At 62.9% G+C, this 55971-nt stretch carries 56 protein-coding genes and 3 pseudogenes (2 of these 59 only partly in view); 24 read left to right on the plus strand and 35 right to left on the minus strand.

The window, feature by feature from the left end; genetic code table 11:
- Both Q2M23_RS17225 and bamA read right to left on the minus strand, forming a co-directional pair.
- Positions 1–508: the 5' portion of a carboxymuconolactone decarboxylase family protein gene (locus tag Q2M23_RS17225; protein WP_076831821.1), read on the minus strand. 44 nt of this gene lie to the left of the window's left edge; only the first 508 of its 552 coding nucleotides appear in the window; the start codon lies at positions 506–508; the stop codon falls past the left edge of the window.
- A gap of 136 nt (positions 509–644) precedes the next feature.
- Entirely contained in the window at positions 645–3155 is a 2511-nt protein-coding gene (gene bamA / locus Q2M23_RS17230) for an outer membrane protein assembly factor BamA (protein ID WP_316396199.1), read from the minus strand.
- 284 nt (positions 3156–3439) lie between these two features.
- Here bamA and Q2M23_RS17235 point away from each other — a divergent pair, with 284 nt between their 5' ends.
- Both Q2M23_RS17235 and Q2M23_RS17240 read left to right on the plus strand, forming a co-directional pair.
- Positions 3440–4162 (plus strand): response regulator, encoded by a 723-nt coding sequence (locus Q2M23_RS17235; protein ID WP_316396200.1) that lies wholly within the window; start codon positions 3440–3442, stop codon positions 4160–4162.
- Complete coding sequence (locus Q2M23_RS17240) at positions 4159–5499, plus strand: ATP-binding protein (protein WP_316396201.1); 1341 nt, start codon at positions 4159–4161, stop codon at positions 5497–5499. Before Q2M23_RS17235 ends, Q2M23_RS17240 begins: the two co-directional genes overlap by 4 nt.
- Positions 5500–5531: 32 nt before the next feature.
- Here Q2M23_RS17240 and Q2M23_RS17245 read toward each other — a convergent pair whose 3' ends face one another.
- On the minus strand, positions 5532–5999 hold the full coding sequence (locus Q2M23_RS17245; protein ID WP_057019810.1) for a MarR family winged helix-turn-helix transcriptional regulator: 468 nt from the start codon (positions 5997–5999) through the stop codon (positions 5532–5534).
- Between the two features lie 148 nt (positions 6000–6147).
- Here Q2M23_RS17245 and Q2M23_RS17250 point away from each other — a divergent pair, with 148 nt between their 5' ends.
- Together Q2M23_RS17250 and Q2M23_RS17255 are read left to right on the plus strand one after the other, a co-directional pair.
- On the plus strand, positions 6148–6549 hold the full coding sequence (locus tag Q2M23_RS17250; protein ID WP_057019809.1) for an Ohr family peroxiredoxin: 402 nt from the start codon (positions 6148–6150) through the stop codon (positions 6547–6549).
- Positions 6550–6645: 96 nt separating this feature from the next.
- A complete protein-coding gene (locus tag Q2M23_RS17255; protein ID WP_316396276.1) occupies positions 6646–7050 on the plus strand; it encodes a cupin domain-containing protein in 405 nt (134 codons plus the stop codon).
- A 51-nt stretch (positions 7051–7101) separates the two neighbouring features.
- On the opposite strand, the gene Q2M23_RS17260 is transcribed toward Q2M23_RS17255, so the two are convergent.
- Positions 7102–8619, minus strand: a complete 1518-nt coding sequence (locus tag Q2M23_RS17260; RefSeq protein WP_316396202.1) for an MFS transporter — start codon at positions 8617–8619, stop codon at positions 7102–7104.
- A gap of 214 nt (positions 8620–8833) precedes the next feature.
- Here Q2M23_RS17260 and Q2M23_RS17265 point away from each other — a divergent pair, with 214 nt between their 5' ends.
- Entirely contained in the window at positions 8834–9742 is a 909-nt protein-coding gene (locus Q2M23_RS17265; RefSeq protein ID WP_410469732.1) for a LysR family transcriptional regulator, read from the plus strand.
- Between the two features lie 181 nt (positions 9743–9923).
- Here Q2M23_RS17265 and Q2M23_RS17270 read toward each other — a convergent pair whose 3' ends face one another.
- Positions 9924–10835 carry a LysR family transcriptional regulator gene (locus Q2M23_RS17270; RefSeq protein ID WP_316396204.1) on the minus strand — a complete coding sequence of 304 codons (912 nt, stop codon included), beginning with the start codon at positions 10833–10835 and terminating at the stop codon, positions 9924–9926.
- Between the two features lie 208 nt (positions 10836–11043).
- On the opposite strand from Q2M23_RS17270, the pseudogene Q2M23_RS17275 reads away from it, so the two are divergent.
- Positions 11044–11283 (plus strand): annotated as a pseudogene (locus Q2M23_RS17275) (MFS transporter); the annotation flags it as partial.
- A 62-nt stretch (positions 11284–11345) separates the two neighbouring features.
- Positions 11346–12398, plus strand: coding sequence for an MFS transporter (locus Q2M23_RS17280; protein WP_316396206.1), 1053 nt, complete (start codon positions 11346–11348; stop codon positions 12396–12398).
- Between the two features lie 20 nt (positions 12399–12418).
- Here the strand turns inward: Q2M23_RS17280 and Q2M23_RS17285 are convergent, their stop codons facing one another.
- Together Q2M23_RS17285 and Q2M23_RS17290 are read right to left on the minus strand one after the other, a co-directional pair.
- A complete protein-coding gene (locus Q2M23_RS17285; RefSeq protein ID WP_168855648.1) occupies positions 12419–13612 on the minus strand; it encodes an MFS transporter in 1194 nt (397 codons plus the stop codon).
- Entirely contained in the window at positions 13609–14391 is a 783-nt protein-coding gene (locus Q2M23_RS17290; RefSeq protein ID WP_253587072.1) for a GNAT family N-acetyltransferase, read from the minus strand. The genes Q2M23_RS17285 and Q2M23_RS17290 overlap by 4 nt, the downstream gene beginning before the upstream one ends.
- 103 nt (positions 14392–14494) lie before the next feature.
- Here Q2M23_RS17290 and Q2M23_RS17295 point away from each other — a divergent pair, with 103 nt between their 5' ends.
- Positions 14495–15394, plus strand: a complete 900-nt coding sequence (locus Q2M23_RS17295; protein ID WP_229159697.1) for a LysR family transcriptional regulator — start codon at positions 14495–14497, stop codon at positions 15392–15394.
- Between the two features lie 129 nt (positions 15395–15523).
- Here the strand turns inward: Q2M23_RS17295 and Q2M23_RS17300 are convergent, their stop codons facing one another.
- On the minus strand, positions 15524–16321 hold the full coding sequence (locus Q2M23_RS17300) for a DUF899 domain-containing protein (protein WP_316396207.1): 798 nt from the start codon (positions 16319–16321) through the stop codon (positions 15524–15526).
- Positions 16322–16502: 181 nt separating this feature from the next.
- Here Q2M23_RS17300 and Q2M23_RS17305 point away from each other — a divergent pair, with 181 nt between their 5' ends.
- The 7 genes from Q2M23_RS17305 (at position 16503) to Q2M23_RS17335 (ending at position 23079) form a co-directional block, all read left to right on the plus strand.
- Positions 16503–17048 (plus strand): MarR family winged helix-turn-helix transcriptional regulator, encoded by a 546-nt coding sequence (locus Q2M23_RS17305; protein ID WP_316396208.1) that lies wholly within the window; start codon positions 16503–16505, stop codon positions 17046–17048.
- Entirely contained in the window at positions 17045–17905 is an 861-nt protein-coding gene (locus Q2M23_RS17310; protein ID WP_316396209.1) for a DMT family transporter, read from the plus strand. Before Q2M23_RS17305 ends, Q2M23_RS17310 begins: the two co-directional genes overlap by 4 nt.
- Before the next feature lie 161 nt (positions 17906–18066).
- Entirely contained in the window at positions 18067–20154 is a 2088-nt protein-coding gene (locus Q2M23_RS17315) for a hypothetical protein (RefSeq protein ID WP_316396210.1), read from the plus strand.
- Positions 20155–20245: 91 nt separating this feature from the next.
- Positions 20246–20713 carry a carboxymuconolactone decarboxylase family protein gene (locus Q2M23_RS17320; RefSeq protein WP_057019801.1) on the plus strand — a complete coding sequence of 156 codons (468 nt, stop codon included), beginning with the start codon at positions 20246–20248 and terminating at the stop codon, positions 20711–20713.
- Positions 20714–20772: 59 nt separating this feature from the next.
- On the plus strand, positions 20773–21567 hold the full coding sequence (locus tag Q2M23_RS17325) for a sigma-70 family RNA polymerase sigma factor (protein ID WP_410469734.1): 795 nt from the start codon (positions 20773–20775) through the stop codon (positions 21565–21567).
- Between the two features lie 72 nt (positions 21568–21639).
- Positions 21640–22512: a helix-turn-helix domain-containing GNAT family N-acetyltransferase gene (locus tag Q2M23_RS17330; RefSeq protein WP_316396213.1), complete on the plus strand. Its 873-nt coding sequence runs from the start codon at positions 21640–21642 to the stop codon at positions 22510–22512.
- 69 nt (positions 22513–22581) lie between these two features.
- Positions 22582–23079, plus strand: coding sequence for a peptide deformylase (locus Q2M23_RS17335; protein WP_316396214.1), 498 nt, complete (start codon positions 22582–22584; stop codon positions 23077–23079).
- Positions 23080–23204: 125 nt separating this feature from the next.
- Here the strand turns inward: Q2M23_RS17335 and Q2M23_RS17340 are convergent, their stop codons facing one another.
- The 5 genes from Q2M23_RS17340 to Q2M23_RS17360 form a co-directional block, all read right to left on the minus strand.
- Positions 23205–24467: a serine hydrolase gene (locus Q2M23_RS17340; RefSeq protein WP_316396215.1), complete on the minus strand. Its 1263-nt coding sequence runs from the start codon at positions 24465–24467 to the stop codon at positions 23205–23207.
- A 188-nt stretch (positions 24468–24655) separates the two neighbouring features.
- Positions 24656–25129, minus strand: a complete 474-nt coding sequence (locus Q2M23_RS17345; protein ID WP_316396216.1) for a VOC family protein — start codon at positions 25127–25129, stop codon at positions 24656–24658.
- Between the two features lie 115 nt (positions 25130–25244).
- The gene (locus Q2M23_RS17350; RefSeq protein WP_316396217.1) at positions 25245–26420 is read right to left on the minus strand and encodes an MFS transporter; all 1176 of its coding nucleotides are present in this window, start codon (positions 26418–26420) and stop codon (positions 25245–25247) included.
- Positions 26417–27451: an adenosine deaminase gene (locus tag Q2M23_RS17355; RefSeq protein ID WP_316396218.1), complete on the minus strand. Its 1035-nt coding sequence runs from the start codon at positions 27449–27451 to the stop codon at positions 26417–26419. The genes Q2M23_RS17350 and Q2M23_RS17355 overlap by 4 nt, the downstream gene beginning before the upstream one ends.
- 175 nt (positions 27452–27626) lie before the next feature.
- Entirely contained in the window at positions 27627–28163 is a 537-nt protein-coding gene (locus tag Q2M23_RS17360) for a helix-turn-helix domain-containing protein (RefSeq protein ID WP_076831778.1), read from the minus strand.
- Between the two features lie 424 nt (positions 28164–28587).
- On the opposite strand from Q2M23_RS17360, the gene Q2M23_RS17365 reads away from it, so the two are divergent.
- The gene (locus Q2M23_RS17365) at positions 28588–29241 is read left to right on the plus strand and encodes a glutathione S-transferase family protein (RefSeq protein ID WP_316396277.1); all 654 of its coding nucleotides are present in this window, start codon (positions 28588–28590) and stop codon (positions 29239–29241) included.
- A gap of 80 nt (positions 29242–29321) precedes the next feature.
- Here Q2M23_RS17365 and Q2M23_RS17370 read toward each other — a convergent pair whose 3' ends face one another.
- Positions 29322–30497: a serine hydrolase domain-containing protein gene (locus Q2M23_RS17370; RefSeq protein WP_316396219.1), complete on the minus strand. Its 1176-nt coding sequence runs from the start codon at positions 30495–30497 to the stop codon at positions 29322–29324.
- A gap of 377 nt (positions 30498–30874) precedes the next feature.
- On the opposite strand from Q2M23_RS17370, the gene Q2M23_RS17375 reads away from it, so the two are divergent.
- Together Q2M23_RS17375 and Q2M23_RS17380 are read left to right on the plus strand one after the other, a co-directional pair.
- Positions 30875–32020 carry an NAD(P)/FAD-dependent oxidoreductase gene (locus tag Q2M23_RS17375; protein WP_316396220.1) on the plus strand — a complete coding sequence of 382 codons (1146 nt, stop codon included), beginning with the start codon at positions 30875–30877 and terminating at the stop codon, positions 32018–32020.
- Between the two features lie 394 nt (positions 32021–32414).
- Positions 32415–32651: a hypothetical protein gene (locus Q2M23_RS17380; RefSeq protein ID WP_316396222.1), complete on the plus strand. Its 237-nt coding sequence runs from the start codon at positions 32415–32417 to the stop codon at positions 32649–32651.
- 279 nt (positions 32652–32930) lie between these two features.
- Here Q2M23_RS17380 and Q2M23_RS17385 read toward each other — a convergent pair whose 3' ends face one another.
- Positions 32931–33827, minus strand: coding sequence for a LysR family transcriptional regulator (locus Q2M23_RS17385; RefSeq protein WP_316396224.1), 897 nt, complete (start codon positions 33825–33827; stop codon positions 32931–32933).
- Between the two features lie 318 nt (positions 33828–34145).
- Between Q2M23_RS17385 and Q2M23_RS17390 the strand changes: the two genes are divergently transcribed.
- Both Q2M23_RS17390 and Q2M23_RS17395 read left to right on the plus strand, forming a co-directional pair.
- Entirely contained in the window at positions 34146–34880 is a 735-nt protein-coding gene (locus Q2M23_RS17390) for an SDR family NAD(P)-dependent oxidoreductase (protein WP_316396226.1), read from the plus strand.
- A 36-nt stretch (positions 34881–34916) separates the two neighbouring features.
- Positions 34917–35516 (plus strand): NADPH-dependent F420 reductase, encoded by a 600-nt coding sequence (locus tag Q2M23_RS17395; RefSeq protein WP_410469733.1) that lies wholly within the window; start codon positions 34917–34919, stop codon positions 35514–35516.
- 171 nt (positions 35517–35687) lie between these two features.
- On the opposite strand, the gene Q2M23_RS17400 is transcribed toward Q2M23_RS17395, so the two are convergent.
- Positions 35688–36341 (minus strand): glutathione S-transferase, encoded by a 654-nt coding sequence (locus Q2M23_RS17400; RefSeq protein WP_316396227.1) that lies wholly within the window; start codon positions 36339–36341, stop codon positions 35688–35690.
- A 109-nt stretch (positions 36342–36450) separates the two neighbouring features.
- Here Q2M23_RS17400 and Q2M23_RS17405 point away from each other — a divergent pair, with 109 nt between their 5' ends.
- Both Q2M23_RS17405 and Q2M23_RS17410 read left to right on the plus strand, forming a co-directional pair.
- On the plus strand, positions 36451–37014 hold the full coding sequence (locus Q2M23_RS17405) for a TetR/AcrR family transcriptional regulator (protein ID WP_316396228.1): 564 nt from the start codon (positions 36451–36453) through the stop codon (positions 37012–37014).
- 202 nt (positions 37015–37216) lie between these two features.
- Positions 37217–37285: pseudogene (locus Q2M23_RS17410) on the plus strand (NADP oxidoreductase coenzyme); the annotation flags it as partial.
- 91 nt (positions 37286–37376) lie between these two features.
- Here Q2M23_RS17410 and Q2M23_RS17415 read toward each other — a convergent pair.
- From Q2M23_RS17415 to Q2M23_RS17460, 10 genes and pseudogenes are all read right to left on the minus strand, one after another.
- Positions 37377–37763: a Fic family protein gene (locus tag Q2M23_RS17415; RefSeq protein ID WP_141342128.1), complete on the minus strand. Its 387-nt coding sequence runs from the start codon at positions 37761–37763 to the stop codon at positions 37377–37379.
- Positions 37733–38644, minus strand: a complete 912-nt coding sequence (locus Q2M23_RS17420) for a hypothetical protein (protein WP_316396229.1) — start codon at positions 38642–38644, stop codon at positions 37733–37735. Before Q2M23_RS17420 ends, Q2M23_RS17415 begins: the two co-directional genes overlap by 31 nt.
- Before the next feature lie 403 nt (positions 38645–39047).
- Positions 39048–40751 carry an amidohydrolase gene (locus Q2M23_RS17425; RefSeq protein ID WP_316396230.1) on the minus strand — a complete coding sequence of 568 codons (1704 nt, stop codon included), beginning with the start codon at positions 40749–40751 and terminating at the stop codon, positions 39048–39050.
- Between the two features lie 479 nt (positions 40752–41230).
- On the minus strand, positions 41231–42199 hold the full coding sequence (locus Q2M23_RS17430; RefSeq protein WP_076826641.1) for an AraC family transcriptional regulator: 969 nt from the start codon (positions 42197–42199) through the stop codon (positions 41231–41233).
- Positions 42200–42291: 92 nt separating this feature from the next.
- Positions 42292–42837 (minus strand): carboxymuconolactone decarboxylase family protein, encoded by a 546-nt coding sequence (locus tag Q2M23_RS17435; RefSeq protein WP_076826639.1) that lies wholly within the window; start codon positions 42835–42837, stop codon positions 42292–42294.
- A gap of 38 nt (positions 42838–42875) precedes the next feature.
- Positions 42876–43550, minus strand: a complete 675-nt coding sequence (locus tag Q2M23_RS17440) for a nitroreductase family protein (protein ID WP_076826637.1) — start codon at positions 43548–43550, stop codon at positions 42876–42878.
- Between the two features lie 285 nt (positions 43551–43835).
- Positions 43836–44484, minus strand: a pseudogene (locus tag Q2M23_RS17445) (nitroreductase family protein).
- 127 nt (positions 44485–44611) lie between these two features.
- Positions 44612–45151, minus strand: coding sequence for a carboxymuconolactone decarboxylase family protein (locus Q2M23_RS17450; RefSeq protein WP_076826635.1), 540 nt, complete (start codon positions 45149–45151; stop codon positions 44612–44614).
- Between the two features lie 184 nt (positions 45152–45335).
- The gene (locus Q2M23_RS17455; protein WP_076826633.1) at positions 45336–46322 is read right to left on the minus strand and encodes an AraC family transcriptional regulator; all 987 of its coding nucleotides are present in this window, start codon (positions 46320–46322) and stop codon (positions 45336–45338) included.
- A 75-nt stretch (positions 46323–46397) separates the two neighbouring features.
- Positions 46398–47342 carry an NADP-dependent oxidoreductase gene (locus Q2M23_RS17460; RefSeq protein ID WP_076826631.1) on the minus strand — a complete coding sequence of 315 codons (945 nt, stop codon included), beginning with the start codon at positions 47340–47342 and terminating at the stop codon, positions 46398–46400.
- Between the two features lie 260 nt (positions 47343–47602).
- Here Q2M23_RS17460 and Q2M23_RS17465 point away from each other — a divergent pair, with 260 nt between their 5' ends.
- Positions 47603–48496, plus strand: a complete 894-nt coding sequence (locus Q2M23_RS17465) for a LysR substrate-binding domain-containing protein (RefSeq protein WP_141339943.1) — start codon at positions 47603–47605, stop codon at positions 48494–48496.
- A 93-nt stretch (positions 48497–48589) separates the two neighbouring features.
- Here the strand turns inward: Q2M23_RS17465 and Q2M23_RS17470 are convergent, their stop codons facing one another.
- Complete coding sequence (locus Q2M23_RS17470) at positions 48590–49342, minus strand: sulfite exporter TauE/SafE family protein (RefSeq protein ID WP_076826628.1); 753 nt, start codon at positions 49340–49342, stop codon at positions 48590–48592.
- A gap of 434 nt (positions 49343–49776) precedes the next feature.
- Here Q2M23_RS17470 and Q2M23_RS17475 point away from each other — a divergent pair, with 434 nt between their 5' ends.
- On the plus strand, positions 49777–50037 hold the full coding sequence (locus Q2M23_RS17475; RefSeq protein WP_194295337.1) for an alpha/beta fold hydrolase: 261 nt from the start codon (positions 49777–49779) through the stop codon (positions 50035–50037).
- A gap of 656 nt (positions 50038–50693) precedes the next feature.
- Here Q2M23_RS17475 and Q2M23_RS17480 read toward each other — a convergent pair.
- The 8 genes from Q2M23_RS17480 to Q2M23_RS17515 all read right to left on the minus strand — a co-directional run.
- Positions 50694–51752, minus strand: a complete 1059-nt coding sequence (locus Q2M23_RS17480) for a nitronate monooxygenase family protein (RefSeq protein WP_316396233.1) — start codon at positions 51750–51752, stop codon at positions 50694–50696.
- A gap of 51 nt (positions 51753–51803) precedes the next feature.
- Entirely contained in the window at positions 51804–52058 is a 255-nt protein-coding gene (locus Q2M23_RS17485) for a hypothetical protein (protein ID WP_316396235.1), read from the minus strand.
- Positions 52059–52262: 204 nt separating this feature from the next.
- Complete coding sequence (gene hemA / locus Q2M23_RS17490) at positions 52263–53492, minus strand: 5-aminolevulinate synthase (RefSeq protein ID WP_316396237.1); 1230 nt, start codon at positions 53490–53492, stop codon at positions 52263–52265.
- A 376-nt stretch (positions 53493–53868) separates the two neighbouring features.
- Positions 53869–54102 carry a DUF6894 family protein gene (locus Q2M23_RS17495; protein WP_316396239.1) on the minus strand — a complete coding sequence of 78 codons (234 nt, stop codon included), beginning with the start codon at positions 54100–54102 and terminating at the stop codon, positions 53869–53871.
- On the minus strand, positions 54099–54323 hold the full coding sequence (locus tag Q2M23_RS17500; protein ID WP_316396241.1) for a hypothetical protein: 225 nt from the start codon (positions 54321–54323) through the stop codon (positions 54099–54101). Before Q2M23_RS17500 ends, Q2M23_RS17495 begins: the two co-directional genes overlap by 4 nt.
- Positions 54324–54567: 244 nt before the next feature.
- Positions 54568–55023 (minus strand): hypothetical protein, encoded by a 456-nt coding sequence (locus Q2M23_RS17505; RefSeq protein WP_316396243.1) that lies wholly within the window; start codon positions 55021–55023, stop codon positions 54568–54570.
- A gap of 5 nt (positions 55024–55028) precedes the next feature.
- Positions 55029–55424, minus strand: a complete 396-nt coding sequence (gene cyoD / locus Q2M23_RS17510) for a cytochrome o ubiquinol oxidase subunit IV (RefSeq protein ID WP_316396244.1) — start codon at positions 55422–55424, stop codon at positions 55029–55031.
- On the minus strand, positions 55421–55971 hold the 3' portion of the coding sequence (locus tag Q2M23_RS17515; protein WP_316396245.1) for a cytochrome (ubi)quinol oxidase subunit III. 82 nt of this gene lie beyond the right edge of the window; 551 of the gene's 633 nt are visible here — the last part of the coding sequence; its start codon lies off the right edge, out of view; its stop codon occupies positions 55421–55423. The genes cyoD and Q2M23_RS17515 overlap by 4 nt, the downstream gene beginning before the upstream one ends.

Genomic DNA, 55971 nt, shown 5'->3' on the forward strand with positions numbered 1-55971 from the left:
GCTGCAAGATGTCGTTGAAGCGATTGAAGGCGCCGCACAGCGCGATCCGCCAGGTCAGCTCGACGATCTGCGCTTCCGAGAAATGTTCGCGCAGCCGTGCGAAGATCTCGTCGCGGGTCTTGTTCCAGTTGTTGGTTACGGCGATCGCATATTCGACCACGAGCTTGTCGAGCGCATCGAGCTCGGGATGATCCTGATAGTCGAGCAGCCGTTCGGCGCCCGCTTCCGAAACTCCCTGGATCGCGAGCTTCGGCGCATGGTGCGACACGCAATAATCGCACTTGTTCAGCAGCGACACCGTCACCAGCGCGAGCTCGAGATGCCGCTTCGAGACCACCGCCTCGTCGGCGAGATCGACCAGCAGCGACCACATGTGCTTGAAGATCGGCGGGCGCTGCGCCATGACGCCGGCCTGGTTCTCGAACGCGCCATAGGTGGTCATCTTGTCCCACAGCGGCTTGAGCTCGCCCGGCAGGTCGTTCCTGGTCTTGATTGACACGCGTGACATGGATTGCCTCGGATCGGAAATTGAACCAATGCAGCCTGCCCCGCTTCGCCTGATACCGCAAGCGGCAGCACGGCATGGCAGGCGTCACGCTGGCCGCAACCCGCGGCGCGGTCCGGCAAGCGGAGCAACCGTCGGCTCAAAACGACGTCCCGCCTCCGAACCGGAACTCCTGCACGATGTCGTACTTGCCCTTCGTGATCGGCACGGCGTAATCGAAGCGCAGCGGGCCGAACGGCGAGGCCCAGATCAGGCCGACACCGACCGAGGTTCGCACCACGTTCCCATCGTCGTATTGAAGGCCGCATTTGCAAGCAGCCGTATTCACCTCGCCGGTTGGGGCCCACGACGTCGGGCCTTGATAACCCCAGAGCGAGCCGGCGTCCGCATAGACAGCCCCCTTCAGCCCAACCTCAGAGGGCAGGAACCAGAACGGCATCTGCAGCTCCATCGACGCACCCCAGTATTTGGTGCCGCCGAGCGCATCCCCGACCGCGCCAAGGCTCGCATAGGTGATGTCGCGCGGGCCGATGCCGTTGGTGGCAAAGCCGCGCACCAGATTCGGCCCCATCTGGAAATGATCCAGCATGCGCAGATCGTTGTCGCCGACCTTGGTGAGCAGGCCGCCCTGCAGGTGGATCAGTCCGACCAGGTCGGACACCAGCGGCGTATAGTATTTCGCGTCGACCGCGCTCTTCAGATACGTCACGTCGCCGCCGACGCCGGCAAAGTCCTGCTTGAAGTCGATCAGCAGGCCATCGGTCGGGTTCTTGTTGTTGTCGACGGTGTTGTAGCTCAGGGTGTAGCCGATCTGCGAGGTCCAGGTCGCCCCTGCGGCCAGCTCCTTGCGCACCGGCAAGGTGGATTCGCCGTCGCCGTAGCAGCCATATCCATACAGCCCCGACGAGACCGAGTTGGTGGGATCGACGCCGCCGAGCACACTCTGGATGTAGGCAGGCGTCGGATTGAACGCGAGCGACGGGTTGGACGGATTGTTGTTGCAGTTCGCGTAGGCGCTATCGAGCGAGATTTCCTGCTGATAGAGCGAGTATCGCAACTGGAGGGTCAGGTCTTCGCGCAAGGCCAGGCCGAGCCGCGGCGAGAACCCGATCGTATTCACGCCATAGGTCGTGTAGTCCGTCGGCAATTGCTCCTTGTAATACGCATCGAGCCCGAGCGCGACGCGATAGTCGAGCAAATACGGTTCGACAAAGGACAGCGACAGGCCGCGCGAGTACTGGCCGTAGCTGACCGTTGCCTTGGCAAACAGGCCACGGCCGAGCAGATTTCGCTCCGAGATGCTGACCTCGGCGAGCGCGCCGTCCGTCGTGGAATAACCGCCAGACACCGAGAAGTCGCCGGTCGACTTTTCCTCCAGGTTGACGATCAGAACGACGCGATCGCTCGTCGAGCCGGGCTCGGTGGTGATCTTGACCGTCTTGAAATAGTCGAGATTCTTCAGCCGCCGCTCGGCGCGATCGACCAGCGCACGGTTATATGCATCGCCCTCGGAGAGATCGAACTCGCGCCGGATCACGTAGTCTCGGGTGCGGCCGTTGCCGCGAATGTCGATCCGCTCGATATAGGTGCGCGGCCCCTCCTCCACGCGAAACATGATCCCCACCGTGTGGGCCTCGAAATTCCGTGCGCCGTCCGGACGGACCACCGCGAAGGCGTAACCGCGGCGTGACGCTTCGATCTGCATGTCCTCGACCGACTTCTCGACCGCCTCGACATTGTAGAGCGAGCCTTCGCCGACGCGCGACAATGAACGCAGCGTCGTCGGATCGAAGCCCGCAATGTTCGAGCGGAAACTCACCGTCGCAACGCGGTACTGCTGCCCCTCATCGATCTTGAACGTCACCTGAAAGCCCTTGCGCTCCGGATCATACTCGGCGAGCGCTGCCACGACCTGGACGTCCGCGTAGCCGTGCTTCAGATAGAAGCGGCGGATCAGGTCACGGTCGGCCTCGACCCGATCCGGGTCGTAGATGTCGGCATTGCCGAGAAAGCTCAGGAAGTTTGTCTCATGGGTCTTGATCACGTCTTTCAGGCGCGCCGCCGAAAAACTGTTATTGCCCATGAACGCGATGGTCTTGATGCCGGTCTTCGCTCCCTCGTCGACGGTGAAGACGAGATCGACGCGATTGTTCGAGCGCTCGATGATTTCCGGCGTAACGTGCACGTCGTAGCGGCCTGAGCGCCGATAGATCTCGGCGATCCGCAGTGCATCGGACTGCACCATCGGCCGCGACAGGGTGCCCCGCGGCTTGGACTGCATTTCGGCCGAGAGCTGCTCGTCCTTGATCTTTTTGTTGCCCTCGAACGCGACGCGGTCGATCACTGGATTCTCGATCACGGAAACGACGATCCTGCCGCCCGCCTGATTGATCTTGACGTCCTGGAACGACCCGGTCCCGACCAGCTCCTTGAGGGCGTCGTCGATGGCAGCTTGATCGAGATGGCCGCCGGGCCCCGGCCTGAAATAGGAGCGGATGGTCTCCGCCTCTACCCTCCGGTTGCCTTCGACCGTGATCGCATCAAGCGATTGGGCCGCCGCCGGAGCCAACAATGGCCATATCACCGGCGCCCCCGGAATCGAAAAGCCCGACAGCACGATCGCCGCGACAAAGCCCCGCCACGTCTTCATTCCACACCTCGCGAACAAGCCCCCCGTTGTGTCGGGATGGTGACGGCTGCGGTGTGGCTGCAGGATTGCGGAATTATTTCCAGTGGTTTGGGACTGTTAGCGCGACGCGATGCAGCCAGCATCGCGGATTGTTTCGGGCTGCGAGCGACGCTTACAGTTCAGAAACACTATGCTTACGAAAAGGCGCAATGCCGCCCACAAGCGACGCCTATGCTGGTCGATTGGTGGCTGAGCGCGCACCAGATCGCGCACAACATGACTTTGACAGGACCTAGTCGCTGACCATGCTTGCACACACTCCAAAGATCCTGGTCGTCGAGGACGATCTGCCGACCAGAGACTTGATCGCCCGCTACCTGCGCGACCAATCCTGCCTGGTGGCCACGGCCTCGAACGGCAGGGAAATGGATCGTTACCTCGCCGGGCATTCGCTCGATCTCGTCATCCTCGATCTGATGCTGCCCGGAGAGGATGGATTGACCCTGTGTCGCCGCCTGCGCGGCGACTCGACGATCCCGATCATCATGCTCACGGCGAAAGGCGAGGACCTCGACCGGATCCTCGGGCTCGAGATGGGCGCGGACAATTATCTCGCCAAACCGTTCAATCCGCGTGAGCTGCTGGCGCGGATCAACGCGGTGCTGCGCCGCCAGGCCCAGGCCGGCCTTGCCGGGCGCTCGGGCCAAAGCGCCGCGCGCCTGCGCTTCCAGGACTGGACCATCGATCTTCGCCTGCGCGAACTGCGCGATCCCGACGGCGCCCAGGTCCCGTTGACCAGCGCGGAGTTCGACCTGCTGCAGGTGTTCTGCGAGCGACCCGGCCGGATCCTCACGCGCGATGGCCTCTTGACCATGACGCGCAGCCGGCCGGCCAGTCCATTCGGGCGCAGCATCGACGTCTTGGTCAGCCGGCTTCGCCGCAAGCTCGATACGAGCGAAGGATCGTCGGTGATCCGGACGGTACGCACCGGCGGCTACATCTTCACACCGCATGTGGAGGACGCATGAGCTGGACCCGCAGGATTGCCGCGCTTTTCAGCTTCCACCGGATCAGTGGCCAGATCGCCGCGCTGATCCTGCTGTCGCTGGTGCTCATCCATGCGCTGATCGGGCTTTATTTCGTCAGCCAGAAGCCGAGATCGTTCGCGGACAGGCCGATCCATCAGTTCCAGCTGGTTGCCAAGCTTCTGGCCGAGGCCCCTGCGGCCGATCGCGCAACGCTGTTGCGCGCGGCCGATCGAGCCTTTCCTCGCCTGCACCTCACATTGCGCGACGCAGGTCCGGGCTCGTCTGACAGTGCTTCGTCAGAGCCGCCCGGCGTCGACGATATCGACGAGTTTTCCTCGAAGACCGCGCCGGCGGCGGTTCGGTTGCCGGACGGAGTCCTGTTCGAAGCGACGATCGGCCCGACGAAAATGCCGCCCTTCTTCGGCGGATTCTGGGTCAGCACGTTCCTGTTCCTGTTCGTCAGCGTCACGCTGCTCGGCGTGTGGGCCGGCCGCGCGCTCAGCGCGCCGCTGTCCGCGTTCGCCCGCGCCGCCGAGAATTTCAGCATCAGCCAGGCGGCCGCGCCGCTGCCGGAGACCGGCCCGGAGGAAATCCGCGCCGCAGCAGTCGCGCTCAATCGCATGCGCGAACGCATCACCACGTTGATGAATGACCGCACGCGCATGCTCGCCGCCATCAGTCACGACCTGCGCACGCCGATCACCCGGTTGCGGCTCAGGTCCGAATATATCGAAAACGATGCCCAGCGCGCGGAGACCCTGCACGACCTCGATCAGATGCAGGCGATGCTGGAATCCGTGCTGTCATTCCTGAGCGGCGGCAGCGCGGCGAAGCCGACGCTTGTGAACGTCGCTGCGCTGCTGCAGACGATCTGCGAGCAATTCTCCGATTGCGGTCACGTCGTGCGCTACCAGGGCCCGAACAGGGCTTCGCTCCTGATCCGCCCGAGCGAGATCAGCCGCACCGTGACCAACCTGGTGGAGAACGCCCTGAGGTTCGGTAGCGAAGTCGATATCCGGCTGACCGCGTCAGCCGATCAGGCCACCATCGATGTCTCGGACGACGGTCCGGGGATTCCAGAGCACCGCCGGGCCGAAATGCTGAAGCCGTTCGTCCGCGGAGACGAGGCCCGCACCATGGACGAGACAAGCGGCTTCGGACTTGGCCTTTCGATCGCGCAGGCCATGGTGTGCGGGCATGGCGGCCAGCTGTCGCTGCACGACAACACGCGGCACGGCCTTCTTGTTCGCATCAAATTGCCGGGGCCCGTGCACCCTGGATCGGATCGAAGTGGGACGAGCGCGTCGCGACCCGCAGTTCCTGAGCTCGTTGGCTAGAGCAAATTCAGGATCGGGTTTGGCCCGCAGGATCATCCCTTCCTCGGATCGGCGCGTGTGTTGCGCAGCAGATTGTCGCGCAGCCTCGCGACGGTCTTCTGCACGACGGGAAATTCGTCTCCGAGCCCGGTGGCTTCGACCAGGGACACATTGATGTCCTTGTCGAGCAGGCGCCGGCCTGCCGCCGTCAGGCTCACGCGAACCTGCCGCTCATCGGCGGGATCTCTGACGCGGCTGATATAGCCGCTCTGCTCCAGCTTCTTGAGGATCGGCGTCAGCGTGTTGGATTCCAGAAACAGCTTTTCGCCGAGCGCGCTGACGGTCTGCTCGTCCGCCTCCGACAGCGCCACCATGGCGATGTATTGGGTGTAGGTCAGGCCGACCGCATCCAGGATCGGCTTGTAGGCGCGGCCGAAGGCCAGATTGGCCGAATAGACCGCAAAGCACAGAAAATTCGAGAGTTTTCGGCCCTTGGTCTCGGCCTTGGAGGTGCGGGTCACGGGCGTCTCCGGAGTTTGTGATGTCGCGATCCATATAAATCGTATCCGATTAAATCGGAAGTGCTTGACACGATCAAGCCTGAAGCCTATTTCGACGCGCACACGATTAGATCGGACACGATCTATATTCATCCCAAAGGAGCTCGCCATGACCGCCAATGCAAAGGTTCTCGTCACTGGAAAGACCCACGTCACCGCCGGCCCGAACGGCGCCGCCCGCTCGCGCGACGGCTTCCTCGACGTCAAGCTGCCGCAGCCGCACCCCGCCGCGGAAAACCTGTTCGCGGCCGCCTGGTCGGCCTGCTACATCGGCGCGATCCAGCTCGCCGCCGGTCAGCGCAAGGTCAAGCTCGCGAGCGAGCCCGAGGTCGACGCCGAGATCGATCTGAACCAGGCCGGCAGCGCCTTCTTCCTGAGCGCCCGCCTCAACGTCCACGTCCCCGGCGTCGAGCGCGAGGTCGCGCAGGAGCTGATCGAAGCCGCGCACGGCATCTGCCCCTACTCCAAGGCGGTCCACGGCAACATCGATGTCACGACCACCCTCGTCTGAAACGAGCACATGACGATCTCCGACGTGGGCCGGCCGCTTGCCGGCTCGCGGTCGGGCAAGTCCAGAAGACTGGAGTTCAAGATGACCAGCAAGCTGATGAAGGCAACGCGCCTGCTCGCAAGGACGGTCTTGTTCACCGCAAGCCTCCTGACCATACCGAGCGCACAGGCGCAGCAACCGGCCGGTTTCACGCGAACCGACCTGCAGCGCCACGACCTCAGCGCCGGCGGACGTGAAGCCGTGCAGGTGCGGGTCGACATCGCGCCGGGCAAGGCCTTCGGCCGCCACACGCATCCGGGCGAAGAAATCATCTACGTGCTCGCCGGCACCCTCGAATACGACGTCGACGGCAGGCCGCCGGCGAGGCTGAAGGCCGGCGACGTGTTGTTCATTCCCGCCGGCACGGTCCATGCGGCGAGGAATGTCGGCGACGTCACCGCCAGCGAGCTTGCGACTTACATCGTCGAGAAGGACGAGCCGCTGCTGACCCTCGTGAAGTGACCGGTACCGCCTGCCCGCCCCGGCGCCTGGGCAGGCACGGCGACATCGTGTTCACTTCGTGCCGTGAGCCTCGGCCTGCCGCACCGGCCGCGCATTGAAGATCAGGAAGCTGAGCGCGGCCATGATCCACACCCCGATGCCGCCATAGAGCATCACCCAGCCGAAGCCGCTCGCGAGTGCCTGATGCACGACCGGGCCGGTCAGCTCCGGCGCGGCTGCGACGTCGCCGGCCGCGATTCGCTCGCCGATCGCGCGAAGTTGCGCGCCGTCCAGCGCCGGTAGCAACGCCTTCAGATGCGCCAGCACGCCGCTTGCCAGGATGAAGCCCATCAGCGCGATGTTGACCGAAAGCGAAACCATCCGCGCGCTCATGTCGATGCCCGAGGCCATGCCGGCGCGGTCGCTCGAGACCGAGCCGGTCGTCGTGTTGGTGACCGGCGTGTTGGTGATGCCGAGGCCAATTCCGGCGAGCAGGCAGCCGGGCAGCATCGTCAGCCAGTCCGGCTGCGCGGCGGCGCTGGCGAATTTCATCAGCATGAATCCGGCGCCGATCGTGAACAGCCCCACCGGAATGATCAGTCCGGGCTGATAGCGCAGCGACAGTCGTTCGGCGAACGGCGGCATCACCAGCGTCGGCAGCGTGTAGGCAAGCAAGGCAAGTCCCGCGGACACGCTGTCATAGCCGAGGCCTGCATGAAACCAGATCGGCAGATAGATCATGAAAGGCCAGTAGCTGAGGTTCATCGCCGCCGAGCCGACGATCGAACCGGAGAAAGCCGGGATCCGAAAGACAGAGAAGTCGAACATCGGCCGCCGGCTGACCCGCTCGGCAACAAGGAACGCTCCGAAGCTCACCGCGGATACGCCGAGAATCGCAAGCCCCTTCGAGCTGACGAAGCCGAGATCCGGCCCCTGCGTGATGTAGAAGGCGAGGCAGAACACCGCGACCGACATCGTCACGATACCGGCGACGTCGAGGCTGCTGGCCTTTGGGTCCCTCGATTCATGCACACCGCCGATCGTGAGCAGGAACGCCGCGGCCGCGAACAGCACGTGGACGAGGAACACCCACTCCCAGCTCAGCACCGCGACAACGGCGCCGCCGATGATCGGGCCGAAGCCGAGGCCGATGCCGAAGATGACGCCCCACCAGCCCCAGGCGACGGCGCGCACCCGGCCGCCCTGGAATTCGTGCGAGAGCACGGCGATCTGGCAGATCAAGAGTGCGCCGCCGCTGAGGCCCTGCAGGAGCCGGGCGAAGATCAGCATTTCGACGCTCGAGGCAATGCCGCAGATCAGCGAGGTGATGCCGAACGCCGCGATCGCGACCAGGAAGATGCGCTTGCGTCCATAGCGGTCCGCGACCGTCCCGATCGCCATCAGCACCGTGGTGACCGCGATCGTGTAGGCGTTCATGATCCATTGCAGCGCCTTGAAGTCGGCATGCAGCACCCGCTCCAGCGTCGGCAGGATCGCGGGGATGCTGGAAATCTCCAATCCGAACATCAGGCAGGCAAGGCAAACGGCGGACAGCACGACAGCGCCGCGGCGGCTCAGTTCAGTAGACATGATCAGGCCTTTTGTTGTGGCAAGCCAACGGCATACCGCACGCTGTTGCCAGGGTGCTGGCAGCAGCGTCGGTCGATCGACTCACGATGTATTGAGGCAGCAGCGGCAGGAATCGGGTGGCCACGGCGCTTCACAACGCAAAGCTAGTCATGGCTTGAGCATTGGTGAATTGGATGACTAGATATTTCAGAGACAACAAATCCGGATGACTGACATGACCACGCTCGACGTCGACGCCGTGAAGACATTCGTGACCATCGCCGATCTCAAGAGCTTTACGCGCGCCGCTGAAACACTCGGCACCACGCAGGGCGCGATCAGCGTCAAGTTGAAGCGGCTGGAAAGCCAGCTCGGCCACAGGCTGATCGAACGGACACCGCGCCTGGTGCGCCTGTCGGCGCAGGGCGCAGCTTTCCTCGCCCCGGCGCAGGAATTGCTCGGCGCGCATGATCGCGCCGTCGCGGCGTTGTCGCCCGTGCGCCCGCGTCGCTTCTCGCTCGGCATTGCCACCCATGTCGGCGGCGCGGAGGTTCCGACCTTGCTGACGCGGCTGCATGCGCACGACCCGGCGCTCACCATCGAAGTCCGGCTCGAGGATTCCCGCGACCTGCTCGACGCCTTCGACCGCGGCGAGATCGATGCCGCCATCATCCGCCGCGAGGACGACCGCCGCGACGGCGAGATGCTGGCGACGGACCACTATGGCTGGTTCGCCACGCCGGACTTCGTCCATCGCGCGGGCGAGCCGCTGCGGCTCGCCGCCTCCTCGCCGTCCTGCGGCGTGCTCAACATCGCGACGCGCGCGCTGGCGGCGGCGAACATCCCGTGGACGGAAACTTTCCTCGGCTGCGGGTCCTTTGCTGTCGCCGATGCGGTCGCCGCAGGCCTCGCTACGTCGGTGTTCTCCCGCCGGCTCGCCCCGGCCGGGACGATCGAGGTCAGCGGGCGGCTCGGCCTGCCTGCCCTGCCGCCGTCCGAGATCATGCTGCTGTCGGCGCTGTCAGATGCAAAATCACGCGCGGTGCTGAAGACGATCGTTGGTGCCTTTCGCGAGCATCATCGGATGCCTGCGAATCGCGCGGCAGAGGACATCCATACCGTCACGGAAGTTGTCGGCTCCTGAACGGTCTGCGCGCCGGCCGGCTAGTGTGCTGAATGCGAAGTTCGTGCGATTTCGCGGCAGCCACTTTCACGAACTTCGCATTCATAAAGCACACTAGAATCATAAGTTTGCTAGTGTCCTTATCGAATCCGAAGTTCACTCCGAAGGTGCGGCAAATGATGCGAACTTCGGATTCGGGACACTAGCGACGCGCGCTTCCGGCGTGCTTTCCCTCGAACAGCGCACGCTCCGAGGTGAGTGCCCTGGCGAAAAAATCGAGCGTCGCGCGGATGCGCGCGGTGCGCTTGAGATCGTCATGGGTCAATAGCCACAGCGCCGAGCGCGGCTCCGCGAGTGCTTTCGGCATCAGGCGGCGCAGCGTGGGCGCGAGATCGCCGACATAGCAGGGCAGCAGGGCAAGCCCCAATCCCGCCGCAGCAGCATCGCGCAGCGCCGGAAGCGCATCGACCCGGCAGGTGATCCGCACCGAACGCACGTTCTCGCGCATCCAGCCGGCGATGACGGTCCCCGCCAGCGCATCGTCGAGCCCGATCCAGTCGTGCACCGACAGATCCCCGTCGACGCGGCGGGCGAGATAGGCGCGCGATCCGTAGACCGCATGGGCAATATCGGCAATGCGCCGTCCGACCAGCAATTCGGATGGCGCCGGCGTCGGTCGGATCGCGATCTCGGCCTCGCGGCGCGTCAGGTTCGCCATCGCATTCGAGATGATGATTTCCGGCTGGATCTCCGGATGCGCGGCGCGCATCGCCGGCAGATGCCGCATCAGCACCGCGCCGAGCGTGTCCGTCGTCGTGATCCGCACCGGGCCCGACGGCCTGAGGTCCTGGCCCGCCAGCTTGCGCTCGAGCGCAAGCACCTCGTCCTCGAGCCGGGCTGCCGACGCCGCCGCGATCTCGCCGGCCGGTGTCGGCGCGTAACCGTCGCGGAAACGTTCGAACAGCCGCGTTCCGATCGCATCCTCGATCGTGGCGAGCCGGCGAAACACGGTGGAATGCGTGACGCCGAGCCGGCGCGCCGCCCCCGAGAGGCTGCCTTCCCGCGCAACCGCAAGGACAAGGCGAAGGTCATTCCAGTCAAGCGGGCTGTTCATTTTTGCAAACTCAATTGGCAGAGTTGGCGAATACCTTATCACGGACAAACAGGCCATCTTCCCGAAAAGTTCGGCCGACGGGCGCACCTCGTGTGCCGCGCTGGCAACGCAGAGGAGCTGGCAGGTGACGAGCGAGACCACCGAGACGTTGCGATTGCACGCCGCGCGCCCGGCGACGGTCGACCCGCGGCGATGGCGGGCGCTGCCGGTGCTGCTCACCGGCGCCTTCCTGCCGATCCTCGATTTCAATGTCGTCAACCTCGCACTGCCAGCCATTCGCGACAATCTCGGCGCCAGCTCGAGCGACGTGCAGTTCGTGATCTCGGCCTATGCCGCAACCTACGCCGTGTTCCTGATCACCGGCGGCCGGCTCGGCGATCTCCTGGGGCGGCGGCAGATGTTTTTGATCGGCGTCGCCGGCTTCACGATCGCATCCGTGCTGTGCGGCATCGCGTGGTCACCGGCCATGCTGGTCGCCGGACGGATCTTGCAGGGCCTCACCGCCACTGTATGGCCCCGCAGGTGCTCGCCTCGATCCGCGTGCTGTTTCCGGCGACCGAACAGGGCCGCGCGCTCGGCTTCTATGGCGCGACCTTCGGCCTTGCTAATATCTGCGGCCAGCTGCTGGGCGGCGTGCTCGTCTCGGCGCAACCGTTCGGACTGGCCTGGCAGGCGATCTTCCTGATCAACGTGCCGATCGGCCTCGCCGCCTTCGTCGGCGGCCTGCTGTACCTCGCCGACTCGCGCGCCGCGCACGCGCAGAGGCTCGACGTCGGCGGCGTCATCCTGCTGTCGCTCACGCTCGGCCTTCTGGTCTATCCGCTGATCGAGGGTCGGGAATCCGGCTGGCCTATCTGGATCGTCGCGATGCTGCTGGCATCTCCGCTGATGCTCGCCGCCTTCGTCCGCTTCGAGGCGCGGCTCGAAGCCCGCGGCGGCGATCCGCTGGTCGCGCCGCATCTGCTGCGCAACAGCGATTTCGTGATCGGGCTGGTGATGGCGCTCGCCTTCTACATGCTGTCGTCGTTCTATTTGACCTTCGCGGTCTACCTGCAAAATGGCCTGCACCAATCTCCGCTGGAAGCCGGCCTTGCCACCCTGCCCTTTGCCGCCGGCTTCTTCGTCAGCTCGCTGGTATCATCGCTGGTGATGCAATGGCTCGGTGCCCGCACGCTGACGCTGGGCTTTGCGCTCCAGGTTGTCGGCTTCGGTGTCGTGATTCTGTCGGTCGGTGGCGCGCTTCCGCAAAGCCTCGAATTCGGCCTGATCTGCGGCGGGCTCGGCTTCGGCACCGTGATGCCCTCGGTGATCAAGGCTGTGATCGGCAGCATCGATCCACGCCATGCCGGGCTGGCATCGGGGATGATGATCTCGACCTTCCAGATCGGCGCGGCACTCGGCGTCGCGATTATCGGCGGCGTCTTCTACAGCCTGCTCGGGCCGCATCCGCAGGCCGACGACTACGCGCACGCCTTCACGATCGCGCTCGGCTGCAATGTCGCGCTGCTGGCGCTCGGCGGCTGGCTGTCACTGTGGCTGCCGCGCGAGCCGGCGGCGGGTTGAGATCGACACCGCCGACGCGGCTATTGCTTCGCGGCCGCGAGCGGCGGCGGAAACAGCAGCTTGAGCAGGATGGCGGCAAGCAGCGTCACCAGGGCGAGACCGGTGGAGAGATAGAGCGCGCTCGCATCGCCGAACCGGTCGATCACGATTGCATAGATCAGCGGCGCCGCCGCCGGCAGGATGAAGCTCGGGACAATGAGCCGGCCGACCAGCGTGCCATAGCTGCGATGATCGAACAGGATGAGCGGCAGCGTTCCCCTGGTGATGGTCAGAATGCCGTTGCAGGCGCCGTAGAGCAGCGCAAACGCGATCCCCATCTCCCGCGCTGATCCGCTGAACAGGCCGGCGATGAAGGAGAGCGGCATGATCAGACAGGCCATCAGGTTGAGCGCGAGCGGATCGAGCCGGACGCCGAACAGGACTTCGCAGAGACGCGCGGCGGATTGCCCGATCCCCCGCAGCGTTGCGATCCAGACCGCAACAGTGACGGTGAGCCCGAGGCCGGTGAGCACCGCGATCATGTGCGCGGACATGCCCGCGTTCAGGAAGTTCGCGCCGGTCATGATTACGGCATAGAGCCCGCTCGCCGCTGCAAGCTGCCGCCGCCCCACCGCGCGCGGTTGCCTCGATGCCACCGCAGCAGCGCCCGGCACGCCGGCAAATCGCTGGTTCGGAATCAGCAGATGCAGCGGGATCGTCAATAGCGCAATGCCGGCATAGGCCAGCACCGCGCTGCGCCAGCCGAAATGGTCCGATAGCGTATGGCCGAGCGGCCAGAACACGGTGGCGGCCAAGCCACCAAGCAAGGTGATCCCGGACATCGCACGGCGCGCCTCCGGCCCGCCGATCCGGGCCAGCGCCGCGAAGGCCGCATCGTACAGCGTCAGCCGCATGCCGAGGCCAAGAACGATCCAGGATGCGAAATAGCTGCCGATCTGGTGCGAGAGCGCGAGACCCGCGCAGCCGAGCGCGTTGATCACCGCCCCCGCGACCATGACCTGCCGGCCGCCGCTTTTGTCCACCCACCTGCCCGCAAGGGGCGACGTCACGCCCATCACCAAGAGCGCCGCGGCAAATCCGCCGTAGACGATGTCGCGGCTCCAGCCGAGATCCGCGGCGATCTGCTCGCCGAACCCGCCGATCAGATAGTAGGTCGCGCCCCACGAGATCAGTTGAGCCAGCCCGAGGGCAATCACGACCCGGCGTGCGATCACCGGGCCGTTTCCCTGTCTGACGGAAGCGTGGAAGCGCCCGGCCCCAGCGGCCGCTGCATCAGCACGGTGTCGACCCATTGCCCGAGCTTGAAGCCCACCGACCTCAGCGTCCCCACCATCTCGAAGCCCATGCGACGGTGCAGCGCGATCGATCCGGCGTTGCCGCTGTTACCGATCACGGCGATCATTTGCCGCCAGGGTCCCGCCTCCGACCGTTCGATCAGCGCCCGCAGCAGCGCCGCACCGACGCGGCGGCCACGCAGGGCTTCCGACACGTAGACCGAGTCTTCAATGGTGTTGCGATAGGCCGGCCGTGGCCGGTACGCCGTCGCGTAGGAGTAGCCGGCCACCCGTCCGTCGATATCGGCCACGAGATACGGCAGCCCCGCGGCCAGCACGGCGGCACGGCGCCCGAGCATCTCGTCGAGTGTCGGTGGCACTTCCTCGAAGGTCGCCAGCCCGTTGAGCACGTGGTGCGCGTAGATGCGCTGCACCTCCGCCATGTCGACCTCTGTGGCGTCGCGGATCACGGTGTCTTCGTTGTCTCTCATCCTTGCCTCGTCTAGCGGCATCATGCCCGTGCTTCGACGGCGCGTCGGTGCACGCTGCGGGCACCACGGGCTCATCTCGACATCGCTGCGCGACAGTCCGACATCCGCCAGCAGGCGATCATCGAGCTCGCGCAGCGCCTGCCGGCGGCGGATGCGCGAATGCGGCGAGACCGCAAGATAGCGCCCCAGCTCGACGATGACACCGCCAATGGACTTGAGGGCGGACAATGCCTGCTCCCGGTCTGCCGAAGCCGTCGCTTGCCGGACTATGCGCCCCGGCGTTATATAAGTGAAGCTTTGACAGCTTATGCACGGCATAAGAGATACTTTGATGAAAAACCTCAACCTCGATTATCTCGAAAGCTTCGCCGTCGTGATCGACTGCGGGAGCTTCTCGGCGGCAGCCGAGCGGCTGCAACTCACGCAGCCCGCGGTGAGCCTGCAGGTGCGCCAGCTCGAGCGCAGCCTGAATGCGACGTTGATCGAGCGGGTCGGACGCAAGGCCAGACCGACCGCCGCCGGCGTCGCGCTGCTCTCCCATGCGCATCAGATCAATGCGGCGGTGGCGTCGGCGGTCGACGCCGTTGCACAGCAGACGACCGGAACGGCAGGCCGCGTGCGGCTCGGCACCGGCGCGACCGCCTGCATCTTCCTGCTGCCGCCGATCCTGAAGGAGCTGCGCGCCGCGCTGCCCTCGCTGGAGATCACGGTCACGACCGGCAACACCGCGGAGATCGCAAGGGCGGTCGAGGAAAACACCATCGACATCGCGCTCGTCACGCTGCCGGTGTCGGGACGCAGCTTCGAGATCACGCCGGTCATGAACGACGAGTTCGTGCTGATCGCGCCCCGCGACATGCAACTGCCGGCGCGGATCACGCCGGAGGTGCTGGCGACCAGGCCGGTGCTGCTGTTCGAGCCGGGCGGCAACACCAGGCGCACCGCGGACGAGTGGCTGGCCCGCGGCGGCGTGTCCTTGAAGCCGTTGATGTCGCTCGGCAGCGTCGAGGCGATCAAGGAGATGGTGCGCGCCGGGCTGGGCTGTGCGGTGCTGCCCGGCATGGCCGTCCCCGCGAGGACCAAGCAGCGCGACCTGGTCGTCCGGTCGCTGTCACCAAAGCTCTACCGCCGGCTCGCGGTGGTGATCCGCCGCGACAAGCGCCTCGATCGCGGGCTGCGGCAGACCTTGTCGGCGCTGAAGGCACTCTCGGCCAAGGACAATGGCCGCTAGAGCGTCGAGCGAGGCGGACGCCGGTCCGCGTCAAGAAAGCAGGCAAGACAAGAAGCGGAAGCTTCGGTTCTGATCCAATCAAAACCGAAGCCCTCGGAAGCACGCCGCGCGTTCTCCCCGTTCTACCCCTTACGTCGCTTTGCGCTCCCGCTCCGCGATCTTGCGGAACGCGGCTTCGCCGGCATCGGTCACCGCCGCCCATTTTGCGTTCGGCGTGGCCTCGGCGTCGTAATTGTCGTGCCAGTTCCACCATTTGTAGGTCGGGCTCTGCGGATAACCCTTCGGCGAGTCCTCCCAGAGTTCCTGGCGGCCGAGCGGCGTGATGTCGAGATAGCTCCACACCGTACCCATCGCCTCGTCGCCGCGGCTGTTGACGAAATAGGTGCGGAAGATCCGCTCGCCGTCGCGGATGAAGACGTTGTGGCCGTGCCACTCGGCAACGCCGAAGTCGGTGTCAAAACTGTCGGTGATCGTGTACCACGGCATGTCCCACCCCATCCGCGCCTTCAGCCGCGCGATGTCGGCCTGCGGCGCGCGCGAGGCGTAAGCCAGCGTGGTGTCGCGCTGATTCAGATGGGAGAGATGACTGACCTGATCGGCGCCGAGCGAACAGCCGCGGCAGCCATGGTCCGGCCAGCCGAACACGCCGGGCTCGAAGAAGGCGCGGTAGATGATCAGCTGCCGGCGGCCCTCGAACAGGTCGAGCAGGCTCGCCTTGCCGTTCGGTCCTTCGAAGACATACGGCTTCTCGACCGCCATCCAGGGCATCCGCCGCCGCTCCGCCGCAAGCGCGTCGCGTGCCCGCACCTGGGCCTTCTCCTTCACCAGCATCTCCAGGCGCGCCGCCTCCCACGCTTCCCGCGACACCACGGGTGGTGTCTGCATCGCCGCCAGTCCGCCGCGATCGTTTTCAGCTGATTTATTCATGATGGTCTCTCCATCTCCGATTTGGACGAACTCCGCTCCCCGAGCGCGGTTCCAGCGCCGGCGGCCGTTCGTCATTGGCCATGCCGCAATCTGGCTCGGCAGCGTTGGCGAGCGGGAGTGACAAGTGTGTCGGGATTTTTCGCGCAGGTGGTCAGACCGCATCATCATATTTGTGATATGCATGCACTTTGCAATTAACTATGCGAACCTCGCCGGCATGAAGCAAACCGCTGCCCCCGCGTCCGATGATGGCCTCAAGCTCAGCGCCTGGCTGCCTTACCGCCTGTTCCTGGTCGCGGCGCAGGTCGCCCGACCGCTCGAGCGCTTCTACGGCGAGACGTTCGGATTGAGCCAGGCGGGCTGGCGCATCCTCGCCGTTATCGCCGAGCGCGACGCGGCCAACGCCTCCGAGATCGGCCGCGCCTGCGCGCTCGATCCGTTCGCGGTCAGCCGCGGCATTGGCCAGCTCACAGAGCTCGGCTTCGCGGTGCGACGCTCCGGCAAGTCCGACCGGCGCTTCGCCGCCGTCAGCATCACCCGCAGCGGCCGGGCCGCGTTCAACCGGATCGCCGAACTCGGCAGCGCGATCGAAGCGCGGCTGCTGGCGCGGCTGTCGGAGAGCGAACGCGCCACGCTCGATTCCGCCCTCACCCGGCTTGAGGGAGCAAGCGCGCGGATCGACGCCGACGGCTGGCGCGCACTGCGCGATGACGCCGGCGCGCCATGACGGCCCTGCTGTTCGCAGTGACCGCGCTGCTCTGGGGCGGCGGCGCGCTGGCAACGGCGATGCAGGCCGGCGTGACGCCCGCGCCGTGGTCGGTCGCGCTGCGCATGGTGCTCGCGGGCGTCATCCTGCTCGGCTACGGCCGGATGCGCGGCGTGCCGCTTGCGATCCCGCGCAAGGACCGGCCGGCGGTCGCGTTGCAGGGCCTGCTGTTCTTCGCCATTGCCTTCATCGCCTTCTATGAGGCGACCGCACGCATGCCGAGCGGGCTTGCGGCACTCGTGCTGTCGACATCGTCGCTGTTCGCGGCCGTGATCGCGCGTGCCGTGCTCGGTGTGCCGATCTCTTCCGGATTCGTGTGGGGCGCGCTGTGCGGCGTTCTCGGCCTCGCGATCATCTTCCTGCCCGGCGTCGCCGCGCATGGCGCCGCGCCGCTTGCGGGATTCGCCTGGGCGCTCACTGCGGCCATCGCAACCGGCGCCGGGACAACGGTCGGTGCGCGCAACCAGCGCGCCGGACTGCCTGTCGTCTCCGTGCTCGGCTGGGGCGCGTTCGTCGGCGCGACAGCGAGCGCGCTGTGGGCCGTCGCGACGGGCACGCCGTTTGCGGCCGACATCTCGCCCTCCTACGTGACGAGCTTCCTCTATCTTGCGATTGCCGCGTCCTGCATCACCTTCATGCTCTATTTCGAGCTGGTGCGTCGGCTCGGTCCTGGCCGCGCGGCCTATACGCTTGCGCTGGTGCCGCTCGTCGCGCTCGTGCTGTCGGCGCTGTTCGAACACCTCGCGCTGGGTTGGCCGGTGCTCGCCGGCGCCGTCGCGATCCTCGCCGGCAACGTCCTGGTGCTGGCGCGCGATTGACCGGCTCGTCGGCGCACGCAAGGAGGCATGCGGCAAGTTGTCCCCGCCGGCGATCGCCGGCCGGTCAACCTCTTATTTCCCGATCGCATTAATCGGACGTTGTCCGGCTCGCATATAAAGAAGCAACCCGGGCCGACGAGGCGGCTTCGCAGGGTTACCCGATGGTGAATTCCATCCGCAAAATCGGCAACACCGAGTACTTCGCAATCCAGGCCGATGGCCAGGATGACTGGATCATGCGTCCTGCCCTCGGCCAGCGGCCCGCGCGGAATGCCGGGCTGCTGCTGGATGGCATCGCCTGGTTCTTCAACACCGACGCGGGATTCATCTTCTATGATCTCGCGCGTCGCCAACTCGTCGATCGGCTGCAAACGCCCTGGGCGCGCGGCCACGACGGAAAGGACGCGCGCGACGATTATCTGAGTTACGGATTTCTCCAGAGCAAGGATGGCCGGTTAGTCTATCTCCTGCTTTATCACGCCGCGAACGCGACTGACCTGCATGTCATCGACCTCGAGCGCAGGGCGATCGTCCGCTCGGTTCTGGACATGCCGAGCGGCAACTCGCTGTGCCCGCCGGTTCTGGACCAGGCTGGCCGGATTCTGGTTTCCGCGTTCCGGCACGACAACGGAATCGTTGCACTGTTGCTGCGCATCGATCCGCAGACGGGCCATCACGATGTGTCGAGCTGCGAGGGATCGCGGGCGAGGTCGTTCCTGATCCGCTCGAGCCCGTGCGGCCGCTATTGGCTGCGCGCCGACAATTCCCGGCTCCCCATGATTACCGAGGAGAGCTCGCTCGTCTCCCGGTTGCTGGGCAGAGACACCACGGCGCGGCGGGAGTATTTCAGCTTATGGCAGGCCTTTCCGCTCCGGCGGCTGCACTCCGTCGCGCCGATGTGGATGCAGGCGGAAGGGTTGCCCGACACGGCCCAGCTCGACCTCGACAGACGGAAGCAGGGATTGCCGCCTCGGCGAGGCGAGATCTACCGCAAGGTGTCGCAGTTACTCGATCGCGAGGCCACGCTGACGACCAACCAGATCAACGCGAAATCGCATCCCGATCTGTGGCCGGATCCGAATAGCCACTACGCCAATGTCAGCAGCAATCTCCGCGACTTCGAACTCTCCGAGCGCGACGTGATCGGCTGGCAAGGCGATAGCCAGGCTTTCTGGTTGAAGCGGCATGACTTCGTCGCCTGCGTCGGTGTGGACGGGACGGTTTCGCCCAAGATCATGCTGGAGCGGTTCGGGATGGACGACCGTCCCTGGCTGGCACGCGCCCGCGGCTGGTCGAAGGCGACGCCCCTGCCCGACCGTCGCCTCGATATGCGGTTCACGGAGGGGATGGTGACGGTCTCCGGCGCGCCAGGCGATCCGGTACACCGCGTCCGGGCGGTGCCCATAACCGAGGATCATTTCAGGCCCGCGCCACCCGAGCCGCAAGAAGAGGACAAGGATGCCGCGCTCGCCAAGAAGGCCGAGACGCTCGCCAGGCGGTTCAGCACCTACACCGTCGATCTCGCCTCGATGAGCGAGCCCGATTGTGTCGCAGCCATCGATGCGCTCACGGCGCAGATCGGTCCCGATATCAACGAGCGTCCCTACGACAACCACCTGCAGGCGGTGTTCCGTTGCGACGGCAAGCGGCTCAACGAGAAGAAGTTCTTCTCGCATGTTGCGAAGCACTGCCCCGGCACCGCACCTGCGATCCGCGGGCTGATCGACGCGGCGTGCACGCACATCGGACCGCATGCCAACGCCTGGTACGATCCTTACGGAGACGAGATTCCTACCGCGCTGTTCGGCTACGCCGCCTGGTGCCTCGCGCGCCTGGACAAAACGAGCAACGATGTCCTGCTGCGCTACTACGGGCTGGTCGATACCGATCACGAGAACTTCTTTTTCGAGAAGATCGCTCCGTTGATGCTGGAGAACGCAGGCGACGCGAGTCCTCGCCTGGAGCTCGCGGAGCAATTCTATTTCGGCGACCTCGGCAATGCCATCGATCACGCCGCGCTCTGGCGAATGGCGAAGATGGCCGAGCATGCGGCGAGCCTGATGACGGCGCAGCAGTACGCGGCGCGATTGCTGGCGCGCGCAGCCGCGACCTCCGCCGCGCGATCGAAGTCGGAGTTCGGGTATTATTGTTTCGACAATCTCGCGCGGTTCCTGACGGATCCTTGGCGATGGGAAACAGAGCTGCTGCAAGAACTCCGCCAAGCGGCGAGCGATCTCGCGCCCCAATAGCGCCGCGGCAGATGAAAATATCACGCCGGCATGTCACATTCGCCGTTCCTCGTTCGTCATGATGTCGTCAACCAACCCAGGGAAACCGACCATGACTGTCAGACTTGATCCGCTCGCCGCCGCCCCCAAGATCATGAAGATCTGGTTCGACGCGTCGGTCGCGATCTCCTCCAGCCTCGAGCCGAAGCTCGCCGAGCTCGTGAAGATTCGCGCCTCGGAGATCAACGGCTGCGCCAATTGCATCAATTTGCACACGACATTCGCCCGCGATGAGGGTGAGACCGAGCAGCGCATCTACCTGCTGTCGGCCTGGCGCGAAGCGCCCTGCTACACCGATCGCGAGCGCGCCGCGCTCGGCTGGACCGAGGCCCTGACTCGGATCTGCGAGCAGCACACCCATGTCGCGGCCTACGAGGCGCTGAAGGCGCATTTCACGCCGGAGGAGCAGGTCAAGGTGACCTTGCTGATCAACATCATCAACGGCTGGAACCGGATCGCGGTCGGCTTTGGCGGCTTCGTCGATCCGCACGTGATCAAGGCCAGGATGGCCGCGGCGTGACCGCGGAAACGGCACGAGACGACGCAGCGGCTGACTTCGCGCCGCTGCGTCCCGGGCTGATGCGCGTCGCCTATCGCATGCTCGGCTCGGTGGCCGATGCCGAGGACATGGTGCAGGAGGCGTTCATCCGCTGGATGAAGGCCGACCGCAGCGAGGTGCGCGAGACGGAGGCGTTCCTGCGCCGCACGGTGACGCGGCTCTGCCTCGATCAGCTCAAATCCGCGCGCCGCCAGCGCGAGACCTATGTCGGCCCGTGGCTTCCGGATCCCGTCGTCGAGGAGCAGGACGATGACGTCACCCTGCCGCTGATGCTGGCGCTGGAGCGGCTGTCGCCGCTGGAGCGCGCGGCCTTCCTGCTGCACGACGTGTTCGGACTTGGCTTCGACGAGGTCGCGGCAACCATCCAGCGAACGCCGGCGACCTGCCGTCAGCTCGCCGGCCGCGCGCGCAACCATATCCGCGAGGCGCGCCCGCGCTTCCAGATCGAGAAGCAGCGCGGCATCGCGCTCGCCGAGGCCTTCTTCGCGGCATCGCGCAGCGGCGACATGAAGGCGCTCGGTGCCATGCTGGCGGCCGATGTCAGCGTGCATGCCGACGGCGGCGGCAAGCGTCCGGCAGCGAACAAGCCGATCCTCGGCTTCGATGCCGTGATGCGCTTGCATGAATCGCTGGCGGCGCATTTCCGCAACCACAGCTCGCACCTGGTTCGCACCCGCTTCATCAACGGATTGCCCGGCTTCATCACGCTCGAGACCGACGGCGAGCTGTCGACCACCGCGCTCGACATCGAGGACGGCAAGGTCGTGGCGATCTATCTGGTGAGGAACCCGGACAAGTTGCGGCATCTGCACTAGGCGGCATGGCTTCATTCGGTCTGGATCGCCGGCCGATTGACGCGGCGACGATATCTGACTAAAGTCAGATATATGCTCGCCCCCGTGTCCCGCGTCCGTCGCTTCAACCGTGCCGTAACCTCCGCCGTCGGCGCGCTCGACACCTCGTTCCTCGGGCGCGGCCGGCCGCTCGGCGCGGCGCGCGTGCTGAACGCGATCGGACACGGCCGCGCCGATGTCGGCGAGATCAGGGATTATCTCGGGCTCGATTCCGGCCTGATGAGCCGCCTGCTGCGCAGCCTCGAGGACGAAGGCCTGATCGAGACCACGGCGCATGGCGACGATGCGCGCCGCCGCATCGCACGGCTGACGGCGGCGGGTAGGCGCGAGTTCAACGCCTATGAGGCGATCTCCAACCGGCAGGCCAAGGACTTTCTCACCCACCACAGCCAACGCGAGGCGCTGCTGGCGGCGATGGACCTGATCGCATCGGCGCTCGGCCGCGACGGCACCGCCCTCGATGAGATGGATCCGCGCAGCGACGAGGCGCGCTACTGCCTCGGCGAATATTACGCCGAACTGGCGCGGCGATTCGAGAAAGGCTTTGACGTCAAGCTGTCGCGCGACCCTGAGGCCAAGGATATGGTGCGGCCGCGCGGCAGCTTCATCGTGGCGATGTCGGACGGCCTGCCGATCGGCTGCGTCGGGCTGAAGGGCAGCGGCGGCGAGTTCGCCGAGATCAAGCGGCTCTGGGTCGCACCTGGCGCGCGCAGCCTCGGCCTTGGCCGCCGCCTGATGGACGCAGCCGAGCAGGCCGCACGCGAGCTCGGCATCGCGGTGTTGCGGCTCGACACCAACAGCGCGCTGCCGGAAGCCGGCCAGCTCTATCGCAGGACGGGCTGGACCGAGATCCCGCGCTTCAACGACGACCCCTACCCCGATCTGTTCTTCGAAAAGCATCTCTGAACGGCGCGCGCACGCGGTGCCCGGGATCAGCATGTTGTCCGGCGCGATGCACTGGCCTAAGACACGGGCATGACCATTCGCCCCATCGTGCGCTATCCCGATCCGCGCCTTGCACTGCCGGCCGAGCCGGTGACCATGTTCGACGAGGCGCTGCGCGAACTGGCGCAGGACCTGCTCGAGACCATGCGCGCGGCGCCCGGCATCGGCATCACCGCGCCGCATATCGGCGTATCCCTGCGCGTCGTGGTGCTCGAGTTCGATGCCAGCGAGGGCGCGCGGACCTATGTCGATCCGGAGATCATCCGGACCTCGCCCGAGATAATCCTGCACAAGGAAGGCAGCGTCTCGATGCCCGGGGTCAACGACGAGGTCGAGCGTCACGCCCGCGTCCGCATCCGCTATCAGGATCTCGACGGAAACATGCAGACCGAAGAGTCCGACGGCCTGCGCGCCGTGTGCCATCAGCACGAGATCGATCAGCTCGACGGCGTGTTCTGGATCAGGCGGCTGTCCCGCATCAAGCGGGAGCGCCTGATCAAGCGCTTCGACAAAATCTCGCGGACGTGATCGTAGCCCCGCATGAGCGAAGCGACATGCGGGACAAGCCGCGATCAGCAGACGGAAAGGCCCCGGATATCGCTGCGCTCATCCGGGCTACGCGTCTTGCGCGAGCGAACCAACCTGCCTTCGTCCTACCCTCCCGCCATCAAATCCTTGGCCAGCGCCATGTAAGCCGGCAGCGTCACAGGGTCGTTGGCGGCGTTGCCGGCGGCCGGGTGCGAGGCGTAGCGCGCGATCACTATCTCGGCCTTCGGATCGATATAGAGACCCTGGCCATAAACGCCGCGCGCCATGAAGGCGCCGTGCGCATTGTGCGTCACCCACCATTGATTGCGGTAGGACGCCCCTGGCAGTGTTGTGTAGCCGGCAGGCTTGAATTTCTCGGGATCGCCGCCGCGCGTGATGTCCTCGACCACTTGAGACGGTACGATCTGGCGGCCGTTGAAGCGGCCGTGGTTGCGGATCGTCTCGCCGAACCGGGCAAGATCGCGCAGCGTCGTCGACAATCCGCCGCCGCCGCTTTCGGTGCCGATGCGGTCGACGTGATAATGCGCATCCTCCTCGGCGCCCATCGGCGCCCAGATCCGCTCGGAGAGCAGGTCGGACAGCGTCATGCCGCTAGCACGGCGGCAGATCCAGGCCAGCACGTCGGTGTTGACGGTCTTGTAGGCGAACGCCTTGCCGTGCTCGCCCTGCTTCTGCTGCGCGCAGAGGAAATCGAAGATATTGGTCGCGCCCTCATAGCCCGGCTCGATCGGCGCCATGCCGTTGGCGCGCCGCAGCCCCCACACGTCGGAATTCTTGTCGGTATAGACCTCGGTGTATTTGAGGCCGGTGGTCATATCCATCGCCTCGTGCACGCGGGCATCGCCGAACGCGCTTGCCTTCAGCTCCGGCACGTAATCGGTGATCGGCGCCTGCGGATCGATCTTGCCCTCGGCGATCAGGATGCCGGCAAGCGTGCCGGTGAACGATTTGGTCACCGACATCGCGATGTGCGGCTTGTGCGGCCTCAGGGCGCCGAAATAGCGCTCGTAGATCAGCTTGCCCCGGTGCAGCACGGCGATGCCGTCGGCATAGGTTTCCTCGAGCATGCGCGCGAAGGTCATCGGGCGACCGTCCATCGTCACCGATGCCGACGCGCCGATATCATGGTCTTCGCGCGGCAGCACCGACGCCGGCCCTGCCCCGCGCCAGACATTCACGGTCGGCACCAGTTGGCGGATGTTGCTCCAGGCCCAGCGCAATTCGGGGAAGCTGCGGAACGAGCCGTTCTGGAAGGTGATGGTCCTCTCCTGCGGCGGCGGAAAGCCCTGCATCCAGCCAAGCGTCCGCGGATCGGATTCGGCGGCGGTGAGATTTTGCTGTTGATTGGCGGCGGCTGCGACGGACATCAGGGCTGGCTCCAGAGCTGCGAATGCGAATTTCGTATCACGCGACAGCACCAGGCACATCCCGCGTTTGCGCCGGGGTGATCGTCGCGGCGAGCGCACGCCGCAACGCGAATGGCCGCGTGCCGCACACGCCAGCTCGATCGGACACCTGACTATCGAGCCCGGGCCAAATCATTCCACCACGCGGATTACCCCGCCGCCGCGCGCTCGATCGCGGCGATGTCGATGTTCTTCATCGTCATCATCGCCTCCATCGCGCGCTTGCCGGCGGCGCGGTCGGCGCTGTTGACGAGCTCGAGCAGCCGCCGCGGCGTGATCTGCCAGGCAAAGCCCCAGCGATCCCGGCACCAGCCGCACGGCAATTCCTCGCCGCCGTTGGAAGTGACCGCATTCCAGTAGCGGTCGGTCTTCTCCTGGCTGTCGGTGAGCACCATGAAACTGACCGCCTCGTTCGGCGTGTAGTTGGAGCCTCCGTTTAACCCCACGAAACGCCGGCCGAGGACGGTGAACTCGACCGTCAGTTCCTCGCCCTGCCCGATGCCCGGTATCGGAGATTGATGGCCCGCGCCGACATGGCTGTCGGGAAACGTCGCGGCATAAAACTCCGCCGCTTCGCGCGCCCGGCCCTGATCGAACCAGAGGCATGTGACGAGATCGGTCATGGCAGTCTCCTTCCAGGGATCATCGAGCAGAATGGAGAGGGAATAATCCGTGATTATGGTCCTGGTTCGACGCGGCGCAGGGCTTTCGTTCCACAACGTGTTTCGCCATCGCGGATCATGTTTCGCCACTTCGGCTCACGCGCATGATCAACAGCGGCACGATGACGATCACTCCCGCCATCAGCATCACTCCGGATAGATCCGAGAGATTCAGCATCCGGGCACCAAGAATGGCTCCGACGCCGATCGCCGAATTGATGACCGCGGAGTGGACCGCGGCCGCGGACATCGCCATGGAACCGGCCGCGCGTAAGATCCAAGTCTGGAGGCCCGCGAACAGCGCCGCGACGGCGGCGCCCCAGACGATGAGCAAGGTAACAACCGCGCCGGCCCCCAGTTGCGGGCCAAACCATCCAAGCCCGACAAGCGCGCCCGCGAGGGCCAGCAGTCCCCACGTGATGACAGATGTCATGAAGCGATCGATCAGAACGCCGGTCAGGATGTTGCCGACAAATCCTGCTCCGCCAAAACCGAACAGCGTCACACCGATCATGAAGGGCGGCACATCCGCGATCTCGCCGAGGAAGGGTTCGATGAACGTATAGGCTGCGAAATTCGCTGCCGCCATGAACGCCGTTACGGAATAGATTCTCCGCAGGTCCTGTCGGCGCACCACCGCTGCCAGCGCTTGCCATCCCGCCGGCGATCCGGCCCGGAGCCGCGGAAGAACGCCGACCATCAGGGCGGACGTGCACAATCCGACCCCGCCGATCACGCCGAAAGCCGCGCGCCATCCGTTGTTCTGTCCGATGAGGTTGACGAGCGGCACGCCGATGACGGTTGCCATCGAGATTCCGCCGAACACGATCGCTGTCGCAACACCCATGCGATGAGACGGCGCGATCTGCGTTGCGATCGCGGCCGCCATCGCCCAGAAGAAACCGTGAACGACAGCACCGACCGCGCGCGCCAGCAACAACCCCGTGAAACCGTCGGAGAGCATTGCCGCAAGATTGGTCGCAGACAACACCAGCATCAGAACAACGAGCAGCGGTTTGCGGGGAAAACGTTGCAGCAGAACGGCGGACAACAGACCGCTTGCAGCGCCGATCCAGGCATAGAGCGTGACCGTGAGCCCGACCGCGGCCTGGTCTCGACCAAGATCGAGGGCGATTTGGGACAACAGCCCGACCGGCGCGAACTTGCTCGTGACCATCGTGCACGAAGCAACGCCGAGCACGATGACGGCGAGCCAGACGCGGAGCCCGGGACTGGAAGTGTCAGTCGTCATGCAGGTGACCGGTGTGAACGGGGCGGCCTGATTTCCCGGATGACGCGCCGATAGTCCTGACGTCGCCTTTCATCCACGAACGCAGCCTTGAGGCTGTTGTCGGCGAGGCTCAATTGCTCCTCGGCAGTCAGGCCCAACGCCTCTGCTGCACGGACGAAATTCTCGTTGACGTGACCTCCGAAATACGCGGGGTCGTCGGAGTTGACCGTGACGCAGAGGCCGGCGTGGAGCAGCCGGCGCAGATTGTGACGTTGGAGATCGGGGAAGATCCGCAGCGCCACATTCGATAGCGGGCATACCGTGAGCGGCGTCCCCTCGTCGGCAAGGCGCCGCATCAGTGCCGGATCTGCCTCGCATTGGACGCCGTGATCGATGCGGTCGACGCGCAGCCTGTCGATCGCTTCGGCCACGTAGTTGGGCGGTCCTTCCTCACCGGCATGCGCGGTCGTCTTCCAGCCAAGCGCGCGGGCGCGGGCGAAGACCTGGTCGAAGGGTCCGGGCGGGTAGCCTTTTTCCGGTCCACCAAGTCCGAGGGCCAGCACGCCGTCGCGCCAGCGGCGCGCTGCCTCGATGGCGGCGAAGGCCTCTTCAACAGGCTTATGCCGGCGAACGCACAGGATCATGCCTCCGGTGATATCGCGTTGTAACCGCGCGTCTGCATAAGCGGCGCTGATGCCGTCCATGACAGCATCGAACGGCACGCCGCGCTCGGTATGGTCGGCAGGGGTGACGTAGATTTCCGCATGAACGACGTTGTCTTCCTGCGCGCGGGTCAGGTACGCGCGTGCCAGCTCATAGAAGTCGCGCTCCGTCCGAAGCACGGTCAGACCGGCCCAGTAGATCTCCAAAAATGACTGGAGATCGGAGAAGCGATACGCCGAGAGGATATCGGTCATCGAGCGGTACGGGATCGCCACGTCGTTCCGGCGGGCAAAATCGAGCAGCATGCCCGGCTCCAGCGTTCCCTCGACATGCACGTGAAGCTCGGCCTTCGGAACGGCCTTGATGTCAAACAAGGGAACGGAATTCATTGAACGCGATCTCTGGCCTCGGCGTGTTCCGCTTCAGAGCTTTTTCCCGCGCGTCCAACCGGATGCGCGTGCCGAAGCTCGTCCGCCGTACGAGCCCGACCTAGCAGCCTTTGTCGAAAGGTCGCCACGCATAAAATATGCGGGCGTTATCCGGCTGAGGCAGCCTCCCCGTGCATTAGGCAATGGTGGTGACCAGCCGCGCGGGGGCACCGTCGGCGAGCATGATGCGCTCCCACAGCATGCGTCCCGGAAGGATCACGAGATCCGCATCGGAGTTCGGACCCGTATTGACCTCGAGCGAGCTGAGCTGCCCGTCATACCAGCCGAGATCATTGAGGGCGATGTCAGCCGCGAGGATTTCCGGAGAGGCATAGACACGTAGCGATTTGCCCAGGAACTCGGATAAGCCGGTTCGCCATTCGGCCTGCCTGGGCGCCGACGCGGCAAGCAGCCGATGCGTCAGGTCGCACACCAGATGGACCTTGCGCGTCGAGGATTCGACGAGACGCTTCAGAGCGGCATCTTGGGCCGGCTCGAACGGACCCATGAGCAATCGGCGCGCCGAGATCCACTGGGTTTCCGACAGATCGAGAATGCCGCGCTCCCAGCGCGACACGGTCGCCTGATCCACACCCATCAATTCAGCGAGGTAGCTTTGCTTCATCTGACGAAGCAATCGCATTCGTCGCAATCCGCGGCCTTGATCACCCATCAACATTCACCCAACTCTGTTCTGCAACTCGTGGCGCTAGGTCAGCGAAGATATACCCCGCGGACACCGCTACCAGGAACGGCTGCGGCGCAAACTCCGCAGCCGTGCGCGCCTGGCGCTGGTCGAACCACAGGCATGTCACGAGCCCGGCCACGGCAGCCTTTCTTTTTTCGCATAGGGTGGTTGGGGAAACCGCACACCGCCATCACGATCGCAAAGCCTGTCCGGATCGGCCAATTCGGCCGCTATCGCGGCGATGACTGCCATTGAGCAGCGAAATCCGGGGTTCTCGCCTTTGGCAGGACCGGCCCCGGATCTCGCTGCGCTACATCCGGGCTACGCTTGGCCAAACGATTCCGGAATCGGCTGTCGGGGCGCGCGCCGCCCGCTCGTCCTCGGGACGCAAAGGACATGGAGAGAAACGATGACGCCAATCATCACCGCCTTCGAACGGTCGCCCGATGGCGGCAAGGGACTGGCGCGCGATACGCGCGTTCGCTGGGCGCTGGAAGAAGCGGGCCAGCCTTACGAGGTTCGCCTTGTTTCGTTCCAGGCGATGAAGGAACCCGCGCATCTGGCGCTGCATCCCTTCGGCCAGATTCCGACCTATGAGGAAGGTGATCTGGCGCTGTTCGAGACAGGCTCGATCGTGCTTTATATCGCCGAGCGTCATGCGGGCCTGCTGCCCGGCGATGCCAATGCCCGCGCCCACGCAATCACCTGGATGTTTGCCGCGGTCAACACGGTGGAACCGCCGATCCTCGAACTCATGACCGCCAGGATTCTGGAGAGCGACAAGCCCTGGACCAAAGAGCGCCTGCCGCTGGTCATAGATCGCATCCGCGACCGGCTGAAGCAACTCTCCACCCGCCTCGGCAAGGCCGACTGGCTCGACGGCGCGTTCAGCGCGGGCGACCTGATGATGGTGTCGGTGCTGCTCAGGCTGAGAGCATCGGGCATTCTCGAAGAATATCCGGGCCTGTCCGCCTATGTCGCCCGCGGCGAAGCGCGGCCGGCTTACCAGCGCGCTTTCGAGGCTCAGCTGGCGGTCAACACGGGTAAGCGACCGACCGGCTGAGGTTGGCGACAACAGGGACAGCGCCCTTGCGCGGACGGCAAAGCCCCCGGACATCGCTGCACTCGTCCGGGCCAGGTTTGCTAGTCGAATGGATCGTGTTCTGGCAGCGGTTCGGTTAGTTCGAATCCTGGATGAAGCTGCGAGATAATCTCCAGTGCGGTGCGGCCGGGTGCGATCCCCGCGGGGTGCACGCCCGACGCATCGAAATACTGGTTGCTCAGCACCGCGACACCGCATTTCAGTTCCGGCACGACGATCACGACCGCTTCGAATCCGCCTCTGCTCGTCGCGCCGTTCTTTGTGAAAACGGTATGGCCCTGCGTGTCCGTGGTGAGCTGCCAGGCGAGGCCCATGGTGACGCTGGTCTTCTCCCCGCAGATGGGGAATGTCCCCTGGTTCTGCTGCGTCAGTGCGATCTGCGACCCGAGCGGCCCCTTCGGCGCCGCGATCTGCGCCGCAAGGAACTTGATCATGTCGTCGCCGGTGGTCTTCAGATCAAAGGCCGTGCCGCCGGTCGGCGTGTTGCGGTCGAAGACGATCGGATATGGCGGCTCGGAGCTCTTGCTCCAATGCCCGATACATCCCTGCGCGATCTTCCACGACGAATTGAGCACCGCTCCGGTCTGCTTCATGCCGAGCGGACCGGTGATGTATTCGGCCAAAATTTCGTTGTAGTTATGGCCCTTGTCTTTCGCAAACATCTGCGTGACCGCAAAGCCCAGGGTCACGAAGCCGATGTTGGAATACTGCCAGCAGCCCTGCGGCGGCGTATCATATTGATTCCACCAGTTGATGAGTTCACTGGAGGGCGGCTCGTCCGCAAACAGCTGCTCGCTGTAGCCAGTCAAGCCGTCCCCCGGCTGCTCCGGCATGCCGGAGGTATGGGTGGCGAATTGCACGAGCTGGATGGCGTCCAGCACCGGCGTTCCCACCGCGTTCGCGCTGAAGAGGTTCAGATAAGGGCCGATGGTATCGTCAAGAGAAGGCCCACCCGCCTTGACCGCCACCGTCAGCAATGTGCTGGTGAACACCTTGGTCACCGATCCGATCTCGAACACCGTGTCGGTCGTGACACTGAATGGCGCGGGCGAAGAGCCGGCCACGCCTGACAGTCCCTTGGGGTAGGCGTAGCCCTTGGTGCCGAACGACTTTTCGTCATAGACCGCGATGCAGCAGCCAGGGGCGTTGCTGATGCCGAGATATTTTTCGGCCGCCTGTTGAACGATCTGTGCCGGACTTGTCGTCGCCTCGATCATCTGGTCGCTCATTTCGCCCTCCTGCCGGTGAAGATGCACTATGTTGACCCTTGGTTGCATCCTTTCATACAACGTCGTTCAGAGCGAGTGAAATCACCGTGACTATTTGTTTCAAGTTCGCTCGGTGGAGCGTTCGCGCGGAAAAACAGCGTCGTCAGACGCCGGCTTGCGCCGACTTCCCGGCAGTCGCGAAGAGTCTCGCGGGAAATCGGCGCCGGGTTAGCCGAACGCGTAACCTGCTGCCTCGCGCCCGGCTTCAAGATGTGGCGGATTACGCTTCGCCGGTCCACCTGCGCTCGGCTGGATTATGCTTGCTGCCGGAGCATCGGAAATGACATGGTCACACCGCCGATGCAGGCAGAGCGCAGGACTTCTTCGTGAGCACCAATCAAGCGATCAAACTTGCGGTGATCGGACGCGGCCTGATCGGATCGGCGGCTGCGCGGCATCTGAGCAAGGTGGGCCACGATGTTGCGCTGATCGGGCCCGATGAGCCGGCGGATTTTTCGCGCCATGGCGGCGTCTTGGGCAGCCACTATGACGAGGGCCGCATCACGCGGAGTTACGATCCAGGGGCGTTCTGGCGGCAAGCGAACCGCGCTGCGATTTCGCGCTACGGCGAGATTTCAGCGGAGAGCGGCGTGGAGTTCTATCGGGAAGCCGGTGCGCTTCACATCGGCCGCAGCGAAACCACTGATGTTGCTTCGATCGGCAGGATCTGTGCCGAAGACGGGATCCGGTGTGAAGCCTATCATGATGCGGGGCTCGCGGAGCGCTTTCCGCTTCTGAAATCGACGGCGGGAATGCAGGGCTATTTCGAGCCGCGCAATGCCGGATACATCAGCCCGCGCCGTCTGGTCCGCGCGCAGACGATCACGGCGGAGCGCGCCGGCGCCCGGATCATCGACGAACCCGCGCTGGGGATTTCGGAAAGCGGCTCCGGCGTCACGATCCGGACGCGATCGGGGAGCGTCGAGGCCGAGCGCGTTCTGGTTGCGGCGGGCGGGCACACCCAATCGCTGCTCGGCCGCTCCCTGGGCTTTACGGTCTATGGGCGGACCGCGGCGCTGTTCCGGCTTGGTGCGGCGGAGGTTCAACGCCTGGCCGGAATGCCGTCGATGCGTTGTCTCGGGCCCAAGGGCGACAATCCCTACATCCTGCCTCCGATCCGCTATCCGGACGGCCAGACCTGGCTGAAGCTCGGCGGCGATCCGGTCGATCTTCCGCTCGGCAGCGAGGCCGATATCAAGGACTGGTTCCGCTCGGGCGGATCGATTGAAGTCGCCGATCGGCTTCAAGGACAGATCCTTGAACGCATTCGCGACCTCGCTTTCGAGGAACGCCGCGTCGTGCCCTGCATGACCACCTTCGGCGACAGCGGCCTGCCCTGCATCGGACCGCTTTCAGAGCGCGTCACGGTCGCGTTCTGCTGCTACGGCAAGAGCGCAAAATGTTCGGACGAACTGGGCCGGCTCGGCGGCATGGCGCTGCTCGGCGAGGTCCGAGCCGAGCTCGCGCCGTGACGGAGTTTTGTGCGGCGTTTGCGTCCGAACGTTCCTGGGCACGCAGGACGCGTTCGCCAGCGGGTAGCCCGCATGAGCGCAGCGATATGCGGAACGCCACGACACGCCCCGGATGTCGCTTCGCTCATCCGGGCTCCGCTTGCTGAACCCGTAGGAGTGCCAACGCGGACGTAACGCACCCTCACGATCATCACCCGAAGACGTGATGGATTACGCTTCGTTCATCCGGACTGTCGGTGATGGTCTGCATCGCGTGACACAACGGCGAGGATCTCGTTGCTCACGCAGCGTTGAGCCGGCGTGAGTGATGATTGCATTCAAGTCCGCCGATGCCGCGCACAAATATCTGACGAGGCCAGACTCCTTGGCCCCATAAACAACACGGAGAAACTCCATGACCAACGTCAAACTCCTGTCGGCTTCCTTGATCGCGGTTGCCATGATCGCGTCGCCGGCAATGGCGCGTGAAACCCACGCGATGTCCCGCCACGTCGCGGAGGCGAGCGCCGCCGCGCCGACCGACCACGTCTATGTCGACGGTCGCGCCTGCATTCCGGCGCCGCGCGTCGGTTCATTCGCCACCGCGCCCTGGACCGGCAACAATGTCCCCTGCGAGCCGGGTCCATATTGATCGCGTGGCGCGCATCGATCGGTCGAGCGGCCTCCTAGCTGCTTGACCGGCGCGATGTGCCATCGCTCCGCTGAAACAGTGAGTAGCCCGCATGAGCGCAGCGATATGCGGGACTCCACGCGACACACGATAGAAGATGCCCCGGATATCGCTTCGCTCATCCGGGCTACGCTTGCTACCGTCAGCAGCGCAAGGGATTGACCGCGATTTCGCTTGGTGCAATCGCGGCTCGGCTTCCGATCGGATTGCGGCAAGCGCCATCGGCGACCTGCCCGCGCGTCAGTCGCGTGATACGGACAGCCCGGCGAGAAGCGGAGCGTATGCCGTGAGCCTGCGGGATACGAACTCGGTGAAGAGCCGCACGCGCTTCGTCTTGCGTGTCTCTCCCTGTGTGAGAAGCCAGAGCGTACCGTACATGTGCAAGTCGGTGCCCGGCACTCTCACCAGCAGCGGGTCGGCATCTCCGACGAAGCACGGCAGCGTCGTCATGCCAATCCCCTGCTGCACCGCGACGATCTGCGCCGCGGCATCTGTGGCCCGGAACGGAACCTCGGCGGCGCGCACCTCACCCTCGTGAGCCCAGTCCGGGATTCCGTGAATACTTATGACGATCCACCTGACGGGATCAGGCGCGCCCGCACGCCACGCGGCCAGTCGATCGCGGGATATGTAGATACCTCCGAACAGCTCCGGTCCCTTCAGGCCGTGAAGATTGAGCGGCAGGGTTTTGCGGTCGTAGACGACGCGGATCGCGACGTCGGCCTCCCGGTTGGTCAGATTTGCCAGCTCGCCGGACGACAAGATTTCCATCTCGATGTCCGGATGCAGTCGCGCGAAATCGGAGAAGTCCGGCATGAGCAGGTGTGTCGCGAGGGTCGGTGCCAGCGTCACCCGCAGAAGCCCGCGCACGCCCTGGTCGCTGCCGAAGACGCGCGTCTCCAGCTGGTGCGACGACGCTTCCATCTGGTCCGCGAGTTCGAGGACCTCCTCCCCCGCAGCCGTCAGGCGGTAACCCGAAGGCAGCTTCTCGAACATCTGCGCTCCGAGCCGCTCCTCCAGCTGGGCGACGCGTCGCAGAACGGTCGAGTGGTTCACCCCGAGCCGTTCGGCGGCAGCCCGCACCGAGCCTCCGCGCGCGACGGCAAGAAAGTAGCGAACGTCATCCCAGTCGATCATGGTGCAAATCCAGCACCGCTGGGGTGCGCCTTTCAAAGCCCGTGTCCAATACGTCGGACAGCATCTCCGTGTGTGGGTAGCACGGGCGATCATCATAGCCCAAGCCGAATAGCCACGCCGACAAGCGCGGCCCAATTCCGAACGGCGAACAGCGATCGTCGCGGCTGGCGTCAGTCATCCGGCCGGATCGATTTCGCACCACCGATGTGCGCGCTTCCGCACTCAACGCCTGACGCCGGCGGAGCTACGTCGAGGTTCTCGGGGGCCATCTCGCAGATGGGACCAGAGACGCTGTCCGACACGACGAAAGGAGAACTCATGGGAAAGCTTGAGGGTAAGATTGCAGTCATCACGGGTGGATCGAGCGGCATGGCGCTGGCGAGCGCCAGGCGGTTCGTTGAAGAAGGCGCCTATGTTTTCATCACGGGCCGAAGGCAGGAGGCGCTCGACGAGGCGGTCAGGCTGATCGGCCGGAACGTGACCGGCGTGCGCGGCGACGCGGCCAATCTCGACGACCTCGACCGTCTGTTCGACACGGTCAAGCGGGAAAAGGGCAAGATCGACGTCCTGTACGCGAGCGCCGGCATCGGCGAAGCCATCCCACTGGGCGAGATTACCGAGCGGCATTTCGATGCGACCTTCGACCTGAATACGCGCGGCACGCTGTTTGCGGTTCAGAAGGCGTTGCCGCTGTTCAGCGATGGCGGCTCGATCTTCATGACCGGGTCGGTCGCTTCGGTAAAAGGTTTTCCCGGTTACGGTGTGTATGCGGCGAGCAAGGCGGCGTTGCGCTCATTCGCACGCACCTGGCTCAACGAACTGAAGGGCAGGAATATCCGGGTGAACGTGCTGAGCCCGGGGCCGATCGCCACACCGATGCAGGACCAGGTTCTCGACGCGGCGGCGAAACGGATGTTCGAATCCCTGATCCCGCGGGGAAAGATGGGTCGTCCCGAGGAAATTGCGGCGGCCGCGCTGTTTCTTGCCTCAGACGATTCGAGCTTCGTGAATGGGGTGGAGTTGTCTGTCGACGGCGGTTTTTCGGCCATCTGAAATCGAATCAACACCAACACGGATCGGAGAAGCACCATGAGCTACGCGATTGTAGGATTCGGTAAGGTAGGCCAGGCCCTCGCCCACGCCTTCGCCCGTAAGAACATCAACGTGACCGTCGCGAGCCGCCGGCCGCCCGAGGCGTTGGCGCCGCAGGCGCGGGCGATTGGACCCACGGTCGTCGCCAAGTCGTTGCGGGAAGCACTCGAGGCCGACACAATCATCCTGGCGGTCCCGTTCGGGGAGCATCGCGAGGTTGCGAAGGCCCTGCCGAGCTGGAAAGGCAAGACGGTGATCGACGCGATGAACGCGTTTCCAGTCCCTGAAGAGCTGGACGGCCTCCCGTCCTCCGCCTTCGTCGCGAAGGCGTTCACCGGCGCCAGCTTCGTGAAAGGGTTCAATCACCTGGTTGCGGCCAAGCTGGCGGCCGATCCGATCGTCGAGGGTGGCCACCGGGTCGTCTTGCTGTCGAGCGACGACGAGGACGCGGTCGCGCCTGTGGCGGCCTTGGCGAAGCAACTCGGGTTCGCACCCGTTAAGCTGGGAAGGCTCAACGAGGGTGGCGCGCTGGTGCACGCACGCGGCCGCACTTGGGGCCCGCTCATCTTCCAGGATTTGTTCAAGAAGGAGCAGTAACGGATTTGCGACCCGTAGCCCGCATGAGCGGAGCGACATGCGGGACAAGACGCGGAGCGCCGATCGGAAAACGCCGGATGTCGCTGCGCTCATCCGGGCTACGCTTGCTATCCTGGCGATCCGCCCTCGCGTAAGACTCGCGAGGGCGGCGTTCGCAAACTGCGATCTCGATCAAGATGCCTCGATCGGCTCGGACATCGTTATCCGGTTCTTGACGCTAGGACGCTCCTGCATCGCTGCATACCATGCCAAGAGAGCCTCGCACTCGACCGGCACCGGCACGTTCACCAGTCCCGCGAAGATCAAGCCGCCGATGAGGGTGATATCGGCCATCGTGAACGCCTCGCCGGCGACGAACGGCTGTCCTTTCAGAATGCCGTCAAAGTAGTGCATCCCCCTGAGGGCCTTGTCGCGCTGACGGAATCCCCATTCGGGGTTCTGATAGATCTCGACATGAGGCCCGAGACCCGGCGTGGCGTGGTGGAAATAGACACTGATGGCGTCGAGCAGCTCCAGTTCGGCGCGCTTGCTCATCATGTGAATCACGCCGTTTTCGCGCGGCGTCCTGCCGGTCAGCATCGGCGCGCCATCGAGCGCGTCAAGGTACTCGGTGATGGCCGTGCACTCGCCAATAAAGGTCCCGTCGTCGAGTTCGAGCACCGGCAGCGTGCCGGAGTAGTTCTTGGCGAGGAATTCGGGCTGCTTGTGCTCGCCCTTGTAGAGATCGACCAGTACGAACTCCACTTGCGACCGCAGGTCCTTCTCGGCGAGGGCGATGCGAACACGAGCCGGATATGGGCCAGTCGGCCAATCGTAAATCTTCATCAGGACTCCTTTGTCTACCTGTCACTTGGTAGGCTAAAACTAGCCTTCAAATCGGGCCGGTCAACGCCTATCTGTCACTTGGTAGATAACGAAGCAGTGAGGCGACGAAGTGAGTTCGAGCTCTCGGGAGGCCATCCTGGCGGCAGCAAAGCGGACCGCGCAGGCGCGCGGCTATGGCGGCTTGAATTTCCGCGATCTCGCGGACGAAGTCGGGATCAAGGCCGCCAGCATCTATCACCATTTTCCGAGCAAGGCCGATCTCGGCGTGGCCGTCGCGCGGCGCTACTGGGAAGACACCGCCGCCCAACTCGAGGCGATGCTGGCAGAAACGGCCGATCCTGTCCGCTGCCTGCGTCGATATCCCGATGTGTTTCGCAAAGCGCTCGAGAGCAACAACCGCATGTGCCTCTGCAGCTTCATGTCGGCGGAAGTCGACGACCTGCCGGACGCAGTGAAGAAGGAGGTCCAGACCTTTGCCGACGTCAACGTGGCGTGGCTGAGCAAGCTGTTGGTGGCCGCGGGCCTGGTCAGTTCGAGAAAGAGCGAACAGCGGGCCCGCGCCATCTTCGCCGCCGTCGCCGGCGCGCAGCTCGTCGCCAGAAGCCGCTCCGATATTTCGCTCTACGACTCGATGATCGACAGCTATCGCGCCGCGGGACTTCTGCCGGCATAGATGGCCCGAACGTCAGATCGACGTGAGGCGGCGACGCCCTGCTCCAACTCGATCGTTCTAAGCCATGGTAGCGAGTAGCCCGCATCAGCGAAGCGATATGCGGACACCACGTGACACGCTGACAGGAGGTGCCCCGGATATCGCGGAGCCCGTCATCGGGCGCGCGTTCGCGCGACCCGTTGGCTCATCCGGGCTACGCTCGCTGGTGCACGCACGCGGCCGCGTTTGGGGCCAGCTCATCTTCCAGGATTTGTTCAAGAAAGAGCAGTGATCGGCGCACGGGCGCCGTTCGAAGGGCGGGGAGACGCGCTGGCCGCGCCGGACGGGCAGCGCGCAGTTCGGATCAACGGTTTCAAACAGCGTCAGATATGACACCACGTTCTCGCGACGATAATCGTCCGAGCTTTGCTGTTGGTTTCACCCTCTTCGATCGGAGGGCGCAGGGAAGACCGGGTGCCGATCGCACCCATGGGCCCCGAGCAATGGGTAGGAAGCTCGGGGGTAGGACCACAGGTGTAACCGGAAACATCCGGCCTTCCCTGCGCGATGGTTGTGCGGCTTCCGTCCAAAAACGGGTGGATCCAATTCAACCGCCAAAGCACGTACGACGAAAGCTCAATCGCACTTTTGCTGTCCCAGTTTTGGTTGACGTAGCGGCAAAGGTCTTCGATCGCCTTAACTACTTGGCCTGGGTGAATGGGCTCGAATTCGTTCTGCGTTATACGAACCGTCGCCGTTCGATAGCCGATTGGTGATGCACCCGGATATCCTTGGCGCTAAATATACTATCTACCCATCGGAAAAAATCGCTCTCTCGTCTCATTGTTGGAGAGCCATCCGGGGCCACATATGTCGGCTCCCAGGCATCATTAGCGAAAAATCCAAACGATCGAATTGGTCGACGCGGGTTCGGATGCAACAGGCAAGCATGATGAATCCAGAAGTTCCCAACTGGCTCATCGGTCCCGCTGACATGCATCTCCACTACGAATACGACCGCCGTTACTCGGCGCGTGCGATGGAAAAATCGTTCAGTAAGTTCGCCAAGAGACGGCCCCAAATTTTCTGTTGTGGCCCAGCTTTCCGGCAGCACGCAAAAAATGATGGAAGCATCTGTATCAGGCAGTTGCTTTCGCTTGTGATTCAGCGCATTTTCGATTGTTTGGATGGAAAAACTCTCTGCGGTGAGCGCTGTGACTTCAACGTTCACTGTCTCCCCGTCCGCGATCGCTTGAAAATCAAAATCTTCGCGCCTGATTCCTACCTCGGGCTTAGCTCGTACGTCATAGCCACCCTCAAGAAACATCCGCGCGGCATACATCTGGTAATAAGTGGATCGAAGATCTCGTCCACGCATTCGACGACAAAACTCCGAGAAGCCCGGACATGACCGCATCAGAAAGAGTGTTTCTCCGATAAGCAGCACGCGTCCAACGTAACCATGCCAAATCCCTCCTCTGCTGGTCCGCTGAAGGTCTAGAAAATCGCTTGTTTCTGCCTTTGTTAAATTCTTTCCGAGATAAAATAGGCCGATGTAAGCAGCCGCGAACCAATAGAAGCTCTCCCTATCAAAATCACAAGCAGCATCTCTCAAATAGTCTGCGAGGCGCTTAGGAACGTCGTCAAACATCCTCGCCCCCGTCGCACGGCTTAACGCGCTGGAGAACCCCTCACTCCCACTCTATCATTTTGAACGACGGCACGTCGTTGAGCTGTAAGCACAATTTTCTCGATCTGACGGACAAACGCCGACGGCATACCCGCCGTATTTTTTTGGTCTTGAATCCACAAGAAAAATTGCTCCTCATGGAATGCAGGCAATTCCGCTACCTATCGGAGTCTATCGATTGGATGGCGCGCCGCATGCGCAACCAACACTGACAGTGCCCGCACTGACACAAATCTTAAAATACCGTCAGATGTCAGGAGCATTCCTCCGCTCCCCGGACTGCCGTGCTCCGGCCTAGGCGCCCGGCGTCGACGAACTGGCGACGTCGATAGTGCGCGCTTCGGCGTTAGTCCTCTCCTTCGAGTCAACGTTGAAAGACGATTTTGCCGCCGACAAGCGTGATGTCCGCCTTGATGTCTTTAATTTGCTCTTCCGGAATGGCCATGTAGTCCGCGGAAAGGACCGAGAGGTCGGCAAGCTTGCCCGGCTGGATCGTACCCTTGCGTGCCTCGTCGAACATGTAGCGGGAAGCTGCCGACGTGTAGAGGCGGAGTGCCTGTTCGCGACTGATAGCTTCCGGCGCACCGTAGACGCTTCCGTTCGGATCCTTCCGCGTCACCATGATGTACATGTTGAGGAACGGGTTGATCGGGTTGACCGGGAAGTCGGTTCCGGCACCGAGATTGTCCAGCCCCATCTTCTCGATCAAGGTCTTTGTCGGCACGGCGCGATCGGCTGTTGGCCGCCCCAGGAAGCGCTCGACGGTCGCAGCCTTGTCCCACATGAAGACGTTCTTGAAATCGACCCTGACCCCCAACTTGTGGGCGCGCTCCATCTGCTCAGGTCTGATCAGGCTCGCGTGGATGAGAACAAAACGACGGCCGCTTATGGACCGTTCCTTGTCGGCCGCCTCGAAGGCGTCGAGCACCTGGTCGATGCCGAGATCACCTACGACGTGCACGCCAACACGCCAGCCGTAGCGATTGCAGATTGAGACGAGTTGCGTGAGCCGCTCGGGGGTCTGCTGGGCGATGCCGTGGTAGTTGTCGTGCGAATCCGGATAGACGTCGCGCATCAACGCCGTCTTCAAGGTCATGCCGCCATCGTAGAAGATCTTGATGCCGGCAAACCTGACCCAGTCGTCGCCGAAGCCGGACGAAGCGCCATTAGCCGACATGATCGCTTCCCAGGCGCCTAGATCGGCGGGCGGCTCAGGTCTGTACATCAATCCCGTCCGCAGCGTCGCTTGTCCGGACGCCGCGAGCTTCTGCAGCGTACGGACGTCGCGCGCTTCCGTGGCGCCTTCGACCGCGCTCGTGATCCCAAAACTGTTCAGCGCGCCTTCCGCAAGTGTGAACTGCCTGATTTCATCCTCTTCGGTCCACGGCGGAACGGCCTTCTCGACCCGGTCGATCGCGGTCTCGACGAGGACGCCGGTCAGTTCGCCGGCCGCGTCGCGCTCGAAAAAGCCACCGTCCGGGTTTGCGGTGGTCTTATCGATGCCTGCCTTCTGCAACGCCATCGTGTTCGCCATCGAGAAATGCCCGACGGTGCGCAAGTAGACCGGATTGTTCGGAGCGACGCTGTCGATCTCCTGTCTCGTCAGGTAGCGCTTCTCGGCGAGTTGTGACGGCGGGTGCCACGCTCCCCCAACGATCCACTCGCCCGGCTTCTTCTTGGCGACGAAGGCCTTGATTGCCTCGAGCGCTTCCGCGACCGTCTTCGCCCGGCCCATGACGACGACATAGTCGCCAAGTCCAGCCGCCTTGAAGTGCGCATGCGTATCGATCAATCCGGGAACGACGGTCTTGCCGGATACATCAAGCACCTGCGTGCGCGCTCCGGCGAGCGCCCGCATGGACGCGCTGCTTCCGACCGCGAGAATCTTTCCGTCCCGGACGGCGATCGCTTCGGTCACGCTGGATTGCTCGTCAAGGGTCAGGACCCTTCCGTTGACGAGAACGAGATCGGGCGAATTGACGTCCGCCGGCTGTGCTGTAGCGGGTGCTGCGGCTGCGAACAGAATTCCAGCACCGAGTATCGCGAGCACCGTCGACCTGCGGACCATTCAAACCTCCCGATTATCTTGTTCAATAGGCGAACATCTGGTCTTTCTTCGATGATAGCCGCGCGTATCGAAGCGGTCCAACAATCCGGCAGCCGCTCACGCCGCGACGGTGGCTCCCCCATCGACGACGACGGTCGAACCGGTCGAGAAGGGATTGCATGCGAGAAAGAGGACCGCGTTCGCGATGTTCGGCCAAAGCGGTCGGCGGAGAGGGTCTGGCGGAATACCAGAAAGGGACGCTGCTTCGTAATGCTGGTCGAGAGCTTTCCTATACGAGCGAGGATGTCGGTGAAGTTGCCCATCAGGCACCGAATATTTTCGCCAGCAGGTGGACGATTTCTGCGGTCGACACTTTCATGCCGAGATCCTTGCCGAGATCGACCAAACGAGTGCCCCAGCGCTTCAGCTTCCCAACATCCGACCGCGGGCAATTCATCTTCCCCCGGACGACTGATCCGATTGGCACAGCGAACGCGAACTTATTTGCTCGCTCTCTCGCGGGCCAAACGGCGCCACTGCGCTGGTGTCGTCCCCGTTCGGTCGATGAACACGCGCCGGAACGCCGCCACAGACTGATACCCGACCGATTCGGCCACGACCTCGATGCTGATCGTCGGCTTCTTCAGCTCGTTGGCGGCCAAGCTCATCCGGATATCCGTCAACAGATCGGCGGCCGAACGCCCCAGCTTGTCCTGAAAATGACGCGCGAAGGTAGCCCGCGACATGCCGCACAAGTCAGCGAGATCGATCAGATTCCAGTGTCGCGTCGGATCACCGAACATTCCTGCAATAGCCGGTGCAAGTCGCGAATAACTCGTCAGCGCCAGCAGTCCTTCTGGAGCTGACTCAGATTCGCTCGCTGCACGTAACACCAGCGTGAACAGCACCGAGGAAAGCCCGCGAAGGATGGCATCGCCTCCCGGTTTGTCGCTTGTTGCCTCCATCCGCATCAGCGCCACGAGATTGGCCAGATGGTTCGAAGCTGACCCAGTATCGTCCCCAGCAAGCCCCTCTATGGACCGCACTACCAGCTTCGCGGGGAGGCAGTTACGAATCAGGCGATCATGGGGCGCTCCAATGAAAAATCGCCCGCACAACATGTCTAGACGCTCACCCGGGCCACTATTCTTTTTGAAGGCCCACCCTCCAGAACCTTGCCGAACATCAGTCGGCCCCGCTGGAGCTCCACTGCCATCGTGCAGCACATAGGCCGACCCATGAGGCAACAGGATGATATCACCGCCTACCAGTTCTTTGGCCGTTTCAGTATCCGTCTCAAGAAACTCGATTACAGTCCGGCCATTGAGCACGATATGGTAAGGAATCTCATGTGCCGCACACTGAGACTTGGCCAAACGCCACGGCGCACCATACGAGCAGCAAATCTCTAGCTGCCCGGTGACGGTAATAATTTGCAGAAGCCGGCTCAGCCAATCGGCCTGGGGCACATTTCCTCCGGAAAATTAACTGCTCCCGCCTGGATGCGCTCCTAATGACTTTTCTTGAGGCGCATCCAGACTCGAACATTACGCTCGCTAGCTTAGATCGACCCAGCCGGGCTTACGGGAGGGAAGTCTTTGTCTGGATCGAACACGTTGTTGAAGAAGTTCGTCAGGGAGTACATGGCCACCAGGGCGATGATCTCCATGATGTTCGCATCCGTGTAGCCAGCATCGCGCACGGTCTTCAGGTCGGTGTCGCTGACCTGTCCGCGCGACTGGATGACCTTGCGCGCGAACTGGAGGGCGGCGTCGCGCTTCGGATCGGAGGCATGACCCTGGCGCGCAAGGATGATGTCATTGGCCGGCAACTTGGCCATGTGTTCGGCCGTATAGCTGTGCACGGTCAGGCAGTAGTTGCAGCCATTCACCTCCGAGACCGCGAGACCGATGCTGTCACGGGTCTTCACGTCAAGCGTCTTGCTCAAGGAGCCGATTAGGTCGGCCCACGCGTTGAACGCAACCGGGCTCTGCGCGAAGCACGCCAGCATGTTGGGGGTGAATCCAATAGTCTTGGTGAACGCATCGAGCGTCGTTTTCGAATCCGCCGGGACGTGTTCCGGCTTAGGGGTTGTAATTCTGGACATCGATAGCTCCGTATGTGTTGGTGCGCCCCGCTATGGGTTCAACGGAAGCTCAGGACGTCGAGCACGGGCCGGCGTGGCTTCGACGGCCAATTCCCATCACGCATCGGCCCGACCGCGAGAAGCATCACGGGGATCTCGTTGTTGGCGAGGTTGTATTCCTTTCTCGCCGCGGCGGGGTCAAAACCGATCATCGGGGTCGAGCCCCAGCCCATCGACCGGGCAGCGTAAATGATCGCGGCCGCGCCGAAAGTTGCGCTGCGCATCGCCTCATCTCGTTGCTGCTGCGGGTTATCGTCGTAAATACCGCGGGCACCCTTTTCCGCTTCAGGAAGCTGGTCCGCCGGCATGTAGCCCGCTTTCACCATCGGGCCAAAGACCGCGGGTACGGTGCTCGCATCAGCGAGCTGGCCGATGATGATGAATGTCACCGCCGCTTCGTAGCTAATCGCCTGGTTCCAGGCGATCGGGCGTAGCCGCTCCTTCGCCTCGGGTGAACGCACGGCAACGAAACGCCAGTTCTGGAAGTTGAACGAGGTCGGCGCCGAGGTCCCGATCTCCACTAGGGCGGTGATCTGTTCGTCAGTCAGAACAGCCTCAGGATCATAATACTTCGTAGCACTGCGGCTCAGCATGGTTTCGATGACTTCATTGGTTATGACGAGATCTACGTTAACACTGCGAGTTTGAGCGTTTTCGGCGATGGCGGTGGTCATAGCGGTCCTTTGATCGACATGTTGGAGAGGTATAGATACGGCCACGCACTAAGTGGTTCGAGACGAACTCGGCTCAATTAAAGGCTCGATACGCTCATCTTTCTCCGAACCGACGATGCGCTCTCTCCCCCGTGTTGCATGGCGCAGTTGCAGACACACTGTTCGCACCTCTGCCGTTACAGTGATCAACCTGATTTTCGTAAATGGAGCAGGACGGTGCGAGGCGCTGCCTGCTGGAACAGCATTGGCGTGCCTGGCGACATTCGGAATTGTTTTTAAAAATGGTTAGAGAAGATCAAGCACATCGGCCACCGACATACGCGGCTTCTGCGGCCAGTTCCCAGCTCGCTCCGGTCCAACGGTCAACAACATGGCGGGCACTTCGTTTTCGCCGAGACCAAACTCGGCGGTGCACCGCGTCGGCGTCAAAACCGATCATCGGTGTGGATCCCAGGCCAAAGGAGTGAGCGGCATAGATCATCGCCGCTGCGCCAAAGGTTGCGGTCCGCATGGCTTCGTCACGCTGGCGCTGCGGTTGGTCGTCATAAAGACTGCGTGCGCGGCGTTCGCTCTCCGGCACCATATGTGCCGGCATGATCCCGGCTTCCACGACAGGTGCCAGGCGCTGTGGGAGAGTGTTCGCATCCGCCAACCTGTCAATGACGATGAAGGTGACTGCTGCATCCATGATCGCCGGCTGGCTCCAAGCGATCGGACTGAGGCGTGCCTTGGCTTCAGGCGTACGTAGGGCGATGAAACGCCAATTCTGCAAGTTGAAGGACGTGGGCGCGGTCGTACCGATGCGCACTAGCTCGCGAATCTGATCGTCGCTCAGAGTGGCGGCTGGATCGTAGACTTTGCTAGAGCGGCGACTCAAGATACATTCGATGACGGCATTGATCTTGGTGGTTGCGTTGGGCACGATTATCTCTATGGATGACGGGATAGATTGAGGTACACGAGTGCTTTCGCTCTATGCGGAATTGCTCTCACTCACCGCCCGTATAAGCAGCCAGAAGACACTTGAATGAACGATGCCTGATCCGCCCTGCGAGGCGGTTTTACTCGACGGACGGAAAGTCGACGTCGGTGCCGTTGATACGGTTGAAGGTATTGGTGAAGATGCCGAGTGCAATGGTCAGCGAGATTTCCGCCAATTGGGTGTCGGTGTAGCCGGCCTCACGGATGGCATTGAACTCGTCGTCGCTGATCGTGCCGCTCGTGGCATGCAGGTGGGATACGAAGCGCACCAAGGCATCACGCTTGGCATCACCCGTGGGCTGCCCTGCGCGAATGGCATGCAGCGCGTCGACCGGTAGACCCGCCAGTTTGCCGACGAAGCTGTGCGCAGCCACGCAAACGTCGCAACCGGTCTTCTCACTGATTAGCAGTTTGATGGTTTCGTGCTCTTGCCTGCTCAGGTTGCCCGCGTTCAATGTACCTTGGGCGTCGAGCACGGCGGCCAAAGACGCCGGTATAAGGTGGCCCAATGCGGCGTACGTATTGGGAACGCGACCACCGGAAAGTTTTTTCACGCGCGCATAAATATCGGCAGTGGCGCCGGTCGCGGACTCGACGGCGGGGATAGCGATGCGGCTCATGGTTTGGCTCTCTCGTTAGGCAGTTAAGACCTGCCGCTTTAAGCTCAGCCGATACCGATTTCGAGACTAGGTTTGCTCAATAAAAGACCTAAAAGTATCAAGACAACGAGACGATCGATTCGCCCGATTGCGGCGCGGGACGGCGGACGTTTTCTCGCCGAGTTGAGCTCGATATTCGGGTATTTTATCCAGGATGTACACCGAGAGCGAACGCGTCCTCGCCCTCGCGTGCCAAGCGACGCCATTGCCCCGGCCCCATCCCCACCTTGTCGGTGAAAACACGCCGGAATGCCGACACGGATTGATACCCGACTGCATCGGCCACGAACTCGGTCGACATTCCCGGCTTCTTCAGTTCGTTGGCGGCCATGCTCATGCGGATGTCTGTCAGGAGTTCGATAGGAGAACGGCCCAGCCCGTCTTGAAAGTGCCGCACGAGGGTTGCGCGAGACATGTTGCACAAGTCAGCCAGATCTTGAAGATTCCAGGGGCGCGCCGGACTGTCGAACATGGCTGAAATGGCTGGTGCCAATCGTGAATGGCCGGCAAGTGCCAATAGGCCTGCAGGCGCCTGTTCAGACTCACTTGCCGCGCGCAGTGCAAGTGTGAACAGCGTTAGCGTCAGTCCGTTGAGGATTGCATGCCCTCCTGGTCTTTCGCCAGCGGACTCTATGCGCATCATGCTCACCAGACTGGCCAAGTGGTTCGAAGCTGCCCCGATGCCCGCTTCACCACGACCGGCCATGGCGCGTACCATTAGAGTCCTGGGTAGATAATCGCGGATCAGCCGATCATGGGGCGGTTCGATGAAAAATCGCCCGCACAACATGTCCAGATGCTCTCCTCCGCCATCGTTCTCCCTGAGCATCCATCCTGCGGAAACTTGGCGTTCGTAGGTTCGACCCGGCATACGTCCGCTGCCATCGTGCAAGGCGTGTGCCGACCCGTGAGGAAACAACACAATATCCCCGGCCAGCAATTCCCTCGCCGTCCCCGTTTCCGGATCCTCAATAATGGCACTGCCTTTTAGCACAACGTGGTAGGGAATTTCGTGTGCCGCGGAGTGAGCGAAATCCACACGCCATGGTGAGCCATAAACGCAGCGGGCCTCCACCTGGCCAGTGACCGTCATCATTTGCAGAAGATGGCTTAGCCAGTCGATTTGGGACATACGAGAAGTACCTTCACTAATCTCCACGTGCGAAAAAGGCGGGAAGGTGAAGAATCGCCCTCCCTTCCCGAGTCCTCACGGACGAACGCGAATGATCGTCTTCCCCGGCCGTCGCTCGGTCGGGTTGAAGGCAGCGACAGCATCGTCGAGGGTTGCGACAGTGCCAATGTTCGTTCGCAGTCGTCCGTCCCGCACTCGCTGGACGATCTCGCTCAGTTGGGCGCGATTGGCCTCGACAACGAAGTCAATCGTCCGGCCATCAGCGGGGCGCGCCTCTGTCGGGCCTGCGATTGTCACCAGCGTTCCCCCGGCTCGAACCGCGCTTGCAGACCGCTTCGCGATGTCGCCGCCGAGGACATCGAAAACCAGATGGACTCCGCCAACATCTTCCAGAGCGTCGTTATCGAGGTCGACGAACTCCTGCGCGCCGAAGTCGAGAGCCGTCTGGCGGCCGGCAGCGCGTCCGGTGCCGATCACATATGCCCCGGCCTCACGCGCGAGCTGGGTTGCCATCGAACCGACCACGCCAGCCGCACCGTGCACAAGGACGCTCTGCCCCGCACAAAGGCGGCCGTGCTCGAACAGCCCCTGCCACGCGGTCAGGCCCGGCATCACGAGGGCCGCGCCCACCGTGAAGTCAACGTCCCCCGGTAGCGCGGCGAGGTTGCGGGCCTCGACGACCACATACTCCGCCAGCGTGCCGTCGCGAGTCCAGTCCGTGAGGCCGAACACCCGCTGTCCCACCGATAGCCCCGTTGTTCCATAACTGAGGGCGGTGACCACTCCGGCCAGCTCGTGGCCGGGGATCGAAGGCGTCCGGTCACGGCCGAGACGATCGATCCAGGTCGAGGGCCATGCCAGTTCATCTCCGGTGAATCCCGACGCATGGACCTGAACAACGACATCGCCGTAATTAGCGCCCGATAGGCTGGCGAGCGCTGCCCCCTGCGGCTCCGGCCGTTCCACCAGCTTCATCCCGGCCGTTCCCGCAGCTTGGTCCGTCACAATGATCGCCTTCATCGTGAATCTCCTTGTTTTGACTCACTCGGACTGGCAATGGCATTTGAAAGCTTCGCGCAAGCCGATGGCATCCACGCGCATATGGCGTGATGTCGCGGCCGGCAACCTAGCTTTCACCAAGACGCCACACCTTCAACCAATTGTATTAACAGAGAATTTTGGCGAGTATGGGCTCCTATGGGGTAAGATAAGCAAGCCAACCAGATGCTACAATTGGCCATTTCCGATGGATTGGTTCGGCCAAGCCGAAGGATGAGAAATTGCGCTTCGATCTGACGGATATGCGGTTGTTCTTAACCGTGGTGGAGCGGGGCAGCCTCACCAAGGGAGCCGAGAGCATGAATCTGGCTCTCGCTTCCGTGAGCGAACGCATTTCCGGGATGGAGTCTTCGCTTGGCGCCCAGCTCCTGGAGCGAAATAGGCGGGGTGTCACTACGACGCCGGCCGGTGACGCTCTGGTTCGCCATGCACGGTTGATACTGGATCAGGTAGAGCAGATGCGCGGTGAGTTGCGCAGCTACGGCACTGGCCTGAGAGGACGCATCAGGCTCTTGTCCAACACGGCCGGGTTGGCCGCATTTCTTCCTCCTCGGCTCGGCCGTTTCTTGGTCGCTTATCCAGATCTTTCAATAGATCTCTATGAACGACCGAGCGCCGAGATTGCGCGGGCCATCCTGGAAGGTCGTGCTGACCTGGGAATTGTAGCTTACCACACTGGTCTGGCGGCGTTGCAGACTCACGTTATCGCGCAAGACCAACTCGTCGCTGTTGTGAGCGAAACGCACCGCATCAGCGATCACCAATCGATAGCTTTCGCAGATGTCGTTGATGAGCCGTTCGTTGGCGTGGCCGACGCTGCATTGGAAGCATATTTAGGAGAACGTGCCGCACGCCTGGGTCGGCAAATTTACTACCGCATTCAACTCAGGCGCATTGAGAACATCGCAATGATGATTGAGTCCGGCGTTGGGATCGCCATTTTGCCCGAAGCCTCCGCCAAAGATGTAAGCCACCTCGGTTTGACAATCGTGCCCCTTCGAGACTCCTGGGCGCTAAGGCAGCTTCATCTTTGTGCGCGTGACTTCTCTGCGCTCACACCGCACGCCGGCTTGCTTGCGCAGCAGCTTATGGAGCCGAAGGTCGCGATCTCTTAAGCGCTATGGCCGCCGCAACCCCTCGTGTGAGCTGGCATCGAGCGGTAATAGGCGTGGCTGTCTATGTCATACGCTCGCACATCGTCATCTGCTTCAGAAGAGGAATGGGTGAGCAGCGAGTTCAAGACCGAGAATACCGATAAGGATCAGGAACCAACGTCGAAAGGTTGCCGCGCTTATGCGCCCACGGACCATTGTTCCGACGTGCATCCCCAGCAACGCAGGAATGATCGCAAGGACTGACAGGGTAATACTTCCAAGATGGAAAGCTCCGCCACGGGCGAGGCCTGCCGCCAATGCAATTGTTGAGACCGTGAACGACAGCCCGAGCGCCTGGATGAGATCGTTTTTGGAAAGACCGAGAGCCTGAAGATAAGGAACGGCGGGAAGCGTGAAAACTCCGGTTGCTCCGTTGATTAGTCCGGTTGCCAACCCGATGACAGGCGACAATGAACGTTCGAAGCGCGTGGGAACCGACAATGGCTTCGCAAATAGGCCGTGCACTGCAAAGATAATCAGGGCGGCACCCAATCCAACACTTGCGTATACGGTATTGGCGCTCGTCAAAAGCCACGAGCCGGCAAGGGTGCCAACCAGTATGCCGAGCATCATCACCCAAAGTCTTTTAATCAGGCCCAGAAAATTCGGCCCTGTAAACAACTGCCAAAAGTTTGTGACGAAGGATGGAATGACCAGCAGAGAAGCTGCACTGACTGGCGGCATGATCGCGCTGAGGACGCCCATAGAGACGGTCGGCAAACCCATTCCCGCCACGCCCTTGACGAATCCGGCGACGAAAAACGTCAGCGCGACAAATAGAACATGCGGCGAAAGATAACCACTCATCCCGACTCCTCGGACCAGGCCGTGTCCCCATTTTTGACTTCGCGTAGGCCCATGGCATCCGCGTGCATATAGCGTGATAGCTCCGAAAAAATGTCGCTCTCACTAAGGCGCCATTCTCCAATCTCTTGTTTTATAGTCAAAATCGGCAAGCATGGCGTCGCACTTAGCAAGCTACGCTCACATTACCGATCGCCACAATTGGTCATTTCCGATAGGAAACTTCGGCGACGCCGAAGATTAAGAATTGTGCTTCGATTTGACGGATATGCGGTTGCTCATGACCGCGGTGGAGCGAGGTAGGTCCGCGCCAACCTGAACAGAATCGCGACGAGATCCTTGAGAACACCTTCACAAGAGGCTTGCCCCAAGGAAGCGCAATTCGAAGTGTCGCGAGAATTCAAGGACGACATGTCCCGCGCAGGAGCCAGGGCGCGATGACGACAGCAGACGCTTTCTCCCACTACTACTCGCACTTTACGCGAGACCAGGATCACTTCGAATCGCGACTGGCCAGGCTCAAGACTCCGGTGAAGGTGGTTCGGGGCGAGAAGGACCTCTACATCAAGAAAGAGATGGGCCTTGAGTTCGCCGAAAGTATCCACGCAGAACTCACGCTCCTCCCCGGCATTGGGCACTTTCCTCATCTGCAGAACCCAAAGCTGACTATCGATGAGGTTCGTGCTTCATTTCGATGAGTGCGCAATGGCCCAATCGCTGCACCTCGAGCCGAAGTAGAAGCGCCGGTCCGTGATTGACACCAGACTGATGACCGACATGCTTCTGGCCCGTTGCTGCCGTCGGCCCGGATGTCCGCTTCGCTCCAACTGCTGCCGATCCCTCAAACTGAGGCTTCGCCTCGCAGGCTCCGGCCACTCTGCACGCTATAGTGCGCCACAATACTCTGTTCGTGGAAACGCGGTGGAATTCAGACACCGAGCGGGGTTAAGTAGAGGCCACAACTCGGACCAGCGCTCGTATATGAGAGGAGTGAGAACAGCTTCACCAAAACTACGCCAAACTGCGCGATAGCAGCCGGCCGCCCTACTCCCACTCAATCGTTAGGAAGATGTTTCCGCGTTGATTTCCAAGCACAAATCCTTAGAGCTGACGGTCTAATCCCGACGGTATACCCGCCCAACTTTTTCGATCATGAATTCACAGGATAATTTGGGAGGCTCTGAGGGTTGGTACCTTCAGCAAGTATCGGAATCAATCGAGGCATTAGACCGACTCAAACGCTGAACGGCCTCCTCTTCGGCTTTCCCCGACTTGCAGCAGATACCGTCATCGGTCAGTCGGGCAGGCCCTTGATGTCAGGTTTGGGCGCCAAGCTGAGTCTTCCTATCCTGATCTACCGTCCACCCAAGTCGCGAACATCTGGTTTGTAAGCGCTCTCTCCTCGGACAACCTTGCGGGTTGGTTTGGTGTCAACGGTACCGTCAACAAGGCCGGTCAGCCGACCGCGGATAATCTGCTCGGCCTCGCGCATGATGCGGTCGATCAGTTCCTTGACTGTCGGGATGTCGTGGATCAGGCCGACTACCATGCCGCAGCTCCATGCGCCGGCATCCATCTGACCGTTGATCATCACCTTGGGGTAGATGCCTGCGACCTGTGCATGGATGTCCTCGATCTTCAGCGACGCGCCCTTCGCACGCTCGATCTGGAGAAGCTCGTCGACGCCTTTGTTCCGCAGCACACGTTCGGTGTTGCGAAGCGCGCGCATCACCAGCACCGTATCGAACTCGGTCGCCCTGACCAACGCGTGCTTCACGTTGTCATGGACCGGCGCTTCCTTGGTGGCGATGAAGCGCGTACCCATGTTCATGCCGGCCGCGCCCATCGACAGCGCGGCGACCAGGCTGCGCGCGTCCGACATGCCGCCGGAGGCCACGAAGGGGATCTTCAGTTCGTCCGCTGCGCGCGGCAGTAGAATCATGTTCGGGATGTCATCCTCGCCGGGATGACCGCCACACTCGAAACCGTCGACGCTGACGGCGTCACAGCCGATCTGCTCGGCCTTGAGCGAATGCCGAACGGAGGTGCATTTGTGGATCACCTTGATGCCAGCCGCCTTCAGTGCCGGCATGTATTGCTCGGGGCTGCGGCCCGCTGTCTCCACGGCCTTGACGCCGCCTTCCCTGATCGCGGCGATGTATTCCGGATAAGGCGGCGCAGTGAAGCTCGGCAGGAAGGTGAGGTTAACGCCGAACGGCTTGTCCGTCATGCCGCGACAGCGCGCGATTTCCTTCGCCAGAAGCTCCGGCGTTTTCTGGGTCAGCCCCGCGATCATACCAAGACCGCCGGCATTCGACACCGCGGACGCAAGTTCAGCAAAACCGACGAAATGCATGCCGCCCTGGATGATAGGATGCTGGATGCCGAACAGTTCCGTGATTGCTGTCTTCACGTGAACACTCCGTTTTCCGATCAGCCCGGGCGGCCCCACCGCGCTTATTCGTCAGTTCCGCTGAGCCGTCCAGTATCCTGAGCAACGCGCGCCTCCCGAATAGCCGCTCCATGTCCCGCGACCGGAATTGCTCGAGAGCCGGCCCGAGCCGGTCGCATATTTATCCTGAACGGTCACAGACGCGTGGACGACGCCCGAACGCACCACTTTGCCCCTGAACTTCACGAGGTTGGGATGCGTGACGATGCCGTCGGTGATGTTGACGGAGAAATTATAGGTCGGGTCGCACGCGCCTCGCTGCGTCACGAAGAGAAGGTCCCAAGACCCGTCATATGCCGAGCGAGCTTGTGCGGCCGATACGAAGACGACCAGGCAACCGGCGGCTATCGCTGATGTGAAAAGGTTTCTCATTGTGTGCTCCATTGTTTTCGTCGTTTGCTTCGTCGAAAATCTTGCCTCAATGCGGTTTGCCGATCCGGCGGCCGTGGCCGATGCGGCATGCACAGCTTATCACTCTGCCGCGAGCGCATGGTGGCGCCGCGGCAATCCGACCCGGCCCCATGTATCGGTCAACGCCTCACCAAGCGCGTCAATCAGCTTGTCATCGTGATAGGGAGTCGGCGTGATGCGGAGGCGCTCGGAGCCACGCGGGACGGTGGGATAGTTGATCGGCTGGACATAAATGCCGTGCTCTGCGAGCAGGAGATCGCTCGCCTCTTTGCACTTCTCCGGATCACCCACCATCACCGGGACAATGTGCGTCTCACTGGGCATTACCGGCAGGCCCACTGCTTTGAGCACGGACTTTACCCGCGCCGCGCGCTCCTGGTGGCGGTCGCGCTCCCATTGCGAAGACTTGAGATGCCGGATCGATGCGGTAGCAGCGGCGCAAACCGGCGGCGGCAGCGCGGTGGTGAAGATGAAACCCGGCGCGTAAGAGCGCACCGCATCGATGATATCGGCGTTCGCAGCGATGTAGCCTCCCAGGCAGCCGAATGCCTTGGCCAGGGTGCCCTCGACGACGTCGATGCGATGCAACGCACCTTCTTGCTCGGCGATGCCGGCGCCACCGCGGCCGTACATGCCGGCCGAATGAACCTCGTCAATGTAGGTCATGGCGTTGTAGCGCTCCGCGAGCTGGCAGATGCGCTTCACCGGCGCGATGTCGCCATCCATCGAGTAGAGAGCTTCGAATACGATCAGCTTCGGCCGCTCGGGTGCCTCCGCCCCCAGCAATTCTTCGAGATGATCGACGTCATTATGACGCCAGATCTTCTTTTCCGCGCCAGCCCCCCGCACGCCTTCGATCATCGAATTGTGGTTCCAGGCGTCAGAGAGGATCAGGCAGTTCGGCAGCAGTTTGGCGATCGTCGCGATGCCGGCCTGGTTGGACACATACCCCGAGGTGAAGACCAGCGCGGCCTCCTTGCCGTGCAGATTGGCTATCTCGCGCTCCAATTCGACCAGTGGATGATTGGTGCCCGAAATGTTACGGGTTCCGCCCGCGCCAGCGCCCATGCGGGTCGCGGTTTCGATCATTGCGCCGATCACCTTCGGATGTTGACCCATGCCGAGATAGTCGTTCGAGCACCAGATCACGACCGGCCGTGGGCCATCTGGAGAATGCCACACTGCGCGCGGAAAACGTCCGGCAATGCGCTCGAGATCGGCAAACACGCGGTAGCGTCGTTCGGCGTGCAGCCGAGTTAGCGCCGCAGAAAAGAAATGATCATTGGTCATCGCGGATCTTCGCCTGGTTTTGCTCAACGATTGGGACTTCGCCTACTCAAAGAGCCGCCGAGCCCATCCGGTCCGCCGTGGCGCGTCAGGCCCCGAAAGGGGCGGCCGGTCCTCGGGAGGGAAAAGGACCGGCCGCGGGGAAGCCCGGCGAGGGACAGGGGGAGACACGCGCCGGGAGCCCAAGCTGCCTTCAGCTCATCGTGACAGATGCAGATGTCCCATGTTTGGCGAACCATTTTGGCCCCGGGCCACGCATGTAATGACGGGCCGATACCGATCATGAGCCCTCGCCATAAGCTTGCTCAGTCTGCACGCGAGTTCGTTCACCATTTCACCAAGCGGCACTTTCCGCGATCCTATTGCGCGCATGCTGACCTCAATGTGGTTTTCCAAGTACGAAGGCGAAAGGGACCACGAAGAGCTCATCGCCCTGGTCGTCACTGACATGCAGGACCCAGTCACGCCAATCCTCGAGGCTGTGCTCGTTGGTGAAGGATTGCACGAGGCGGGTCGCATGATCGTGCGCCTCGGCGAGATCCTTCACCACGGTGCCGTGTTGATCGAGGAAAACCTTTTTCGCCGTGGAGCGGTGGAAAAATACCTGGGTCATGTCCGATCTCCTTCGAACGGTGTCGCGGCGGCGGTGGACGGACGAGCCAAGGCCTTCGCCGCATCGGCATGCGAAGCTTGCTGCGCTCGCCGCTCGTACATGTCGGCAAGCGCCTTGAGCTGATCCGCAACCTCTCGATCGTTCACGGCATTGGCGGAATGGAGCAAGGTCTGCGCCGTTTTCAGATATTCCTTGCCTCGTCGTGAAATCTGCAACGTCATGGTGCCTTCCGTCGAACCTGCGATGCGAGATCAACTCGCCTTGGCCTGTGTTATGCGGCATTTTCCCGGACGTGGCTTTGCTCTGGTTGCCGCTATTTTGTCATGGGTTGCTGTCGGCGGCGGCCGGTGTATCCGGCCGATGCGTCCGCGACGCTTGAAGTGAGAGCGGCCTGGACGGCGCGACGGCAGTCCTCAACGGCCCTACGACTGCACGAAGATGGGTCCGCGATGCGCGGTACCGCGGTCAGAGCTGGCGCTCGCGCATCTCGTCGAATTCGTCGCGGCAGGCCTCGCTGAATTCGCGCAGCAGATCGATGGATCCGCATTTTGCCATGTCACGCAGTTCGTCGAAACTCTTGTCCGGCTCCAGATAGGTATCCATGATCGTCTTGGCGATGTGCTCAGCGCTCCGCACGACCGGCTTGGAAGACAGCACGCGCATCCTGTTGAGCTTTGCGTACAGGGCAACCAGTCCGGGGGCGCCGTCGCTGACCTCATGATGCTGAAGCGCATCGATGTGACATCTCGCCGCTTCCTCGATGAAATCCCGATAGAGGATCTGTCGCCGATTCTTCTCGTGAAGCAGCCATTGCGCGCGGACCTGGCTACGGTGGTTCAGCCAATTGGCCACCCCGCTCGTCAGGCCGCCAATCGTTGCACCGGAGAGGGCCGCGAGTGCAGAGATGATGGAGGCGTCCATGTGATTCAGCGCTGCGTTTGCAGATTCATCATCTCGCCATGCGCCATCATGTTCTCGTTCAAGTTGGCCATGATCACCAGAGAGCCTGCGAGAACCAGGAAGACGATGAGCACGCCAAATGCGAGCGCCAGCACATTGTGGGTGCTGTCCAGCCCCGTCGTGATGTGAAGAAAGAAGACAAGGTGCACGCCCATCTGGGCAATGGCGAGGACCGCCAGTCCGGCCGGCACGCCGGGCGCCCAGATCGCCGAGGTATTTGCCACCCAGAACGACGTGGCCGTCAGGATAGCCGCCAGCAGCAAGCCGATCGTGTATACGAGCAAGCCGGAAGATACGCTTCGCTCCGAGGCCGGAATCGCCGGCCGGTCTCCCGGTGCAACATCCCAACGCGTGTCGGTCATGGCAGGACTCCCATCAAGTAGACTATCGTGAATATCAGGACCCAGATGATGTCGAGCGCATGCCAGAACAGGGAGAAGCAGTGCAAGCGACGCACCACGACCTGCTGGAAACCCCGCAGCGACAGCTGAAACATCATGAGAACGAGCCAGACCAGCCCGACCGCCACATGCAGCCCGTGACAGCCGACCAGGGTGAAAAAAGCGGAAAGAAAGGCGCTGCGTTGAGGGGACGCCCCCACCGCAATCATCTCCTGGAATTCGCGTAGCTCGAGATTGAGAAATGCCGCACCCAGCAGGAATGTCACTACAGCGCCGAAGACGGTGCCGAGTTGGTGGCGCGAATTGACGGCCAGCGACATCAGTCCGCAGCTGTAACTGGAGAGCAGGAGAAACGCAGTCTCCATCCCGGCGTTGCGGAGATCGAACAGCTCGGCGCCGGTCGGACCGCCCGCACTCGCTTTTGCGAGTACGGCATAGCTCGCAAACAGCGCCGAGAACATCACGATGTCGCTAAGCAGGAAGATCCAGAACCCAAAGCCAGCGATGA

The organism is Bradyrhizobium sp. 33ap4, assembly GCF_032654765.1.
Lineage (GTDB): Bacteria > Pseudomonadota > Alphaproteobacteria > Rhizobiales > Xanthobacteraceae > Bradyrhizobium > Bradyrhizobium australafricanum.

Bases quoted from the DNA above. Each gene is read 5' to 3' on its own strand.
- bamA (WP_316396199.1), bottom strand. From the start codon at position 3,155: ATGAAGACGTGGCGGGGCTTTGTCGCGGCGATCGTGCTGTCGGGCTTT.
- Q2M23_RS17235 (WP_316396200.1), top strand. From the start codon at position 3,440: ATGCTTGCACACACTCCAAAGATCCTGGTCGTCGAGGACGATCTGCCG.
- Q2M23_RS17240 (WP_316396201.1), top strand. From the start codon at position 4,159: ATGAGCTGGACCCGCAGGATTGCCGCGCTTTTCAGCTTCCACCGGATC.
- Q2M23_RS17250 (WP_057019809.1), top strand. From the start codon at position 6,148: ATGACCGCCAATGCAAAGGTTCTCGTCACTGGAAAGACCCACGTCACC.
- Q2M23_RS17255 (WP_316396276.1), top strand. From the start codon at position 6,646: ATGAAGGCAACGCGCCTGCTCGCAAGGACGGTCTTGTTCACCGCAAGC.
- Q2M23_RS17260 (WP_316396202.1), bottom strand. From the start codon at position 8,619: ATGTCTACTGAACTGAGCCGCCGCGGCGCTGTCGTGCTGTCCGCCGTT.
- Q2M23_RS17265 (WP_410469732.1), top strand. From the start codon at position 8,834: ATGACCACGCTCGACGTCGACGCCGTGAAGACATTCGTGACCATCGCC.
- Q2M23_RS17270 (WP_316396204.1), bottom strand. From the start codon at position 10,835: ATGAACAGCCCGCTTGACTGGAATGACCTTCGCCTTGTCCTTGCGGTT.
- Q2M23_RS17280 (WP_316396206.1), top strand. From the start codon at position 11,346: ATGGCCCCGCAGGTGCTCGCCTCGATCCGCGTGCTGTTTCCGGCGACC.
- Q2M23_RS17295 (WP_229159697.1), top strand. From the start codon at position 14,495: ATGAAAAACCTCAACCTCGATTATCTCGAAAGCTTCGCCGTCGTGATC.
- Q2M23_RS17300 (WP_316396207.1), bottom strand. From the start codon at position 16,321: ATGAATAAATCAGCTGAAAACGATCGCGGCGGACTGGCGGCGATGCAG.
- Q2M23_RS17305 (WP_316396208.1), top strand. From the start codon at position 16,503: ATGCACTTTGCAATTAACTATGCGAACCTCGCCGGCATGAAGCAAACC.
- Q2M23_RS17310 (WP_316396209.1), top strand. From the start codon at position 17,045: ATGACGGCCCTGCTGTTCGCAGTGACCGCGCTGCTCTGGGGCGGCGGC.
- Q2M23_RS17315 (WP_316396210.1), top strand. From the start codon at position 18,067: ATGGTGAATTCCATCCGCAAAATCGGCAACACCGAGTACTTCGCAATC.
- Q2M23_RS17320 (WP_057019801.1), top strand. From the start codon at position 20,246: ATGACTGTCAGACTTGATCCGCTCGCCGCCGCCCCCAAGATCATGAAG.
- Q2M23_RS17325 (WP_410469734.1), top strand. From the start codon at position 20,773: ATGCGCGTCGCCTATCGCATGCTCGGCTCGGTGGCCGATGCCGAGGAC.
- Q2M23_RS17330 (WP_316396213.1), top strand. From the start codon at position 21,640: ATGCTCGCCCCCGTGTCCCGCGTCCGTCGCTTCAACCGTGCCGTAACC.
- Q2M23_RS17335 (WP_316396214.1), top strand. From the start codon at position 22,582: ATGACCATTCGCCCCATCGTGCGCTATCCCGATCCGCGCCTTGCACTG.
- Q2M23_RS17340 (WP_316396215.1), bottom strand. From the start codon at position 24,467: ATGTCCGTCGCAGCCGCCGCCAATCAACAGCAAAATCTCACCGCCGCC.
- Q2M23_RS17345 (WP_316396216.1), bottom strand. From the start codon at position 25,129: ATGACCGATCTCGTCACATGCCTCTGGTTCGATCAGGGCCGGGCGCGC.
- Q2M23_RS17350 (WP_316396217.1), bottom strand. From the start codon at position 26,420: ATGACGACTGACACTTCCAGTCCCGGGCTCCGCGTCTGGCTCGCCGTC.
- Q2M23_RS17355 (WP_316396218.1), bottom strand. From the start codon at position 27,451: ATGAATTCCGTTCCCTTGTTTGACATCAAGGCCGTTCCGAAGGCCGAG.
- Q2M23_RS17360 (WP_076831778.1), bottom strand. From the start codon at position 28,163: ATGGGTGATCAAGGCCGCGGATTGCGACGAATGCGATTGCTTCGTCAG.
- Q2M23_RS17365 (WP_316396277.1), top strand. From the start codon at position 28,588: ATGACGCCAATCATCACCGCCTTCGAACGGTCGCCCGATGGCGGCAAG.
- Q2M23_RS17370 (WP_316396219.1), bottom strand. From the start codon at position 30,497: ATGATCGAGGCGACGACAAGTCCGGCACAGATCGTTCAACAGGCGGCC.
- Q2M23_RS17380 (WP_316396222.1), top strand. From the start codon at position 32,415: ATGACCAACGTCAAACTCCTGTCGGCTTCCTTGATCGCGGTTGCCATG.
- Q2M23_RS17385 (WP_316396224.1), bottom strand. From the start codon at position 33,827: ATGATCGACTGGGATGACGTTCGCTACTTTCTTGCCGTCGCGCGCGGA.
- Q2M23_RS17390 (WP_316396226.1), top strand. From the start codon at position 34,146: ATGGGAAAGCTTGAGGGTAAGATTGCAGTCATCACGGGTGGATCGAGC.
- Q2M23_RS17395 (WP_410469733.1), top strand. From the start codon at position 34,917: ATGAGCTACGCGATTGTAGGATTCGGTAAGGTAGGCCAGGCCCTCGCC.
- Q2M23_RS17400 (WP_316396227.1), bottom strand. From the start codon at position 36,341: ATGAAGATTTACGATTGGCCGACTGGCCCATATCCGGCTCGTGTTCGC.
- Q2M23_RS17420 (WP_316396229.1), bottom strand. From the start codon at position 38,644: ATGTTTGACGACGTTCCTAAGCGCCTCGCAGACTATTTGAGAGATGCT.
- Q2M23_RS17425 (WP_316396230.1), bottom strand. From the start codon at position 40,751: ATGGTCCGCAGGTCGACGGTGCTCGCGATACTCGGTGCTGGAATTCTG.
- Q2M23_RS17435 (WP_076826639.1), bottom strand. From the start codon at position 42,837: ATGTCCAGAATTACAACCCCTAAGCCGGAACACGTCCCGGCGGATTCG.
- Q2M23_RS17440 (WP_076826637.1), bottom strand. From the start codon at position 43,550: ATGACCACCGCCATCGCCGAAAACGCTCAAACTCGCAGTGTTAACGTA.
- Q2M23_RS17450 (WP_076826635.1), bottom strand. From the start codon at position 45,151: ATGAGCCGCATCGCTATCCCCGCCGTCGAGTCCGCGACCGGCGCCACT.
- Q2M23_RS17455 (WP_076826633.1), bottom strand. From the start codon at position 46,322: ATGTCCCAAATCGACTGGCTAAGCCATCTTCTGCAAATGATGACGGTC.
- Q2M23_RS17460 (WP_076826631.1), bottom strand. From the start codon at position 47,342: ATGAAGGCGATCATTGTGACGGACCAAGCTGCGGGAACGGCCGGGATG.
- Q2M23_RS17470 (WP_076826628.1), bottom strand. From the start codon at position 49,342: ATGAGTGGTTATCTTTCGCCGCATGTTCTATTTGTCGCGCTGACGTTT.
- Q2M23_RS17475 (WP_194295337.1), top strand. From the start codon at position 49,777: ATGACGACAGCAGACGCTTTCTCCCACTACTACTCGCACTTTACGCGA.
- hemA (WP_316396237.1), bottom strand. From the start codon at position 53,492: ATGACCAATGATCATTTCTTTTCTGCGGCGCTAACTCGGCTGCACGCC.
- Q2M23_RS17495 (WP_316396239.1), bottom strand. From the start codon at position 54,102: ATGACCCAGGTATTTTTCCACCGCTCCACGGCGAAAAAGGTTTTCCTC.
- Q2M23_RS17500 (WP_316396241.1), bottom strand. From the start codon at position 54,323: ATGACGTTGCAGATTTCACGACGAGGCAAGGAATATCTGAAAACGGCG.
- Q2M23_RS17505 (WP_316396243.1), bottom strand. From the start codon at position 55,023: ATGGACGCCTCCATCATCTCTGCACTCGCGGCCCTCTCCGGTGCAACG.
- cyoD (WP_316396244.1), bottom strand. From the start codon at position 55,424: ATGACCGACACGCGTTGGGATGTTGCACCGGGAGACCGGCCGGCGATT.